The organism is Paenibacillus lautus (genome assembly GCF_050482385.1).
In the GTDB taxonomy this organism is placed as follows: Bacteria; Bacillota; Bacilli; order Paenibacillales; family Paenibacillaceae; genus Paenibacillus_AQ; species Paenibacillus_AQ lautus_B.
Genome location: NZ_JBCNHV010000013.1, coordinates 288,357 through 346,027, shown reverse-complemented (window position 1 = coordinate 346,027; position 57,671 = coordinate 288,357). Strand labels below are relative to the sequence as shown.

Sequence of the window (57,671 nt, the reverse complement as noted above, 5' to 3'; positions counted from 1 at the left end):
TTCGGCATGTCCGCTTCCTCTGCCATTGCGGGAGCCGGCATGCTACTGATCGGCATCATATGCGGGACGGTATCTCGTATCCATTGGAATCGTTTAAACAAAATGCTGCTCATGAGCGTATCGAGCATGCTGGTGCTCCTAGGCATTATGTGGATGAATATCCAGGACCACCATAAGGTATATACTGTCTTCACACAGCACCTTATCATATCCGTCCTCGCCACGGTGGTCATCTACATGTTGACGGAGTATATCAACACGTCCAATCAACTATTTCTGCAGATGAAGAAAAATGCGGAAACGGATTACCTGACCAGTCTTCACAATTTGCGCCAGTTCGAGCAGCTGTTGTCGGAACGTTTTCTCGAAGCCCAGCATTTCAGCGAACGGCTGGGTGTTCTTGTCGTGGACATTGATCATTTCAAAAAAATAAACGACACCTACGGCCATGCGGCCGGAGATGCCGTTTTGCAGCAGCTCAGCAAAGTGCTGAGGGAGCATTCCCGTTCTTTTGATGAAGTGTCCCGCAACGGCGGGGAAGAATTCTCGGTGCTGGTTCCGGAAGCCACCATTGACGAGACTGCCGCTATTGCGGAGCGAATCCGGGCCGCCGTAGCGGATCATATCTTTGTCCTGGAAAACGGAACCAAGATCCGGATCACCGTGTCGATTGGCGCTGCCGTACATCCCGATACGATCCGGTCGAAAAATGCCAAGGAGCTGCTTCAGCAAGCAGACCGCGAGCTGTACCGCGCCAAAGACAGCGGGCGCAACCGCGTATGCTCCGCTCCCGAAATCCATGATCTTATTCTTTCTTAATTCGAATCCGTCTTCAGTATTTCTTCAATAGCAGTCAGCGTATCTGAAGACAACTTCATACCGGAAGCCTTCACATTCTCTTCCACCTGCTCCGGACGGCTGGCCCCCACCAGAGCACTAGCTACGTTGTTCTGCCGCAGAATCCAGGCCAAGGCCAATTGGCCGACGGTCATACCCAGCTCGCTTGCAACATCTCCCAGGGCCTGCACCTTCTGAATGCGATCTTCACTCATTTTAAGCCGATCGGCTCCAATCTTTGATGCGCGGCTGTTCTCCGGCACGGCTTGCTTGGAGGCGTACTTGCCCGTCAGAAGCCCTTGTGCAAGAGGAGAATAAACCACTTGACCAATGCCCTTCTTCTCGCCTAACGGGATGATCTCCTCCTCGATCTTGCGCTCGAACATGTTGTACAGCGGCTGATTTACCACGATGCGATCCAGTAAATAGCGGTCCGCAACGGCCAATGCCGCTTCCATCTGGGCAGCAGTCCACATACTGACTCCTACATAGAGCACCTTGCCCTGCCGGACAAGGTCATCCAGCGCCCGCAGCGTTTCTTCTATCGGTGTTTCTTCATGATATCGATGGCAGTAATAGATGTCGACATAATCGGTACCCAGCCGCTTCAAACTCGCATCGCACTGCTCTCTAATATGTTTGCGGGAAAGTCCCTGATCATTCGGTCCGTCCCCCATCTTGCCGAATACCTTCGTGGCAAGGACATAGGATTCCCTCGGGAAGGCTCTCAAGGTTTCCCCGACAACCACTTCAGCCGCTCCTTGGGCATACACATTCGCCGTATCAAAAAAATTAACGCCGAGTCCATATGCAGTCTGAATCGACTTCACGGCATTCTCCCGTTCCACATATCCCCCGTACGTCAGCCAGCTCCCGAGACTGATATCGCTAACCTTCAGTCCGCTTCCGCCCAGTCTTCTAAACTCCATGTGTGAAACCTCCTTCATACAAGATAGATGCTTATTCTTTATTGTAACATCTTCCTGTACGATAGACAGTTGTGCCTTGTCTAACGTTTATAACCGGTCGATTTTATTTTCATCCTGACCGATACATGAAATTTGGCATGGGGGTAAATGGAGCGCCACTCCTCCATCTCCGTCTGGTTGTTCCAGTGCGTCCCTCCATACCGGAGGCCGAAACCGAGCGGGTCCAGGCCTGTTTTTTGAATCCTCTCCAGCAAGTTTTTCACCGCTTGAGATAGTTCCTTGCTAAACTGCTCTTCGATTTTATGCAGACCCTTCTGATTCAGTTGTGTTGGATCCTCTTTCTCTTCCAAAATCGCCGTTATCCGAATATTGAAATCAATCGTTTCTTCCCCTGGTTTATCCGTTACGATCTTGTATCTTGCTCGGGTTCTATCCGTGTTGACTTCAAGCAATTTGCCGTCCATTTTCGTCCCGAAATTCGTGCTTAGATTACGACGATCCAACAGGTTAAACAGCCTGGTTTCATCCGGCGTCAGAATCACCTTCACCTTGTCCTTATCCATCAAGGCTACTCTCTCGATATTCAGGATCTTGTCAGTGGTAGTTTCCACAACGGGCATGACCGGATCTTCCCCTTCCTCTAACATTCGACGGGACAAATCGAAGGAGTATGTCCTAGTAATGAAGGGAGATTCCGTCCCATCCTCGCTGAGCGCCAGAAATATTGCGTTCCCGGCAATCCGCTCCGTTGGAGGATCCGTCTTTAATACGGCTTCTGCCGTAGGTATAGCGAGGGCTGGATACATTAAGAGCTGCATATCCCGCCTCCGAACGGTCCAGTCCTGGATTTTGCTGATATCTTTTCGAGCATAGGCTTCTCCGTACATGACCCCCTTGCAATGACCAAAGTCAAGTTCCTTATCCACTTTGGATTTGACCTCCCTGATCGCTTCCGCAATACTTGTTGCTTCTTGTGTAATAAGGAAAGACTTCTTATCCCCAATCTTAGGGTCTCCTGAAGGAATCGCCATTTTGAAGGTAAATCGGTTCATATCGGGACTTTTCTCGGAGACGTCAATACCAATGGACACGACAAAAAGCCTCAGATCAATATCCCTAAAATCACATCCCGACACCAACAAGAAAGAGCAGCACATGAGCCAGACCAGCCATCGCCTTAGGAATTTCATGCCTTCTTCCTCCTTTTTCTCCATACCGCATAGAATAACAGGGCAATGAGCAGAAATTCACCCGCGAACCGGACGTCCAGAAAGACAACCGCCATATCATTTAATATGTATTGATTAACGATGAACGACGTGCCGAAGGTAATTAGGGAAAAGAGAAGAAGCACCCACCATTCGATTTTCCTCCTTTTCGCCATGGCGTTGCCCTTTTCGACCTTTAATCCGAAGCTTCCCAGAATGAGTTCCTTACCCACATGCCAGTGGATGATGGAATTCACGAGGGAGAGACACATATACACCACGTAGAAGACATAGATCATCCGTTCAATGATAAAATAACGAATCCGCAGCGAGTCAACCGTCGAGAAGGCAGGGTACACGTGTCCTCCTGCGCCCGCAGCGCCCAATATGCCAATGGGTGCAAACATCGAAACCAGAAGGGTAAGCATACTGACCACCACAATCGCCCAAACATGGCGCACTCTGAATCGGTGAAAGATCCGATTGAATACCACCATGTTCACGTAGCCCGTAAATATAAAAGTTGCCGCCGCCACCGTTTCGTAATTGGGCATATTCCACGCATAGGTAATGATTTGCCTTACGGCATCCCAGCTGAAAAAGGGATTGCTGAATATACGCCATGACATGTAGACGATAATCGGAACACAGATGTACAGAATCATCTCCAGGGCATAAATAATGGACTCGGAATCCAGTCTGGCACTAAGTCCAACCACCACCAGAAACCCCATCAGAACGATATAGGGAGATACATCCGGACTAATGTAGCGAGAGGTAATATCAACGAAGCTTACCAAAGTAATTACGCTGGAGAAAAACCACGCGAGTCCGTATAAAAAAAGCAGGATACCGGATATCCACTTGGACATAACCGAGCGGAAAATCTCCGGCAGCCCCTGTCCTGGAAATTTCTGAATCAGTTTTACGAAGGTAAACAACAGCAGGGTCCCAATCGGTATGGATACGAGAATCGACATCAGCGCACCGTCAAAGCGATCCGAAATCAAGACGCGGGGGACATAATTAATGAGGTTGATGGTCGCATTGAGGAGGAAGAGGTAATAAAAATATTTATTTCTAACCACTTCGCTGATCTCCTTTCCTGTTCCAATCCAACGCAAACATCTTCAGGTAGGGTTTGCCAAAGGACCTGAGGCTCGTAAGGTACATGATCATGGCCACGATGCCGAGAACGATGCCAACCAAACCGAAGAAGGTGGCCAGGACAATGAACAAATACTTCGTGACGCGTATGCCGAAGCTCATCATACTAATCGGGATCACGAAATTCGTTATCGCGACGGCGGAAACCAAGATGATCATGATATTACTGACCAGTCCCGCTTCCGTAGCAGCAGTCCCCAGAATGAGACCCCCTACCGTGGTTGCGGTTTGACCAATCGCTTTGGGCAGCCGGACACTCGCCTCTGTCAGAAATTCCATCGCCAGCAGCATGAAGATCACTTCGAAGAAAGACGGGTATGGCACCGTAGCCCGACTTCCTGCAATAAGCAACGTAACCTGCATCCTCAATATTTCCGGATTGTAAGAGGTAAAGGCCACGTAAAAACTTGGTATCAGCACGGTGACAAACAATGCGATATACCGGATGACCTTGAGAAACCAGCCCACCGGGGGAAGCTGTATTTTGTCATCCATCGCCGTAAAGAAATCATTGAATATAGCCGGCAGTAAAATGGCATATCCCGTGGAATCCATCAACACAGCGATCTTTCCTTGAGATATATTCAATACGGTCCGGTCAGGGCGTTCGGTCAGCATGAGCGTCGGATACAGACGGAATTTAGGATGCATTGTATGTCTCTCGATTTCAGAGGCCGATTGCACAATATCCGCCTTGATCTCGGACAATCGCTTTCTAAGCTCCTGCAATACCGTTTCTTCCACTTTGCATGCATCATACATAATGATGATTCGAGTCTGTGATATTTTGCCAATGGTCATGAATTCCGTCTTCAAATTCACGGTTTGGTAACGGTGACGAATCAGATTCAGGTTCACCTCGATATTTTCCGTAAACGAATCATCGGGACCCTGAATAACGTTTTCCGTACTGGCGGGTTGGATGAAGCCTGCATTAACCAGCACGGCGTCAAACAGGAGCACGCTGTCCCGAATGAATATGGCTACGCAGCCCCTAAGTATATTACGGAGCAATTCCTGTTCATCTTTCGGCTCCACGCTTGAGGGAAAGGATCGGATGAATTGGTCGTATAAGTCCAAGGAATTCAGCTCATAAAAACGGTTGATCAAATTATCGTTAATCATGACAGGGTCGCACATGCTCTTAAGATAAATCAATAACGCGTGCTCACCTTCATTCTTCAGCTCGCGCTGCTCGATATCCCCAACATTTCGGAGATGCTCTTGCAGACATTTCTTAGCTTCCTCCGCATTTAGATATGGTTTGCTGGTCATGATACCACCCCTCATTTCACTAAATTCCGAATCTCCCGCTGTTTGTTAGGCTCTGCACAAATGTCCCAAATTATTTACAATCATCCAGAAAAACTTAGGAACACTGTAAATCGAAATCAGCTCGTTTCTAATCATTCCCATGTGGTAATAATGAAGACAAGAGTCGGAGTTTAAGGGCAACGCCCATAGAAACTGAGGAGGAATCATGAATGAACCCGTCCAATTCATCGCATCAAGAACTGCCGCAATTTCCGGAGTCGCTGTGGGTAGCGACAACTAAACTGCCCACCTTCCCCCGCTTGGCCGAAGATATTAAGGCGGATGTAGCCATCGTCGGAGCCGGCATAACCGGTATTACGACCGCTTATCTGCTTGCTAAGGCAGGCAAGGATGTCGTGCTAATCGAAGCAGGGCAAATCCTAAACGGAACCACAGGTCATACAACAGCTAAGGTTACAGCACAGCATGGGCTCATCTACCATGAATTTATGCATCATTTTGGGGAGGAGAAGACAAGACTCTATTACGAAGGCAATCGGGAAGCGATTGAATTCATTAGGGATATTATTAGCGGAGACGAAGAGAAATTTGGGCTGAAGCTAGAGGATGCCCATATTTACGCTCAACAGGATGACAAGTATCTCGCGAAGCTGGAGGACGAAATCAAAGCCTATGAAAAGCTTGGCATTCCGGGAGAATGGCAGGACAGCCTTCCTCTGCCTATCCAGATTCGGGGAGCCATTAAGATGCCTGGGCAATATCAATTCCACCCTCTGCAATATCTTAAGCATTTGACCGAACAATTTCTGGCGCTCGGGGGGCGGATCTATGAGAACACGACCATGGATGAAAAGGCCGAAACCGATGGACCGATCACGCTGCTGACCAAACGGGGCGGTCACCGGATTACTTGCAATCATGCCGTATCCGCGTCTCATTTTCCGTTCATTGACGGGAAAGGCTTCTTCTTCACGCGGCTGCATGTGGGACGCTCCTATGCCATTGCTGTCAAACCCGAAACCGCTTATCCGGGCGGGATGTATTTAAGCGTGGATCAACCGACCCGTTCCCTGCGGTCAGCTTCTTATGGCGGTGAGGATTTGGTTATCGTCGGAGGCGAAAATCATCCGACGGGCCGCAGCATCTGCACCCATCAGCATTACGAAAACCTGGAGCTGTTTGCAGGAAAGCTGCTGGGCGCTTCCGCGATTCCTTATCGCTGGTCGGCCCAGGACCTGATTACTCTGGACAACATGCCTTACATCGGGCCGATCACATCCAATCAGGACCGGATCTTTGTCGCGACAGGCTTCCGGAAATGGGGCATGACAACAGGAACATTGGCCGCGAACATCATCAGTGATCAAATCTTGGAGAAGGATAACCGTTACGCCGACGTCTTCAACCCGTCCCGCTTCATGGCAGATCCAAGCATCAAAACATTTGTTGCACAAAATGCTATGGTTGCGAAGGATTTCGTTTCCGGCAAGTTCGAAATGTCCCATGCTGATATTACCGAGCTGAAGGCAGGCGAAGGCGCCATCGTCCGCCATAACGGTCAGCGCGCTGGGGCTTACAAGGATGATAAGGGGAATCTCCATCTCGTGGATACGACCTGTACCCATCTCGGCTGCGAAGTGGAATGGAATGAGGGCGAACGCTCATGGGATTGCCCTTGTCACGGATCACGCTACCGTTATAATGGCGAAGTGATTGAAGGGCCGGCCATTGAGCCGTTGAAGCAGTTGGATCCGGAGAGCTAAGCAGACGCTGCGCTCCCACAAGGTCTCTTACCTAAAAGAAGTGAAGCCCATGCAAGCTTCACTTCTTTTTTTATAACAGGGGACTACACACCAGGATGGCCTAAATTCAACCAAAAATAGCATATCTCTGGTATAATAAGCTTACAAATCGTTACGGGAGGGACAGCTATGGTTCTAGGCCCTGAGTATTTGGATCGAATTAAAGAGGACGTCTCGGAGAGAAAGGCAAAGGAGAAGCTGCGCGGTATCCGGCAGCAAAGCCTGCTTCATGATTTTTTAATGACCCTTGCTGCTGCAGGTGCCTTCATTGTCGTGGCTGCCATTTTTGGTTTTATCTTGTATAACATACGATATTAGAAGCCTTCCCCATGCTTCCAGGGTGGTAAGCCTCTGAAGTTATACTTTCTTGCATGTCCAAAAAGGCACCCTGACGGGTGCCTGTGTCATGTTATGACCTAGCCTGGATTAACCTAGTAAGCCTAAGCGATTTCTGGTGCCGGCTCCTCGCGGTAGGCCTCAAGCGATCGGTCCACGATGACCTGTATGAAATCCGGATCCATATCCTGAATCCATGGCATGGCGTTATTCCAAGCATTTTCCTCGATTTGAAGCGCGATCTGATTCTGCTCCCATTCATCCACCGTTCGATCCATCCGGTCACAGAGCTCTGTCAGCATCAGATCCATCGAATGGCCCAGCTCATGTGCAAATACCACCGCAAAATAGGCATGAAACAGCTCAAGTGTGCCAAACAGCTGTAAACACTGCTGGCGTATGACTTCGGTATACATCGTCACGCTGTGCGAATTCATAACATATTTCCCGCCGATTAACCGGCCCCCTGGGAAATACGCCTCCATCTCCACGGTGACACTGCTGCCCGACCGACGTAGAAGCTCTTGCGTAATTCGGTTCAGTTCGGACTTATTCAATAATGATCATGGCTCCCTTTAAAGATATAAACAACATTATAAAAGAACCATATGAAAATGCAATATCAAATATGCCTGCCAGCTTACTCTAGACCTACCAAAAACCTTTAATTAAGCTAAAAAAGAAGACCCACTCCGCACTCGAATGGGTCTTCTTATGATGGTAATCCTCGCCTCGCTATCCAGCCTCATGCTGGTCGCTGAATTGACTGTTATACAGGTCCGCATAGAAGCCGCCTTGAGACAGCAGCTCTTCATGGGTTCCCTGCTCGATAATGCTGCCCTTGTTCATGACCAGAATCAGGTCCGCATCCCGGATCGTGGACAGCCGATGCGCAATGACAAAGCTGGTCCGGTCCTTCATCAGCTCATTCATCGCTTTCTGGATATAGAGCTCCGTCCGCGTATCCACGCTGCTGGTGGCCTCGTCGAGGATCAGAATCGACGGGTTGGCCAGAATGGCACGCGCAATCGTAAGAAGCTGCTTCTGCCCTTGCGATATGTTGGAGGCCTCCTCGTTCAGAATGGTATCGTAGCCATCCGGCAATGTCCGGATGAAGTGATCCGCGTGAGCCGCTTCCGCCGCTCGGATGATCTCTTGTTCCGTGGCACCTTCGCGTCCATATCCGATATTGTCCCGGATAGTCCCGTTAAAGAGCCATGTATCCTGCAGCACCATCCCGAACAGGCTGCGGAGTTCACCGCGCCGAAGAGCCGTAATATCCGTGCCGTCTATCGTAATCTTGCCCTTATTCAGCTCATAGAACCGCATCAGCAGATTAATGAGCGTAGTCTTGCCTGCACCGGTCGGGCCGACGATGGCGACCGTTTGCCCGTGCCTTACGTCTACATTCATATCCTCGATCAGAAGCTGGTCTGCTTTATAGCCGAAACTCACGTTCTCGAAAGACACATCGCCAAGCGGCTGCTTGAGTGCTGCCGGAGCTGTATGCTCTGACACTTCTTCTTCCTCATCCAGCACTTCAAATACGCGCTCTGCCGATGCTATGGTAGATTGAATGACGTTTGCGATATTCGCAAGCTGGGTGATCGGCTGCGTGAATTGGCGTGAATATTGAATGAATGCCTGAATATCCCCGATCTCAATCGCTCTGCGGGTAACCAACACACCGCCGACAACACTGACGATCACATAACCGATATTGCCGACAAAACCCATCAGCGGCATAATGGTACCCGATATAAACTGGGCTCTCCACCCGGCATCATAGAGCTTGTCGTTAACCTCATTAAATTGTTCCATGGACTGTCGTTCCCGGCCAAAGGCTTTCACCACTTTATGACCCGTGTACATTTCTTCCACATGCCCGTTCAACTCACCCAAATGCTTCTGCTGAGCCACAAAATGCTTCTGCGAGCGCTTGGCAACCACAATTGTAACTATCACACTAAGCGGTAGGGTCAGAATAACCACTAACGTCAACAGCGGGCTGATCGTGAGCATCATCACGATGACGCCGACCAGCGTGACTATTGAGGTAATCATCTGCGTCAAGCTCTGCTGAAGCGTGCTGCTGATATTGTCCATATCGTTGGTCACCCGGCTCAGCGTTTCCCCATGCGTCCGAGCGTCAAAATATTTAAGCGGCAAACGGCCGAGTTTGTTGTAAACATCCTTGCGCAAATCATACACGGTCCGCTGGGCCACGCCAGCCATAACATATTGCTGGATGTAAGCAAACAGTGAGCTTAAGAGATACAAGCCTGCAAGCCAGAGCATGATCGTCCGAATCGCGTCAAAATCGATCCCGGCCCCCGGCACGCCTTGCATCTTGGCCAGGAAGCCTTTGAACAGGATCGTGGTTGCATCCCCCAATATTTTCGGGCTCACGATGCTGAATATCGTACTGAGAATAGCTGCGATCAAGACGATCATCAGCTTGCCGGTATGCGGTTTGAGATATCGCGTTAACCGGCGAAAAGTGCCTTTGAAATCCTTGGCTTTCTCCCCCGCCATTCCAGGACCGTGCGGTCCGCCGCCAAAGGGACCGCCCGGTCCCCGAGGATGTCCTCCCCGTTTCTTCTCACTCATGCGATCTCCTCCTCTGACAGCTGCGAGGTGACGATTTCGCGGTACACATCGCTGGAACCCATAAGCTCCTCATGCGTGCCGATGCCAGCTATACGTCCCTCATCCAGTACAACAATCCGGTCAGCGTCCATGACGGTGCTTACCCGCTGAGCAACAATCAGAACGGTAGCTTCCGTCGTTTCCTCGCGGAGCGCTGCGCGAAGATTGGCATCCGTCTTGAAATCCAGCGCCGAGAAGCTGTCGTCAAACACATAAATCTCGGGTCTGCGAACCAGCGCCCTTGCAATCGAGAGCCGCTGCTTCTGACCTCCGGATACGTTGCTGCCGCCTTGCGAAATCTCGGCATCGTACCCGCCTTCCATGGATGAGATGAAATCGGCCGCCTGAGCAACCTTCGCTGCATGCCGGATTTCCTCGTCCGTCGCATCTTCCTTACCATAACGGATATTCTCCGCGATGGTCCCGGTGAAGAGCAGCGCCTTCTGCGGTACGAATCCGATCCGGCTCCGCAGGTCCTCCTGAAGCATGTCCCGAATATCCGTACCATTAACGAGAATCCGTCCCGAGCTCACGTCATAAAAACGAGGGATTAAGCTGATCATCGTCGATTTTCCCGAACCGGTTCCACCGATAATGGCGGTGATTTCACCCGGCCCGGCACGGAAGGAAATATCGGATATGGCGGGCTCCTCTGCACCCGGATAATAGAAGGTCACATCCTGGAATTCAATCGATCCCTGCTGCACGCCGGTATTACGCGGCTGCTTCGGATCATGGATCTCCGGCATCATGTTCAATACCTCATTGATCCGGACCGCCGATGCCTGTGCACGCGGAATCATGACAAACATGACGGATAGCATGATCAGCGAGAACATAATCATCATCGCGTATTGGAGAAATGCCATAAGGTCGCCGACCTTCATGTGGCCACTATCGATTCGCAGCCCCCCGAACCAAACTATAGCCAGCGTTGCAAAGTTCATGACCAGCATCATGACAGGCATCATCGCACCCATGATTTTATTCACTTTGATGGAGGTGGCTGTCAAATCCTCGTTTGCATCATTAAAGCGGACGGTTTCATGATTCATCCGGTTAAATGAACGAATGACCCGGATTCCGGTCAGATTCTCCCTCAGCACGCGGCTCAGCGTATCGATCTTCACCTGGATCGCTTTGAAGAGCGGAATCCCTTTTTTGGCGATGAGGAAAATAGCCAGGGCCAGAATTGGCAGGACGATGAGAAGGACCGTGGTCAATCCAGGGTCTCTCGATACGGCCATTATAATGCCCCCAATACACATCATCGGCGCAAGCGCCATCATGCGAAGGATCATGATCGTGACCTGCTGCACTTGCGTAATGTCGTTCGTTGTACGGGTAATCAGGGATGCCGTACCGATCTTGTCAAATTCCTGCAGCGTGAAATTTTCGACATGGGAGAAGACGCGTCCCCGAACAATCTTCCCGAATCCCGTAGCTGATTTGGATGCCAAATAACTCGCGGCAATGGAGCACACCATGCCCCCTGCTGCTACCAGGAGCATAAAGCCGCCCACACGCCAAATATAAGGCACATCTCCCTTCACGATGCCGATATCCACGATGTCCGCCATCAAGGTCGGCAGGTAAAGATCAGACAGACACTGGAAAAATGTGAACAGCAGGACAAAAATGACCGCTGTCCGGTACGGTTTCAAATAGTGAAACAGTTTTAACAAATTCCCCACCCCTACTCATTGTCTGAAGTCGTTTCGTTCGTTTTGTGCTTTTGCTCGCGAAAATGATACACCTTCGTTAACAGCTCCGTTAGTTTGACGCTGTCCTCTTCTCCTAAAAATTCCACCAGCTCGTTAAAGTTGTTTCTGACGTTCTGATAGGTTTCTTGGACAACGCGATTCCCTTCCTCCGTAAGCTGCACACGCACCGCACGTCGATCCTGTACATCCATCACCCGCTCCACCAGACCTTTGCTCTCCAGAGCGTTGATAAATTGAGTGATCGTCGGTGACGTAACATTCATCATACTGCTGATTTCGGACACTTTCATGCCAGGACCATCAGGCACGATATGATGTTTAAGCCCCATCAGAACGCGAATCTCGCCGGGCGTATGGCCGGAAATCAAGTGCCGATCCCATTCCTGCTTATGGAACATGCGAATGCTGTACAAGAGCCTGCCGGCTACGCTATCTTCTCGCCGGTCAGCCTTCATGCACAGCCCTTCCCGCGAATCTTTTTCCTCTTTCCCGTTGTTCCCTTTGGGTAAATCTGGATGTATATTCTCTTCCATGGTCCACCTCTTTTCTGCAACTACTTAAACAAATAGATAGTCTGCCAATTTATTTGGTTCCCTAACTATATACCCGAAGAAGACCGAAGTCAAATCGACTCCGGACCTCTCGTAACATCCATTATTCGTCATCGTACATAAGCTGCTGGTAGTTCCCTCTGCGGTCTCTCTCGCTCTTCCGCGAGGACTTGCCTGAGCTCTTATTCTGGCGGCGGGTGCTGACCCTCTCTTTACTGGCAATATAGGCGAGCTCCCGCTCCGTTTTCTTGTAGTTCGCATATCGTTTTGCATCCAGCGTTCCGGCCTGCAGCGCTTCCTGAACCGCACAGCCGGCCTCCGTCTCATGGCGGCAATCCTGGAACCGGCACTGCTGCACCAGTGCGGAAACATCCGCAAAGGTTGCCTCGAACCCTTCTTCCGAATCCCACAGCTGCAGCTCCCGCATGCCTGGCGTATCCACCATAATCGCGCCTCCCGGCAGCACGAAAAGCTCCCGGTGCGTCGTGGTATGCCGTCCCCTTGCGTCTTCTTCACGTATCCCCTGAACCCGCTGCAGCTCCTGGCCGGACAGCCAGTTCAGGAGGGTGGATTTACCGGCCCCGGAGGTACCCGTAATGGCAATCGTCTTCCCCTGTATCAGATAAGGCTGCAGCTGCTTCTTTCCTTGATCCATCAAGGAGCTCACCGCATAAACCGGCACGCCCGGTGCAACAGCCTCTACCTGTGCGACATAATCTTCCGGCGATTCACATAGATCCGCCTTGGTAAGCAGCACAACCGGTGCGGCTCCGCTCTCCCAGACCGCAATCAGGTAGCGTTCAATCCGGCGAACACTAAAATCCTTGTTGAGTGCGTTAATGATAAACACGGTATCCATGTTCGCGGCAATGATCTGCTCATCCGGCACGCTTCCTGCTTCCTTGCGCGTCACAGCAGATTGGCGGGGGAGCAGCTTATGAATGACGGCACGGGATTCCCCTTGCAGCGGTTCCACCATGACCCAATCGCCAACAGCGGGAAAGTCACTTTTGCTGGTTGCCTCGTATTCGTATTTGCCCGTGACAATCGCGGACTGCTCTCCCTCTTGCGTGATAATGCGGTATTGCTTCGAGAATTGGGCTGTGATGCGTGCCGGAACCAGCGCTTTATCCTGCTGCGGGATCTGCTCAGCCAGCAAACTCCAATGTTCATTCCATCCATATGCTTGCAGCGTAGTCATGTCTTGTTTAGTCAAATTCGTGATATCCCCTTATCGTTATTGGATTGGTTGTTATCAAACACAAAAAAAACCGCAGATTTGTATCCGCGGCTGATCTGAATCTATACAAGAAGAAGGCATCAACCCCCATACAGCCACAGTCAAGCCGTTAAAGGTCATACCAAGCCCTTAAATAGACACAAAAAACCCGCAGGATACCAAGCACGGTCTCCTGCGGGTTCTTGAGTAGGGAGTTAAAGACAAGTATGATTACATGCCTTATACCCCTATACCATTAGAATTTCCCGTCCAAAGAGACCAACGTCAATGCGACCCATCCACTATGCATCATAACCATTTGACATCAGCCTCCTTCAGCTAAATTAATATATCCGTATTATAGGGGTCATATTTCCAGGTGTCAACATCTCAAGCAAAAATTAGATGCGCCTGTAGTGCCTCCATTCCTCCGGCAGCAGCATCCCATACTGGCGATTTAGAAAGCGGTCATCCACTAGCGTCAGTGTCCCGCTGTCCTGCTCTGAGCGGATCAAGCGCCCTCCGGCCTGCAGCACTTTGTTCATGCCCGGGTACACATAGGCATAATCGTATCCCCGCTTGCCGGTACGGTCGAAATAATCCTTGATGATATCATTCTCGAAGGATAGCTGCGGCAATCCTACGCCGATGACCACGACGCTCGAAAGCCGTTCTCCCTTCAAATCAATGCCTTCGGAGAAAATACCGCCCATCACGGCAAAGCCGATCAGCGGATCTTCCGCATCCGCCTGGAAGGCATTCAGGAATGCCTCCCGCTCCTCCTCACTCATCCCATGCCCCTGAAGCAAGGTACGGGCTCCAGGATTCATTCTTGCAAACGCCTCATGAATATCCTGCATGTAAGGATAGGACGGCAGGAAGATCAGGGTGTTCACCGGCTTTTCCTGAACCAGCGCACTCAGCATGCGAACGATGGCCTCGCTATTGCGCTCCCGATCCTTAAAGCGCGTCGATAACGGCAAAATTCGAACATCCAATTGCTCGGAAGAGAAGGGGGAGGGAATCGAGAGACTGTAGTCCTCTTCCTCTGCTCCCAGCATGTCGCGGTAATACCCGAGCGGCATGAGGGTTGCCGAGAAAAATACGCTGGAGCGGTAGTTTTTTCCCGCTTGCTGGAGCAAATACGAGGGGTCCAGACAAAACAGCTTGAGAAACACCTCGCTCTGACTCATCTCCGCATACGTGACAAAGCGGTCGTCATACAGCTTGGAGATGCGCAGATACCCCTGCACAGCAAAATAGCACTCCAGAAGCGCATCGGCTTCATCCCCGCTCTTGCCAGTCATCAGTTCGGCCTCTGCCTGGAGCGAAAAATCCTCCAGCAGCTCCACCATCATCTCCGGCTGCTGGGACCCGACAATCCGCTCTTCCTCCCTACTAACCTTGCGCAGCACTTTAAATCGGTTATTCACCCGCTTCGCGGCGTTGTAAAGCGCGGGATTGCTCTCTTTGTAAGCTCGTTGCAGTTCCAGAAAAGCCGATTTATTCAGCTCAGCCGAAAACATTCCCCGCGCCCGGTCTACCAGATTGTGCGCCTCGTCAATGAGCAGCACACTGCGCTTCTTGACGTCCTCCGGCATCCGCTTGAAGGATACACGCGGGTCAAACACATAGTTGTAATCGCAGATGACGGCATCGGCGGCGTACGCGGCATCCAGCGAGAACTCAAACGGACACACCGTATGCTTCCGGGCGTACTCTTCAATAACGGGCCTCGTAATCAACGTTTCATTCGAGAGCAGATCCAGTATGGCGCCATTAATCCGGTCATAGTAGCCCTCCGAGAACACGCAGCCCATCTGACCGCAGCCCTCAGCTTCACGGAAACAAATCTTGTCCTTCGCCGTCAGCGTGACCGTATGCATGCAGAGTCCTTGACGCTCCATGCGCGCCATGGCTTCCTCCGCGGTCGTTCGGGTGATCGTCTTGGCTGTCAGATAAAAAATCCGCGACAACAGGCCTTCGCCGATCGCTTTAACCGAAGGAAACAGCGTGGATATCGTTTTCCCTATGCCCGTTGGTGCTTTGGCAAACAATTTCCGTCCTTCCCCGATGCTTTTATAGACGGCTCCGGCCAGCTTCCGCTGCCCCTCGCGGTAGGCGGGAAACGGAAACTTCAGTTCCTGGATGCTTCGATCCCTCCGCTCGCCGTGTTCCCGCAGCAGGTTGGCATAAGGTGCATAAGCCGCCACGACCTCCAATACGAAGGACTCCAGCTGGGCGAAGCTCCATTCTTGTACGAACTGCTTCCGCTCTCCACTCGGGACTTGGAAGTAGGTTAATCGCACCGCCATCTTCGGAATCTCATGCTGCTTCGCGTACATAAAGGCATACATTTGGGCCTGCGCCCAATGAACCGGGTACGTGTGCTCCGTAATCTCGCCTAAATCGCCGGAGGTCGACTTAATCTCGTCAATCATCATCCGCTCTTCCTCTTGAATCAGACCGTCGCAGCGGCCTTCCACCACAAACAGAAAGTCCTCGTAAGGAATCTCCACTTCCAGCTGAACTTCCTTCTGATCGTTCTCACCATAATCGCGCTGTACCTGTTGATGTGCACGGGTCCCCTCGGTAAGGGAGGTCGCCGTGCGAAAACCCGAGGTAATGCTGCCGCTGCGAAAGACATATTCCACCAGCGGCCTGACGGATATTTGAATAGTATGAGGCATGATGGTCTCCTTCGTTCATGTTCTATGAAGGGTATTATACCAAACATTCGTTCCTGAAAGCGAAGCATCCAGCTTCATTCGGCAACAAAAAGCGTGCAGACGGCATCCTGACAGGATCGCGTTCTGCACGCTGTATGCAACAAATATTTACGGGGCTTTCTTCTGCATCTGATCCAAACTCTTGAACTCGTACCCCCGGTTCCTGGCTTCGTCAATGATCCGCCCAAGCGCCTCGGTGTTGTCCTTGGAGATCGAGTGCAGCAGAATCACAGCGCCCGGATGGAGCTGCGCGGTTACCTTATCATAAGCATACTGCGCACCGCGCTGGGACTTCACGTCCCAATCCATATACGCGAGCGACCAGAATACATTGGTATAACCCAATTGTTGGCTGGTCGCCAGCGATCGCTCATCGAAAATGCCGCGCGGTGTACGCAAATACTTCATATCCGGCTGACCGGTTATGCGCATAACCTCCTTCTTCACCCGATCCAGTTCCTCGGTCAGCTTCTCTGCCGAGATCGTGGTCACATCCGGATGATTCCAGGAATGGTTGCCGATAATGTGTCCCTCCGCCGTCATCCGCTTCAGCAGATCTTCCTGTGTCTTTACGTAGTGCCCGGTCACGAAAAAGGTGGCAGGCACCTTCTTCTCTTTGAGCGTATCTAGGATACGGGAGGTATATCCGTTCTCGTATCCGTTATCAAACGTAAGATAAAGCTCCTTCTGCTCGGCATCGCCCATGAAGATCGCGCCGTATTTTTGCAGAAGCTCCTTAAAACCCTCCTCGTTGATGGAGGGCAGCTGGCCATTGACGCTTTTTTTGAATCCAAAATGAAACGGACCGCTTCCTGCCGCCAAAGCCGCTCCGGTGATGGTCAGCATCACCGCCAAGCTCATCAGAAGCGCAAAGGCCGACCGAAGGATACCACGTTTCTTCATATCCGTTCTCTCCTTCTTGTTGTGATATGGATTGATTCCCCTCATGAAAGACGTACAAGGGTTGCATCACCTAATATCCCACAAATCGGAGCAAACTATGTGTTAGCCAAAGAAAGCCCTGTCACCGGACGCAGCAGGTTTCACGTGATTTTGATCAATCGGCCCTTCTGATGACTCTGAACCGCGTACTCGATCATGCGGATGACGTTACGGGCTTCTTCAGGCTGTACGGGCAACGGGCCATCCTGAAGAATCGCTTCGGCCAGACCCTGATAAAAGGCCTGGTAGCGTCCGGGCAGCGTCTCAATCTCGCCCTGAACCGCCAGCCCGCTCAGCTCGGTAGCAAGCTCCCCGTATTGGTCCGGCTGGTCCTCACCCCAGCCCGCATCCCCTGGGCGCATTCCCTGCTTCAGCTGGCCTTCCTGAGGGTCCGTTCCATATTTCAGGAAGCTTCCTTTATCGCCGTGCAGCTCGAATTTCGGGCCGGCTTGCCGCACCAGCGAACCGGAATGCAGAATAACGCGAAACGTTTTGTACCCCAGCACTAGATGAAAATAATCATGGGCTTTGGACCCTTTGCGCTCCGTTCTCAAATCCGCCCACAGTGTCTCCGGCAGCCCAAACAGAAACAGCGCCTGATCAAGCAGATGCGAACCCAAATCGTACAGGATGCCGGACCCGGGAATTCCCCGTTCCCTCCACCGCTCCGATTGCACTTCCGGACGGTAGCGGCTGAACTGGGACTGGTAAATGGAAAGCTTGCCGAGCGCTCCCGTCTCCAGCAGATTGCGAACGGTCAGAAAGTCATTGTCCCAGCGGCGGTTGTGATATACCGTCAGCAGAACTCCCTTCTGCTTGGCCAAATCAATCAGTTGGTCCGCTTCTGCGGATGTTACGGTGAACGGCTTCTCGACGACCACATGCTTACCAGCCTCGATGGCTAACCGGGTATATTCGTAATGCGTTGCATTCGGACTCGTAATGATGACAACATCAATATCCGGATTAGACAAAAGCTCATCCACGCTATCAACAACCGCCGTATCAGGCAAATCATTATGAACCTTGTCCGGATCGGATGACACGACCGTGTGGACTTTGTAATCCGGCACGCTTCTCAGGATAGGTGCATGAAACACCGACCCGGACAGGCCGTAGCCGATGATTCCCGCTTGTATTGCCATAGAGCAAGCCTCCTCTTCCCATGGTTCTATGTTGATTCGATATGTATCGCTTTGATTCCTTGCAACATCTTAACATTCCGCAAATATTTTACAACCTCAAATAATACAGCCGCCTGCACATTTATCACGGTGCAGGCGGCTGCTCAATTGCCAATGCAAAAGATAACCTGAAGACCTCTTCCGGCTTAGCAGATTTTAGTAAGGATCCGCCTCATGGCCCATGCGGTTAGCATCCTCAACCGCCTGCTCTCGGTCGGGCTCGTTCGAGCCCTTTCTGGCCTGCTCGAGTCCTTCCCGTACGCGGCGTCCATATTCCTCATCCGCCTTCGTAAAATATTCCACCATCTTGTCTTGAATCCGGATATCACATTGGATGAGCGCACCCACCAGATTGCGAATCAAGTCGTTTCGCTCCCAATCCTCAAAGGCTCTGTACGTATCCCCGGCCTGCTTGAAGTCCAGCGGACGGTCCAGCTTTTGCCGGACGAGGTTGGCATCATAATGGGGCTGATGCGGTTTTGCTGTCTGCGAGGCTTCCACTAAACCGTCGGTCATGGAAGGCTCGTAATCCACATGCGGGCTTTGCCCTGGTGCCTTATCCACGTAATAAGACATCTGCCCGCCGCGCTGGTTGGTAGCGACCCGCTTCTTCGGCGCATTGATCGGCAGCTGCAGATAATTCGTGCCGACGCGATGCCGCTGGGTATCCGAGTAAGAAAATGTACGACCTTGCAGCATCTTGTCGTCCGAGAAATCGAGTCCATCCACCAGTACGCCCGTACCGAAGGCCGCTTGCTCCACTTCGTTATAGTAGTTCTCCGGATTGCGATTCAGCACCATTTTGCCTACCTTCAGGAACGGGAATTGATCTGCCGGCCACAGCTTGGTTGCATCAAGCGGATCAAATTCCAGCTCCGGGTGCTCATCATCGCTCATAATCTGAACGCATAACTCCCATTCCGGATAATCCCCGCGTTCAATGGCCTCATATAAATCCTGCGTTGCGTGGCTGTCATTCATGGCCTGGATCTTGTTTGCTTCTTCCTGCGTGAGGTTCTTAATGCCTTGCTTGAGCGGCTCCCAATGGTATTTGATCAGCACACTATGGCCATCTGCATTGACCCATTTGTATGTATTTACACCTGAGCCCTGCATTTGACGGTAGTTGGCCGGAATGCCCCATGGGGAGAAGACAAACGTGATCATATGCGTCGCTTCCGGGGAACGGGATACAAAGTCGAACATGCCGACTGGACCCGGAACGTTGGATACGGGATCCGGCTTGAACGCATGAACCATGTCCGGAAATTTGAGCGGATCGCGGATAAAAAATATTTTCAAGTTATTCCCAACCAGATCCCAGTTGCCTTCTTCGGTGTAAAATTTCACGGCAAACCCGCGCGGATCCCGAAGCGTTTCAGGTGAGCCGGAACCGTGGATAACGGTTGAGAACCGGACAAACACCGGCGTGCGCTTGCCTTCAACCTGAAACAACTTGGCCCGGGTATACTTCGAAACAGGCTCATCGCCTACTTTCCCGTATGCTTCGAAGTAACCGTGAGCGCCAGCACCCCGTGCATGCACGACGCGCTCCGGAATGCGTTCCCGGTCAAAGTGCGTGATCTTCTCCAGATAATGATAATTTTCCAGGGTCATCGGACCCCGATTCCCTACCGTTCTCACATTCTGATTATCCGAAATAGGATGTCCCTGACGATTAGTCAGCGTATCCTCCCGCTCCGTCTCGCCGCGGTTCTGGGCAAAGCCTTCCCGACCTGGGTTCGTTCCATTATCACCATCATGTTCATGGCCACTCACGAATGTCATTCCTCCTTGGATATAAGGCATGTAAAATGGTTCTCTTACTATGGATATTATGTCCAAGGCGTGAAAATGTATGAAATGCCCCTTAATTTAAAACAAACTTAATCCTGCTCACCCAACAGGGCGCGGGTAAAGCTGATCCATTCCCTGACGGCAAAGGACAGGTACCGGTCCTTCCTCCAAATCATCCCGAGCTGCCAGGGAATGGACGGGTTGTCCAGCGGCAGTATCGTCACGCGCGAAGAATCGATTTCCTTACAGATCGTCTCCGGGAGCAGCGCGATGCCCAGATTGGCGGCCACCATGCCGCTGATGAGATCCCATTGTGAGCTTTCGTAGACCACCCTTGGCTCGAAGCCCGCGTTGACGCATTCGCGGATGATCCGGTCATGGAGCGTAAAGTCCTCTCGAAACAACACAAATGCCTCGTCGGCTAGCTCATTCAGGTGTACATGATCTCTGCCTGCCAGCCGGTGGGACGGATGGACCAGCAGATTCAGCTTCTCTTTCACAAAGGAATAATAGTGGAATACATCCTCATTGACCGGCAGCACCGCGACTCCGATATCGGTCTGACCGCTTTCCACATCCGCTTCCACCTTCTTGGCCCCATCCTCTATCAACTGAATGGTAATCTTCGGATACTCCCGGTGGAACTGCCCAATCACCTCAGGAAAAAAGCTCGAGCCTACCATGGGCGGAAGCCCAATCCGAAGATGGCCGCGCTTCAGGTTCATGAGATCCTCCAGTTCGGCCGATACCCGCTGAAAAGAATCCACCATCTGCTGCGCCTGCTGATACATGATATGACCCGCATCCGTCAGCTCAATCCGCTTGCCCTGCCGGTAGAACAAGGTTACGCCCCACTCGTCCTCCATGTTTCGAATCGTTTTGCTGATCGTTGGCTGCGTAATATACAGCTTCTCGGCGGCCTTGGTGAAGCTTTGGTTCCTCACAACCTCAAGAAAATACTCCAGGTGCCGTATATCCATCCGATATTCCCTCCGGTTTCTTCTATGTATAGATAAATGGAATGCATCTCATTCGATATATGCATTTTACCTATGAAAATTATCGTTGTAAAATTTCATCAACAATGAAAATAAAGGAGCCCGGTCATGATCAACATGTTAAAAGGAACACTCCAAGTGGCCGGTTTCATGCTTTTTTCCTTAGGGATGGATCAACTGGCCGCTTGGCTGAATATAGGGATTCCGGGCAGCATTCTCGGAATCGTTGTGTTGTTTATACTTCTCGAAACCAAAGTCCTCCGCCTGGAGTGGATCGAGCTTGGCGCCAATTGGCTGCTCGCCGAATTGCTGCTGTTCTTCATTCCTGCAGCGGTCGGCATCATGAAATATTTCCCGATGCTGGAGGCCGAAGGACTCCAGATTCTTGCCGTGGTTTTGTTCAGCACCGTCATTGTGATGGTCAGCTCTGGACTGACTGCCGGCTTCATCTCATCCAGAAAGGAGCGTAAAACACCATGAACATCCTGCTGACGGTCATTCTCGGCTTATTATTGACGGTCGGGATTTATGGGGGGGCCAAAAGACTGTATCGCCGCCTGCCAAAGGTCTATTTATCGCCGCTCCTGATCACCCCGGTACTGATTGTTGTGATATTGACACAAACGGGGGTATCCTATGAATCATACAATGAAGGGGCGAAGTGGATCAGCAAGCTGCTTGGACCGGCTACGATCGCTTTTGCCGTACCTTTGTACAAAAACTTCCAAACCCTTAAAAAGCATGCGGTCGAAATTATGCTCAGCGTGCTGACCGGTTCGGTTCTGGCGATGTTATCCTCTGCAGTTCTTGCTAAATGGATGCACTTAAACAGCTCGCTGGCCACCAGTCTCGTACCTCGTTCCATAACAACGCCCATTGCCATGAACGTCTCCGAGGTCATTGGGGGCGTGCCGAACATGACCGCCGTCTTTGTCATTATGACCGGGATTCTAGGCTCCATGATCGGGCCGTTGGTCATGCGGATCTTCCGGATTCGGGGTGATATCGCCCGAGGTGTGCTGTTTGGGACCAGCGCCCATGGAACCGGCACCTCCAAGGCATTCGAATTCAGCTCCCTTTCGGGGACTATTTCCAGCATTTCGATGATCGTCGCCGCTCTCTTCACCCTCGGAACCGCACCGCTGATCATGTCTTTTCTTTATTAATATTTGCTAATGCCCTGACAAAACCGGCGATGGCCGGTTTTTTCGTTGTCTTTTTCATGTTGTTATAAGAAGCCTAAGGACTTACTTTAACTCTTTGACAACCTCCTCCGAAGAGGTCATAATTAGTTCTGTTCATTCATTTTGTAAAATAAATGGTATACAGAATGTATATCAACAGTAAGAATAACGTCTATCGATTCTTAAATAACGAATGGCCGCTGGAGTTTTCGGAAATGGGTTATGGCGGCATTGAAAGGAAGGCGATACAGGTGTTCTCCACCTCGCGGTTTCGGTTAACGATTACGAAGCCTTTTATATTTTTCTCTGTCATTATGCTGCTCAAAAGCTACCTGGCCTGGATGGTCATTTTTGATGATGTTATACCATGGAAACCGCTCATTACGGAAATCCCTTTTATTTGGCTTGTGTTCAGCTTAATCGAATGGTTCGCTTCCAAGCGAAAGCTCGCTGCCTATATGAGTGTTAACTTATTGCTAACCGCCATATTCTTTGCAGCCATTATGTATTATAAATATTATGGTGTCATTGTTACGTATCACGCGCTGGAGCAGGTCAATCAGGTAACCGCGGTAAGCAATAGCGTATTCTCCTTGATGGACCCTTACTATCTGCTAATCTTTACGGATATCATCGGTATGTTTTTTCTACTATGGCGCAGTGATCGCGTTAAAAAATGGAAGATTCGGCATGCCAAAAAAGAAAAGCGCAAAATCATTCCTATTGTTTTTGTCGTCTCTTTAATGCTGTGCCTATTCCAGATAATGCCGAACCGCGCAAGCATGAACGAAATCGTGAAGGCGCAGGAAATGGGCATTCTTAATTATGAGGCCTATACGATTTTCCAACAGGAGAACAAAGAGCTCGTGGATGCCAAGGCCATCACGCAGGATAAAGTCAACGAATTGAAGGGCGTCGGGGCGTCTGATCAGGAAGCTGTGCTCTCAGGTGTAGCCAAAGGGAAGAACCTAATCATCATCCAGATGGAGTCCTTCCAGAATTTCCTGATCGGTCTGAACATGGATGGCAAGGAAATTACGCCAAACTTGAACAAACTCGCTAAAGAGAGCTTATACTTCCCGAACTTCTACCAGAATGTCGGTCAAGGAAATACCTCGGATGCCGAGTTTGTGGTAAATACATCCTTCTACATTCCGCCGCGGGGAGCAGCAACGCAGCATTATGCGGACAGGGTTCTGCCCAGCCTTCCAAGGTTGCTGCAAGGAGAAGGTTATGATACAGCCACTTTCCACACCAATGTGGTGGAATTCTGGAACCGCGGAGAGCTGTACAAGGCCCTCGGGTTCAACCGTTATTACGATAAAGCGTTCTTCGGTGATGAAGATAAACTGTTCTTCGGTGCCTCGGATGATGCCCTGTACTCCAAAACATCGGCCGAGCTGAAGAAGATGGACGACGCCGATAAACCGTTCTATACCCAAGTCATCTCCATGTCGGCTCACCATCCGTTCACGATTCCCGAAGATAAATATCGGATGACGCTGCCGGAGCGATATGAAGGCACCTTTGTCGGCGACTACATCCGCTCGCAGAATTACGCCGATGATGCGCTTGGTAAATTCATTGAGCAGCTGAAGAAAGACGGCGTGTGGGATAACAGCCTGGTTGTTCTCTACGGCGACCACCTTGGACTTCCTATATATTCCTTGGACAACAAGGATAAAGAACTGATGCACGAAATTTATGGCCGTGATTATAACTACGGAGATATGATCAATATCCCGCTTATGATCCATGGAGAAGGCCTTCAGCCTGAAGTGAAGGAACAAGTCGGCGGGCAGATCGACCTCCTGCCGACGGTGGCCAACCTGCTCGGCGTATCGATGGACAATCAGCTTCATTTCGGTCAGGATCTGTTAAACAACACCGATAATAACTTGCTGCCGGAACGGTACTACCTTCCTTCTGGTACATTTATCAACAATACGACCCTGTACATTCCGGGAATCGGCTTTGAGGATGGAACCAAGCATCCCCTTCCGAACGTGGACGAGAAGAAGACCCAGGCTACCAAAGAAGAATTCGAACGCTCGCTGCAGCTGCTCCATCTGTCGGACAGCTATATTAGACAGCTGCCATACCATAAATAGTTCGTTGCTTAATAGGACAACTCTTTCGGATAATCGGAGGGTTGTCCTTTTTTTGCTTGGCAGAGAATGCCGGAAATCCTTGATCTATAAGGGTTTATACAGCCGAAGGCAACGGTTATTTGACATAGTGGCTTACTTTTTCTTATTATTAATAGCAATATACCTTGTTTTGAATACCGCATTCGTGGTGAAATTACGTACAACAACTCAAATGACTCATACTCATACGCTGACCATTAAGCCATATATTTTTCATGAACAAATCGATTATGAATTGTAGGAGTGACGATCCGACTTGGACCCCATACGAAGGACAAACAGAATTATATGTTCAACACTTGGCCTTCTTCTGATTGCTTCCGTTACGCATGTTCCCCTGGTGGACATCTCCGATTCCGCTGCCGCAACGCAGGGAATGGAAGCGTCTGAAGGAACTCTTCCATCGCCAACGCCGGTACCCAAGAGTCCGGAACCTGTTCGGTTGATGCTGGAGTCGAAACGCCATGTGTCTCTGCCTTCCTTGCATAACGTTACATGCCGCACCACGGATACCGGTATGTTTCTGCTCCTCAAGCACATGATGCTAGACCCTTTAAAATTCCGGTCGAATTATGTTGACAGCCATGCATAGTAAGTGATGGTTATTAAAAAACTAATTCGGATCAGATAAAAAAGGATGTGTTTTGTTTGGATGACAGTATAGGCTTAAATTTATTCTTAGTCGCTGTGCTTATCGCAGCTACCGCTTTTTTCGTTATGACGGAATTTGCTATCATAAGACTTCGTCCCAGCCGGGTAGACCAATTGGTAATGGAAGGGCGTAAAGGCGCGCTTGCCGTCAAAAAGGTAACTTCGAATCTGGATGGATACCTGTCTGCGTGTCAGCTGGGAATTACCATCACGGCACTCGGTCTTGGTTGGCTCGGGGAACCGACCATCGAGAAAATTCTTCACCCGGTGTTTGATAGCTTCTCTATTCCTGCTGCTATCGCATCGCTAATTTCGTTTTTGCTTGCATTTATTATCATGACTTATATACACGTCGTTATCGGGGAACTTGCGCCGAAGACGATTGCTATTAATAAAGCGGAAGCCGTGTCGTTCATCTGTGCGACACCTATTATCTGGTTTAACCGGATCATGTACCCGTTCATCTGGTTGCTGAACGGATCCGCCAACAAGATCGTTCGTCTGTTCGGCATGCATCCCGCCAGTGAGCACGAAGAAGCTCACTCGGAAGAAGAACTCCGCATGATTCTGAGCGACAGTTATGAGAGCGGAAAGATCAACCAAGCCGAATACGGTTATGTAAGCCGAATTTTTGCTTTTGATGATATGCTTGCCAAGGAGATAATGGTACCCCGTACCGATATGATCTGCCTGTATGTCGATAAGCCGCTTGCCACCAATCTGCAAATCATCAAGCGCGAGCAGTACACCCGTTTTCCGGTTGTACGCGGTGACAAAGACCAGATCGTCGGTATGGTAAACACCAAGCAGTTCTTCCTGGAGTTCGATGACAATTCCAACATCGACTTGACCAAGCTGATTCATCCGGCAATGACGGTATCCGAAGCGATTCCGATCAAGAAGCTGCTGCGGAAAATGCAGCAGGAAGGCACGCATATGGCCATCCTGATCGATGAATATGGCGGCACTTCCGGAATGATCACCATTGAAGATATTCTGGAGGAGATCGTCGGCGAGATCCGCGACGAATTCGACGAGGATGAAGAACGCGAGCTGACCCAGCCTGAGCCGAACCGCATCATTGCGGATGGCAAGGTATCCATTAACCGGATCAACGACCTGCTTCACACCGACTTGAGCACCGATGACCTGGATACGATCGGCGGCTGGCTGTACGGACATAACTCCGAGCTTGCCAAAGGTGATACATGGAGTTACGGCGACTTGACGTTTACCGTCATCGAGAAGAAGACTCACCGCTACACGAAGCTGCAAATCGTTAAAGAAACGGCTGAATCCGCAGCGGAAGAAGCAGCTGCCGTCGCGGCTGCAAGCGAAAACAACGAATAGATCATAGATAGCCAAGCCGCCATGCAGCCATTACCGGGTTATGCATGGCGGTTTTTTTGTTTGTATGTGGGAATGACATTTTAGCACTTTAACAAGTTATAACTCTGCTGTAATATAGAAATAATCTAATTTCATACATATGGGGGGCAGCAAGTCATGAATCGTCAAATCGCTATTATTGGAAGCAGCGGCGGCAATCTGTACAATCTCGGCGGCAAAGACCCGCTCAAGCTGCTCGATGAAATATTGATGCAGCTGGAGAGCGCAGGCCTGTCCTGTGGGGCACTGCAGTTTATTGCTGCCCAGGTCTCCATGGATGCAGCCAAGGATACAACGCCTGCCACTCTTTACAGCTGGAGCATCTCTCAAGTGGAGCCGGTCGTTATCGCCGAGGGTACGCTTCAGCAGGTCAATCAAGCGGCTGAACAGCTGGACCGGGAGATTGCCGAGCAGATTGAACTCGGCGAAATTGACGGCATCATCGTGATGAGTGCCGACCCCGAGGGCAGCAACCGGCACGCCATTGAGGCTGCTGCCAAGTTCCGTCTGCCAGTGACCGGTACTGGCGGAACTTCCATGGCCATCATACAGACCAAAGGCGCGCATGTCATCGCCGCCTCGGGTACAACCGGAACCACCAATCGAACCCGCGCGGTCACCTTCGTCACTTCCCTCAGCAAGCATTGGCGGCTTACGTACCGGCCGGTCATCGGAAATGCAACCGCGAATCTTCACGGGGCGTCCGGGAGCTCGTCGCCATGGCGGCGCATCAATATTCGGGGCATTATGATGGCATCCCTCCCCGGTTTCATAGGTATGGCCCTGATCCTCGCAGTCAGCAAAATCCCGGGGTTATCCTCGCTGACCGAGGTGTTTGATCTATTGATCAAGGCGCTGCCGGTCATCGTCGCTGTCATTGCAGCCAAACAGGTATCCGAACTGGACGAGGTATCCATCGTGGCAGGCATCGTGGCAGGTGTCCTTTCCGTCGAAGGGGGCATTATCGGAGGCATCATTGGCGGAATTGGCGCAGGTATCATCGTCCATTACATATTCCGTCAATGCGTGGAGTGGCGTTTCCCTGCAACCACGGTCAACATTGTTGCAGGCGGTATATCGGGTCTGATTGCCGGGCTGCTGGTTTACTTCCTCATTGCGCCGATTGCGCTGAGTGCAGGGCAAGGCATCCGATTCTTGATCGAAACCCTTGTCTCCTGGAGTCCGGCCATAGCCGGATTGATTGCAGGCCTGCTGATCTGGCCCGCGATCATTGGCGGCGTCTATCATGCGGCCATCCTGCCGATTGTACTGCTGGAGATGGAGACAACAAGCAACAGCTTCCTCGGCGCGGTCGATATGGTCGGTCTAGTGATGGTGTCCGCAGGAATCACGCTGGCCAACATTATCGCTCCACGGGATAAGGGAGAAGCGGCCGTAGCAGCTCCCGGGTTTGCCATCAATATGGGTTTTGGCACCTTCGTTGAAGCTGCCTATCCCTTCATGTTTTCGAACAAACTTGTGTTTGCTGGAGCGATTGCTTCCGCAGGTCTTGGCGGCATGCTCGTCGGTTTATTCGGCGTTCGGGGAACCGCCTACGTGCCTTCTTTCATCGGTCCCATCACATCGAATAACACTATTGGCTTCCTGATCTCCATGGCAGCCAGCATGCTCTGCTCATTCCTTATTACGTTCTTCGTAAACAAACTGTCCGGTTATCGGGATGCGAAGAACACTATGAGTATGTAGTATTGTAGTATAAGGTCAGGCTAATATGCAGGATTTTTGCTAACCAATCGACCTGTAAAAGAGTTTATATAATAGATAGGCTCGTAAGTTAGATGCCTATACCCAATCGAAAAACGGAAGGAGGTTATCCTGATCGTGAAATTCAGAAGCATATCGCTGTTCGCGCTGACAAGTGTCCTGCTAGCCGCTTCGCTAATCTGGAGCAGCGAACAAGCAGCCGCTAACGACGCGGAAGACTATTCCGTAAAGGTGGCAGGCACTCCCATGACGGACGTTCTTGTTCACAAAGGCAAAGCGTACGTTCCGCTCAAGTCCTTAGCCGATGCAATTGGGTATGAGATTTCCTATACGATGAAGGAGGAGTTGGACAACTTTCATCAATATGACTTGAAGGCTGCGAACAGTCCCGCGGTATCGATATGGGGCAACGACAAGTGGGGATATACGATCATTCGACGGGCAACGCAAGATATGAGTGTGAACGATATCGACATTTATAAGCCAGCCAAGCTATGCCCTGAAGAATCGGACCATTGCAAGCTCGATGAGCGTAAGTACGAAGGACCCCTCTTCATAAAGAAAACCCTCTACGTTCCTGTCCGACACATGGCCACGGCCTTAAACCTGAAGCTGACCATGACGCAAACCCAGAAAGGGCGCAGCATTCATCTGTCCAAGCGCTGAAGCTCCCATTTATTCACTCCCCTAACGAATACTACTTTTTTAAAAAAGCCAGGCAGAGTCACAAACTCTGCCTGGCTTTTAATCGAAGAGGCACTCATCCAAACCTTCAAAATTTTCATTCCAGTTCTCTGATCTCCACGTCATCCGTGGACGTGATTTTCGAAATATCAAACTCTCTGAAACTATGGGTGCTCTCTTTCCCATTCATATCAAAATCCTGCTCGATCTTCTTCACACGGTCCGGCGTCTTCAAATCCGCCCCATAATATTCAATGTGAAGGTCCGTCTCCCCCTGTACCGTCACCGATGGCAGCCGCCGAGTCAGCTCCAGCACCCGTTCCTTCTCTTGCGCCAGATTGTCTGCCGTCAAATCCGCGAACACGATTAAACTGATATTCTGACTGACATTTCCGTCGGCATTTGCGAGTTGGTTATAATCACGCTCAACCGTGTCGAAATCCGAGTTGACATAAGCATCCGCAAACGCCTGATCCGGATAAAGCTCAGCCAGCAGAGGTTTCAACTGGTCTCTCAGCTGTTGTCCCCAAAGCAAATTCAAATATGTATCTTCCGATATGACAGGAGGGTTGGCATCATTGCTGCTAATCGTGAATTCCAGCTCAGGGGACTGCACCGGATGGGCTCTCAGATTGTATGTGCCGATGGCCCAGGTATAGTTCACGTCCGTTACTTTAAAGGTTTCGTTGTACTTCTGTTCCAAATAGGACTCTGCCGCTTCCTGGACCTCTCGTTTCTCGGCGGCCGTCTTCATGAACGGAGCAGATCCCCAAGTATACCCCGCGTGTATGGACCCGGCGAACAGGGCAAGTCCGATCACCGTCCGCACGGCGATTTTCCACGGAGAGGATAGTTGGCGTCTCCGCTTCTCATCGAACATCGGTTTCTTGGGTGATCGATAGTTGAAGTAAATAACCGGTATAATCAGACCTATAATATGAATCCCAATAGCGAGCGGACCCAAAATCAGGCCCAAAAATCCTAATGTCATGAAAAAAATAAACAAAGCCGCTCCCTGAAGCGCTATAAGCAGCGTTCCGCCTATAATCATGCCCGGCGTCCCGATATAAAACATCCCGAGACCAGTGCAGACCAGAGAGAGCAGCGTGGCAATCCATTGATGTTTCTTCAAGTTATCATCCGTCCTTCATGCAAATGATTTGTGAATCATAATCAGATCCTGACACCCTATTATAACCGCTGTGGAGCTTGGAAAAAGAAAAACTTCGATCGATACGCTCTCACAGAAGGCGGACCGCGTTTAGAAGAAGGTTGCCTTGCGATGATCAAATAGGGTTCAGGTTTACTAAAAACCTGATCATTCTATAAATCAAAAAACCAAAACCCACTTCACCGTGGTGAAATGGGCTGGGGGTTCAACCAAGGCCTGTTTTCCGATCAAGCTCCAAGCATTGGACCTCACTCCTTCGGATGGATCATTTCTTCCGGACGAACGATCCGGTCAAAATCCTCTCCAGTGAGCAGTCCACTTCCCAGAGCCGCTTCACGAAGTGTCGTCCCTTCTTTATGCGCTTTTTTCGCGATGGCCGCGGCATTCTCATATCCGATATGCGGGTTCAGCGCCGTCACCAGCATCAGCGACCGCTCCATGTTCGCACGGAGAACGTCAAGGTTGGCTTCGATGCCGACCGCGCAATTCTGGTCGAACGAATCCATGGCATCCGACAGCAGGCGTACGGACTGCAGGAAGTTATAGATGATGACCGGTTTGAAAACGTTTAGCTCAAAATTACCCTGGCTTGCTGCAAAACCGATCGTGGCATCGTTGCCCATCACTTGGCAGACTACCATCGTCAGTGCCTCGCTCTGGGTTGGGTTCACTTTCCCCGGCATGATGGAGCTGCCCGGTTCGTTGGCAGGGATCGAGATCTCGCCAATCCCGGAACGGGGACCGCTTGCCAGCCAGCGAACGTCGTTGGCGATTTTCATCAGATCGGCAGCCAGCGCCTTCAGTGCCCCATGGGCAAATACAATCTCGTCATGGCTGGTCAACGAATGGAACTTGTTGCTGGCGGACGTGTAGCTTTTTCCGATCTGCATGCTGATTTCTGCCGCCGTCATTTCTCCGAATTTCGGATGCGCGTTAATGCCGGTACCGACAGCAGTACCGCCAATAGCCAGCTCACGCAGCGGTTCTACAGCGGAAGCCAGCATCAATTCACACTTCTCGAGCATCCGATGCCAGCCGCTGATTTCCTGTCCGAGGGTCAGCGGTGTTGCATCCTGAAGATGCGTGCGGCCGATTTTGATCAGGTCCTTATATTCATCGCTTTTCTTCTCCAGCGTTTTCTTCAAGCGGCGCAGCGCGGGCAGCACATGATCTTCCACGGCCACGACCGCGGCCATATGCATCGCTGTCGGAAACGTATCGTTAGAGCTTTGGGATTTGTTAACGTCGTCGTTGGGATGAACGCGCAGAGCGCTGTCTTTTTGCTCAAGCAGTTGATTCGCACGGTTCGCAATGACTTCGTTCACGTTCATATTGGACTGTGTGCCGCTGCCGGTCTGCCAAACCACCAGCGGAAAGTGCTCATCCCACTTGCCGGCGACAATCTCGTCGGCGGCGGTCGTAATCGCATCCACTTTGTCTGCATCCAGCTTACCGAGCTTGCCATTCACAATGGCCGCGCTCTTCTTCAATATCGCAAATGCCCGAATGATTTCCTTCGGCATCGTTTCGGTTCCAATCCGGAAATTCTCGGAACTGCGCTGTGTCTGTGCTGCCCATAGCTTATCCGCAGGCACTTTAACCTCACCCAGGGTATCCTTCTCAATACGATAATCCATCCCAACTTCCTCCTTTGGCTTCCTTGAATTTAAGCGCTTAATATTCCATCTCCCCTATTATGACATAGACTTGCCCTAGAAAAAAACAGACGGGATGAACGGCTTTGTCTTCCTGGCTTAAAGCGCTGGCTCGGCTGCCTTCTTGGCTCGCTTACTCACCGTCACCTCATATGACCAACGCGTTGTCGAACAATTCGCTGCCGCTTCTTCAATCACACGCTAACAGTAATATTCCCGCCTTACAACAGCCACTCAAACCAGCGCGCATGCCCATCCGTCCGTGCCACCGTAAACTGGCTCGGCACACCTCCGAGAATATAATCGGCATGGAGACGCTCATCCTCCATATTGTTGTAGACATGCACGATATCGCGGACGCTTCCGATTTCATTTAAGTGATGCAGCAGTTTTTGCTTAGACGCCTCCGGAATCTGATTAGCCACATGCGTATGAAATACGCAAATGACGGCCTCCTCCGGGATGCCCCTCACGATTTCGGGAAGCAGCGCGGTCCCATCCCCTTCCCGGAACTGTACCCCGGTCTGCTGCTTCAATACCTCCGCCGCATGCTCCAGCATGGATACCCTGTCGTGATTACCCGGCCAGATTAAAGACCGCAGCCACAACAAATGCTCCGGGTTTCGCACGTCATTCACATGCAGATCGATCCCCATCCGATAGACGACCGGGGGACTGGAAGCCAGCAGGAACGGCGTGCGGCTCCCCCTGATCTCCGATGTGATATGAACCTTTGACCCCGCAAGGCCGTAACTCTCCGCGTCCCCATAGGAATAGCTGTATTGATCCCACAGCAGCTGCAATCCGGCACTAGTTCCAAGCTCCACCAAGGCAAGCGGCTTACGGACCTTGTCATAGATCGAGCAGAACACCGGATACAAATACGCACAGCGGCGGACTTCGTTCGTTTGTACCCGTTTACTCTCCAGTATCCCGATAATGTCTGCCTGATGCTTCAGCACAAATGAACGAAAAAGGGGATAACAAGAGCTCATTTCCTTTGGATGTTCCACAAGGCCGGGGTAATACACCCTCAGCTCTGGTCCCTCACCCTGAAGCAGCAAATATTGAACTGCCCCAAACAGCATATTGGGTACAGGCTGGCCTGCAGGAACAAACGTTGCGACTTGCAGCACCTCTTCATCATCGGCTATATGGCGCGACAAATACTCATAGAACACACTGGAGCCCGGACATTCCCGCTCAGCAAAATGACGAAACACGTTGACCATCCGTTTATGAGCCACCTTACATCACACCCCTAAAATTGTAATTAACCTTTATCTTGCTTAAGGCTAATGTTACATCTTTCCAAGATGCGCGTGGATTTGGATCTTTTATCAGGCTCATTAAGAAAAATAAGATGGAGACAAAAAAAAGAACCGATCCTAAATGAACTGCACCCCAATCGTTAGGTCATGTCTAACAATTAGGGGCATTTCAAAAGGGCGGTTCTTCTACTAAGGATGCTGTTGTTGTCTAGACTGCCGGACGATCTAATAGATACAAGTTCCGATACCGCGGGTAGCGCTCCATCAGCTCATCGTGGGTACCCCGCATAACGATTTGGCCGTCTTCCATGAATAGGATCTCATCCATGCGCTCAACGCCCACCAGATGATGCGTTACCCAGATCAGCGTCCGGTCCTGTAGACTGGCGAACATGGTGGATAACAGTTCCCGCTCGGTTTTGGGATCCAGCCCGACCGTCGGTTCATCCAGAATGACAACAGGCGTCTTCTGCAGCAGGATTCGGGCCAAAGCCACGCGCTGGCGCTCTCCCCCGGAGAAACGCTGTCCGGCTTCCTGCATACGGGTGCGGAGACCCTCCGGAAGGGAGGCCACCAACGGTTCTAGCCGTGCCAAAGCAACCGCGCCCCGTATTTCCGCTTCCGTAGCATCCGGCTGTCCGAGCCGGATGTTGTTTGCTAGCGTCGTATCGAACAAGTGCGGACTCTGATTCAATACCGAAATAACAGAAGATATCTCATCGCCAAACCGCGCAGCATCCACTCCGCCTAGGGTAAGACTTCCCCCCGAAGGTGCCAGCACGCCCTGAATCAGCTGCAGCAGGGTGGATTTACCGGCACCGGAACGCCCTATAATGGCTACCTTGGCCCCAGGAGGAATATCCAGGGATACATCCGTTAATGTAGACCCTTCCCTATTCGCACCGGATCGTTCCAGCCCGGATTCGCCGCCTGCTGCCTGATCATAACGGAAGCTGACGCCATCCGCCTTCACATGGACACCGCTGCTTATGACGGATTGGATCTCTCCCTTATTCAGCTGTTGCTCCCGGTTCTGCTCCCCTTCAGATGTTTCTGCGCTTTCTATCGCCTGAAGTCTCGCGACCGACTGGCCGTACTGCGGAATCCGCTCCACGGCTTCGGATACCGGCAGGAATGCGTCCATTAACGGGAATACAACCAGAACCAAAGCCGCGATCAGCGTAACATCGATCGAGCCGTCCGCATACTGTCGTCCTGACCAATACACCATTGATACCACCGTCACGGCAACCACGCATTGACCGATAAAAGCCCGAAGACGCGACCAGCGCTTAAGGGAGCGGTCGGTCCGGTCGACCTCGGCTTCATCCGCCTCATAACCGGTCAGGAACTCCGTCTGCCGGCCGCTGACATACCATTCATGAATACCCAGTACCGCGTCGGTTAGCTTCTGGTAGAGGTTGCTGCGGGCCTGCTTCATCTCCCGGTTCTTCCGTTTGGTGAGCAGCAGGGAAACCAGCGGCAGCACCAGAATCAGCACCGCTACATATAACGCGAGCAGAAGGGCAAATGCCGGGTCAAACAGGCCGACAGCCAGAATAACCCCGGCGTATAACACAAGCGCTACAATCGATGGAAAAACCGTTCGAATATAGACGTCCTGCAAATACTCGATATCATCAGAGAGCACGCCCAGCAGATCCCCGGTGCGGTACCGGGAGGACAAACGGAGGGCTTGCGGTTCCAGAATGCGGTACAGCCGCAGGCGCATCTGGGACAGAATGCGAAGAATCGTGTCATGTCCCACCAGGCGCTCCACGTAATGGATGACCGCGCGTCCGATGCCGAAGGTCCGAACCCCCACGGTCGGCACGTATACCATCAGAATATTTTCCGGTCGCAGGGCGGACTTGGAGATCAAATACCCGGATGTAAACATCAGCATCCCGGCGAACAGGATCGTGAGCACGCCAAGCATCACAATCAGCAGAAAGCGCCAGAAGTTTGCCGTTACATAAGGCCGAAACCACGATTCCTGCTTCATTGTACTCCCTCCATCTGCGATGTAATCAATCCATAATAGACACCTTGCCGAGCGATAAGCTCCTCATGGGTTCCGGTTTCCGCCACCCGCCCCTGATGCAGAACGAGGATGTAATCCATATCCTGCATCCAGTGCAGTCTGTGCGTCGCGAGGAATACCCACTTATCTTGAAAAAGGGACAGCATCGTCTCCTTCAGCTCATATTCCGTCTCGATATCCAAATGCGCCGTCGGCTCATCCAGCAGCAGAACCCGCCGGCCGCCGAGCAGCGCTCTGGCTAAGGCTACACGCTGTGCCTGGCCACCGCTTAAAGTGCGTCCGCCGCCCCCAATCATCTCCGCAAGTCCGCCCGGCAAACTCTTCACCAGATCCGATAGACCCGCCGCTTGTATCGCGGCTTCGACTTGCGCTGTTGACGCCTCCGGCGCATAGAATCGCACATTATCCGCTAGGGTAGCACCGAATAAATATGGCTGCTGCGGCATATAGGTGACCTCGGTCCGCCATGCCCGCCGGTTCCTGTCCTCCAGCTTCACGCCGTTTAACTCCATCACGCCGGACGTTGGGGCCATGAATCCCCCTAATAGCTCAATAAGTGTGGATTTGCCGGCCCCGCTCTCCCCGACGATACCGATCTTGCGCTGGCCCGGTATCCGGAAGCTGACATTCTCCAAGGAAGCCGGCCCTAACTCTTCGTGCCTGAGGCCGATTCCGGACAGCTCCAGCACGCTGTGGTTATCCCATTGGAATTGCGGCTGCGGCGGATTGGTTTCAGACAAATTATCTTTAATTTTAAATGTTATATCGCAAGAACGCCCTTTCCGAGCCTCCTGAATCATGGATTGCATCGCTTCCCCTGCCTGCTTACCGTCCAGCGTGGCATGAAAATCCGCCCCGACCATGCGCACCGGCAGGAAATACTCCGGTGCCAGGATCAGGATGAGCAGCGCAGGCAGCAGCTCCAGGCTGCCGTTAATGAGGCGTAAGCCTAAGTTTACCGCAACAGATGCCACGGACAGCATCGTAAAGAAATCCAGCGCGAAGGATGACAGAAACGCCACGCGCAGCGTCCGCATGGTAGCTGCTCGATATCCCTCGCTGACCTGCTGTATGCTCTCGCTGTGCTTACGGCTCTGTCCCAGAAACTTCAGGGTAGTCAGACCTCTCAGCGAATCTACAAAATGATTAGACAGCATCCGGTAGGAATCCAGCTGCCGCTCGGTCTGCTTTCTCGCGGCAAGCCCCACGAGGATGAGAAATACGATCAGGATCGGCATGGTCACCAGCAGTATAATGCCCGAAATCCGGTCCGTCATGAACACGTACAGCCATACCAGAGCCGGGGTAATGCTCGCCCCCATCATGCGCGGTATGGTCAGCTCCGCATATTTGCGGAACTTGCCGATGCCCTCCAGCACAAGCGTAACCACATTGCCTGTTCCTTCCGACCGGACAAAGGACGGCCCCTTCCGAAACAGCTCATCCAGCAGCTGCTTCCTCAGGCTCGTGCCCGTCTCCTCGGCCAAGCGCTGTGCGATTCCTTGCTGCACGGCCGAGATGCCGTGACGTGCCAGAAATGCAAGCAGGAACAAGGCAATGGTCTCCCCCTGCTCCTGCAGCGTTGATCCGGCAAACAGGGCGGATATGGCTTCCGCCAGCCACTTGGCTTGCAGGAGGATGGCCATGCTCTGTGCCAGGGTACATACGGCGACAAGGAAGAATACCGTCTTGGCGCCCTTGTATCCCAGCAGATCTTTTCCCATCAGTACTCCAGATGCTCCTTCTCATGTACCCGTTTGTGGAAAACGAAGTAACTCCAAATTTGATAGCCCAATACGAATGGCAGCAGCGTAACCGCCACAATCGTCATTATCTTGAGAGAATACGGTCCGGAGGCCGCATTATAAATAGTCAGGTCAAATGCCGAATTGATGGAACTGACCATCACGCGCGGGAACAAACCCACGAACACGGACGTTACCAGCAGGGCGATAACCGCCCCAGTCATCCCGAAAGCCCAGCCGTCCCGCTTGATGTTCATGAAATATCCGCCCAGCAGGAATGCGAGCAGAGCCAGCACCAGCAGCACGGTTAACACCACGCCACGCTTCTCGAAGACATCGGTCATGAAATACGTCATCACCCCGAATGCCACGAACAGGGCCGCTACGGGAAACAGGAGTCTCCGGGCCATACGGCGCGCCCGTTCCTGAAGATCCCCCATCGTGCGCAGTGTTGTGAACATCAAGCCATGCAGCAGGCAGAGCATCACCATCGTCAGTCCGCCAACCACAGTATAGCCATTCACAACATCAAACAACCCGGCATGCAACTGCATCTCTTCGTTAATCGGGAGCCCCTGAATCAGACAAGCAAAGACAACGCCGAGCAGGAATGGCGGAAGCACGCTGCCTGTGAAGATTGCACCGTCCCACACCCGTTTCCAGCGAACATCGCCCACCTTGCCGCGGAATTCAAAGGCCACCCCGCGTCCGATCAAGGCCAGCAGAAGAAAGACAAGCGGAATGTAGAAGCCGCTGAACAGCGTAGCATACCAGTTCGGGAAGGCGGCGAACATCGCGCCGCCCGCCGTCAACAACCAGACCTCGTTGGCATCCCAGAATGGGCCGATCGAGTTGATCAGCACCCGGCGCTGGGTATCATTTTTGGCCAGCAGCTGCGTGGACATCCCGACCCCGAAGTCGAAGCCCTCCAAGAAGAAGAACCCGATAAACAATACGGCAACGAGCACAAACCACAGTTCGTTAAGAGACAGCATTGTAGCCCTCCTTATTAAACGGATCGCTTGCGTGGTGGTCATCTTCCTCCGCCGCATACGGTCCTTTCTTAATGACTTTGATAAATAGATACGCCATGACGGCTGCCAGCACCGCATAAATGGCGGTAAACATGATCAGCGAGAACAGGATCGAGCCTGCGCTGACGTTCGGTGAAACACTGTTCTCCGTGGTGATCAGTCCGAATACCGTCCACGGCTGCCGCCCGATCTCCGTCATAATCCACCCCGACGTGTTGGCAATGAACGGCAGCGAAATACCGAACAGCATTAGTCTGAGGAACCATTTGCCGGCCTTCTCGACCTTTTTGCGCAGCATGAGCCATGCTCCGTACAACCCCAGCAGAATCATGATGCTGCCTGCGGCCACCATAATCCGGAAGCTCCAGAACGTGGTGCGAACAGGAGGGATATAATCTCCAGGTCCATACTGCTGTTCGTATTGCGCCTGCAGCTCCTTCATCCCGATGACTTCACCGGAAAACTTGCTATAGGACAAAAAGCTGAGCAAATACGGGACTTTAAACTCCATCGTGTTCTTCTGCTTATCCGGATCGATGGCTGCAATGACCGTCCAAGGCGCGGGATCGTCACTCGTTTCCCACAGGCTCTCCGCAGCGGCCATCTTCATCGGCTGCGTATCCACCAGATACTGCGCCTGCTGGTGACCGAACACCGCAACCAGAATAGAGGTGATGAGGCCAATCACGATGGCGATGTGGAATGATTTCTTAAAGAAATCCAAATCTTGCTTCCTCATTAGCTTGTAGGCACTCACACCTGCTACGAGGAACGCCCCGGTTGCCAGTGCCCCGAAGATCGTGTGCGGGAACTCCACTAACAGCTGACCGTTCGTGATCAGTGCGAAGAAATCATTCATCTCCGCCCGCCCATTGTTCATCTCGAACCCGACGGGACGCTGCATGAACGAATTCGCTGCCAGAATCCAGAAGGCGGACATCAGGGTGCCGAAGGACACCAGCCAGATACTGAGCAGATGGACCTTCTTCGATAACCGGTCCCAACCGAATATCCACAGTCCGATAAACGTCGACTCGAGGAAAAACGCCAGCAGCGCCTCGATGGCAAGTGGTGCGCCAAACACGTCCCCGACAAACCGCGAGTAATCCGACCAGTTCATGCCGAACTGGAATTCCTGCAGAATCCCTGTCACAACCCCAACCGCAAAGTTAATCAGGAACAGCTTTCCCCAGAACTTGGCCATTTTCTTGTAGACTTCCTGGCCTTTGACAACATACATCGTCTCCATGATGGCAATCAGAAACGCCAATCCGATGGATAACGGTACGAAAATAAAGTGAAAAATGGTTGTCGATGCGAATTGAATTCGCGCCAGCATAACCGGATCCATATTAAGATACCCCTTTCTTTAGCTCACGTGATCACTTCAAATTTGATTCTTTTTGTATTGTCGCAGACCACGCCGCAAAGGATTGTGATAAACATCACAATATCAGGGCTGAAACCGGTGTAAAAAGTTATAAATTTGTGACGAAAATCACTAAGTAGGCGATTGAATATGTGAGAATTATCAATTGGAACATGGCTTGCGGCATCCGCTCACAGGCCAAGCCCGGTATTTACGTACCAAAAAAGCAGGTTCGCCCTCAGGCCAACCTGCTTCGGTGTATGCTGCAATCTTATTGGACCGCGCCAATCTCGGTCTCGATGAGCTTGAATTCCGTTACGTCTGCGATCCCGCGGTTGGTAATGCGGATTTCCGGAATCACCGGCAGCGCAATCAGCGAGAAGGTCATGAACGGCGCATGAATATGGCATCCAAGCTCCTTCCAAGCCTCCTCCAAGGCTGCGACTTCCTCCGCTACGATCTCAACCGGACGGTCTGCCAGCAAACCGGCAATCGGCATTGCCACCTTCGCCAGCACCTTGCCGTCCCGGACCACGATCATGCCGCCTCCGCACGCCGCCAGCTCATTCGCAGCGAGTGCCATATCCTCGGCATTCGTACCCATCACAAGCAGATTGTGACTGTCATGCGCTACCGTGGACGCAACCGCGCCGAACTTGAGTCCGAAGCCGCTCGCAAAACCGAGCGAGATTTGTCCCGTCGTGCCGTGGCGCTCAATGCATGCCAGCTGAACCACGTCCTGGTCCAGGTCTGGCTGGATCACCCCTTGCTGCACGGAGAGCACCGCCGTCATTTTGGCGGTACGGGCGCTGTTCTCAATGACGCGCACCACGTTCACTTCCGTACGTGCGGCATCGAATTTGCTGCGGAGCAGGAAGTCATCCGCGGTAAGCGAACGCTGCAAACGGACCGAGTTAAACGCTTTTTCCGGATATTGATATACCGGGAATGCCTTCACGAGTCGGCCGTTCTCTGCAACCACCTCGCCATCCGTGATCACGACGGAAGGTACCATGCTCAACAGATCATCAATCAGCAAAATATCCGCCGTTTTGCCAGGTGAAATGCTGCCAAGCTCCATGTCCATGCCGAAATAACGAGCCACGTTGATCGTTCCCAGCTGAATCGCTGTGACTGGGTCCACGCCCTCTTCCATAGCGCGGCGGACCACATGGTTCATATGACCGAGTCTCAGCAGCGTCTGCGGATACACATCATCCGTAACCAGAGAAATATTGTCTGTTCGCACCTTATCTTCCGTTATGACCTTAACAACTTCCTTCACATCCTGCCAAGCCGAACCCTCGCGAATCATCAGGTGCATGCCGAGGCGAACCTTCTCCAATGCCTGCTCTCTGGTTACCGTCTCATGGTCGGAGCTTACGCCGGTTGCCATATATGCCTGCAGCATCCGGTCATCCTCTGCCGGAAAATGCCCTGTCACCGTCTTGCCTGCACGCAGCGTAGCTTCGATCTCCCCGCTCATGGTCGGATCGCCATACACGACGCCTGGGAAATTCATCACTTCGCCAAGCCCGGCAACACCGGGCCAAGTCAGCCCTTCCTCAATGTCGGCTACGCCCAACTGCGCCCCGGCATCCTCCAGATCAAAGGTTGACGGCACACACGAAGGAACGGTGGTGAACACCTTCATCGGCAACTGCTGCCCTTCCTCATGCATCCAGCGCACGCCCTCCATGCCGAATACGTTGGCAATCTCATGGGGATCCATATAAACCCCGGTCGTTCCGCTAACGATAGCCGCCTTGGCAAACTCGGTCACGGTGAGCATCGTGCTCTCCACATGCATATGACCGTCGAGCAGGCCCGGCGAGATATATCGGCCATTCGCTTCGATGACCCGAGTCCCCTCCCCGATCGTATGATCCGCGTTGCCGATATAAGCGATGCGTCCGGAGGCCATGGCCACGTCCACCTGCTCCTGAAGCTCGCCTGTAAACACATTCACCAGCGTACCGTTTTTGATGACCAGTTCGGCAGGCTCCTGTCCTAACGCAACCTTCCCCAACTGCCGGCTAACCTCGTATCGTTTCTGTCTCTTGCTTGAACTCATGATGATTGCACGCTCCCCTTTTTTTAGATATCAGAAAGTATAACTTCGAAGCTTGTGACTTCCTGATATCGCAATAAAAACTTCTTCTAACTGCGGTCTGTCATCTGTGAAAGTACTTCGATAAACGTTTTTCTTCTAATGAACGGTAAAAATACAAAATCGATCCGCTGTATAACACGCCAAACACCCCGGACAGCGTATCTGCCCGGGGTGCCTGTACTTATATCCATAGAGGAAGAGAAATCCCGTGCATCAGCAATGTATGCTATCTAGTCTGCACATCACCTCATCTGTTAAAACCTGCCGGATTCCAATCAAGATGATCCTCCAGCCCGGCTTCAATCATTGCGAAGCTGGGCTTTTGGTGGTGGGATTCTCAACCTTCATGTAGTCAAGTCATTTACGGTAACCTGGTAGAAACGCCTGGGCCCTATTCCCCGGCATATACATCAAGATTTGATTTTGATTAAACGTACCCTTCCATTCTCTTTTCGTTTCATTTGTTGTATGAATTATAATCTTCCTGACCAAGAAGTCAAGCCATTGGAAGGAACTGTACATCTCACGCTCTGCCAGCTCAAGCCAATTTCCGTCCCATTCTCTGTACACGCTCAAGCCATTGCTTTCTTGCCACTTCAGGCATTTTGCGAAGCTGCGTAATGTTCGTGGCACGAACCGTGCCCACGCCGCAGAACTTCAGAATGGAATGCTTCATCATTTGATGTCCCGGCTGGCCGAGGTAGAAGCGATAGTAGACGTACGGCGAATCCATCGTGACGATCAGACGGGCCGTCTTCCCTTTGAGCAGCTGCTCCGGCAAAGGCGAGTTCCGGCGGTACTTAAACGCAAAGCCCGGCAGAAAAACCCGGTCAATGAACCCTTTGAGCAGCGCCGGCATGCCGCCCCACCAATTCGGGTACACAAACACCAGGTGATCCGCCCAAGAAATCAGTTCCTGCGCTTTTTGCAGATCCGGCTCCAGCGGTTGGTTACCCTTATAGCCGCCGGACAGATTCAGGTCAAACTCCAGCTCCGCAAGCACCAACTCCCGCACCTCCGCCCCGGATTCGACCGCCCCCCTCGCATAGACCTCTACCAGTTGACTGCCATAGCTGTTCTCGATGGGATTGCCTTGAATAATTAAAACCTTTTTCATATGTTTATTCCCCCTTATAATTTGGTTAGCGATCACTAACCTGATGACAAAAAAGAAAAGGTCACTCCGGACCTTTACCCAAACCTGTTAATGCCAATAGATGCGCCGTCACTTCAGGTGCAAGCGACGACAACGGTTCCTCCAGCTCCCCTTGCATCGTTGAGATTGCAAGCTGGTTGAATGCACCCATGATCAACACAGCGGTTAATCGCGTGTTCTGCGGCGGAATATCCCCCTGCAACACCGCTTGCTCAAGCAGATCATGCACGGCGTCCAGCGGCTGACGTCCCCTGCTCTTGAGCACCTCCGTAAACAGCTCGTGATGCTGGGATAAGAGCAGCAAGCCATATTTATCCTCGTCATATGACGCCAATACCCGGATGACGAGTGCCGATAGCCTCTCTGCAAACAGGCCGGGCCGGGAAGCATAATCATCCACCAGACGCGTATAACTGCTGCAGTATTCCTCGAACGCCTCCGCAGCCACGGCGTCCTTATTCGTAAAATGCTTATAGATCGCTGCATCCGTTACACCCGCCGCGGCACCGATCTCCTTCACTGATACGCCATCCACGCCCTTCTCGGCGAAGAGCTTCATGGCAGCCTGCAAAATATCCCTCTTCTTGCTATCGAAATGTGGTTTCTTCTTCATGCTCATATCATAAGTGAACGCTAACCAAATTGCAATAACCACCGCAAAAAAAGAGGCAACCCCTTGCCCGGAGTGCCTCTCCATTCCTATTCTTTCGCTTCCAGCAGCTTAAAAGCGCACGCTCAATCTCTTTTAGCCATGGACTCCATCATATGCCCAAGCTAAACTCCGGCTTCGACGGGAGCCGCCTTTACTTTTTTGCCGTACAGCAGCATAAGCGGGATGCTGATCACAAATGCGCCGGCAACAAGCAAGAACGGAATTCTCGGATCGATGCCATAGGCCCAGCCGCCAATGATGCCGGAAGGCGAAATAACAATAAGAATGAGCACCTGGAGCAGCGCGAATATTTTGGCGCGGTTCTCATCGTCTATCGCATTGGCCACCGCCGTCTCCAGATACGGATATGTCATCATCGTACCGATGGCGGCAATGACAGTGCTCAAACTCAGCACCAGCAGATCCCCTTGCGGCGCAAACACCAGTATGACATTGGACAATACCGATATTACGAATCCCCATACCATCGTCCGGTGCACATGCTGCTCCCTGATCCGGGGCATGATCCACCGCATGAATATTAGCATAATGACAGAGGAGAATGCCGGAAAGACCGAGATCAGGCCGCTGCCCAAATGCAAATATTCTACCATGAAGATGGAGACGTAGGTCGTCTTCACCGTCATCTGAAAATTGAACAATATATAAACGCCGAAGATCATCAGCAGCAGCGGATTTCCGAGCATGCTCTTCATCACCAAGGCATAGTCGGACATCCCTTCCCGCAGGCTCATCGCCTTCGTTTCCTTCATCTTGCGGTATCCGATATCCGTCTCCCTTGTGGCATAATGGCGCCCAATGAACTGGATCGTCATCAGGATACAGGCCAGCACGAACATGATGCGCACCCCGGGCACAAGCGAGAAATGATACACCAGCAGTCCGCCGATCGGTGCAAACAAGCCGCCCACGACGCTAATCAGCTGCAGCAGCGTAAAGACATAGGTTCGCTCCTTCGGTGCGGTGTCCTCTACCAGCAGACAGTAAAAGGCGGTATGCGGCACCTTTTGGAAGCCGTTGATGACGGCCGCGATCACAAAAAACCAAAAGTTCTGTGAAACGGCCCAGAGCAGCGTGGCCACGGACCAGCTTAGTACGTCGAAGTATAGCAGCGCCTTTTTTCTGCCTAAACGGTCTGTTAAATACCCGCTGAGAAACGAAGAAAGCACCTGTACAAGCAAACCGATGGAGGTAATCCAGCCGATTCCCGTCTCGGTTACCCCAAGTTGGTACATGTAGATGGAGGTGTACGTCGTAAACATGCTGTAAGGGATGAGAAACAGCGGCTCATAGACGAGACAGCCCCGCGCATTGCCAGTCAATTGCCGAAACGAAGTTGAACCCATAATATCCTCCGGACCTCATGTAATCGTTGCTTAGCCATTATAGCGCAACCGAGCCGGTAGCAGGATAGGAAGGTTGAAGGATTTTTAGGCTCATTCCGGATATAACAATCCAGGAAAAACGTCAGTCCTTAATCGCGTTCAACAGCCCCTCGCCTTCTTGTACGGCAGCCTCAGGCAATAGAACGGTGATGGTGGTTCCTCGGCCTACTTCAGACCACACATTTACCCGGCCCCGATGCGCTTCGACTATCGCCTTCGCGATGCTCATCCCGAGACCCGAGCCATCCATGCTCTCTTCGGTATTCGTTCCCCGGTAGTAACGCTCGAACAGGTTGCAGCGGGTCTCTTCGTCCATCCCTACGCCTTGATCGGCAACCACGATCGCCGCGCCGCCGGGACGACTCTCCACCCGGACCTCGACGTTAACCCCATCCGGATTATGCTTCACGGCATTCGTGATCAGGTTATCCATCAACCGCTGCAGCCACTTGGCATTGCCGTCGACGAGCAGCGCCTCTTCGCCACCGATATAATTGAAATTCGCATCCAGCGTGGCATCGTTGACGTATTTCAGCACGCAGCGGCGTACCAGCTCGTTCAGGTCAAGTCGGGTCAGCTCCTGCGGCCGGATTTCGCTTCTCAAACGGAATACGAGCGAGAAATCATCGATAAGCTCCAGCATGTACCCGCCCTTCTCCCGGATAACGGTTCCCATCTCCCGCAGCTCTTCCTGGCTCCAATCCTGGGGCGCGCTCTCGAGCATATAGCCGTAACCCTGGATGGAGGACAACGGAGTACGCAAATCATGCGATATCCCGGACATCCATTCTTCCCGGTTACGATCGAGCCGCTCCCGTTCCCGCTCGGTCTCGGCAAGCTGCTCCGCCATCTTGTAAAAAGAATGAATGACTTCCTTGTACAGCTTAAAGCGCGTGCGCAGCTTTCCGTTCTTGCGGAATACCCGCTTCCGGTCCTTCGGCGTTAGCACTTCCTCGTAGGCTCCGCTCCCCATCCGCTCAAACCACCCGGTAAACAGCAGCAGCGGCCGGCTGTACCGATATCCATGCCATATCGCGATCCCTAGCGACAACACAAGCACGCAGACCATCGTCCATAACGCCACGCGGATCAGGTCGTTCATCATCGGTCGCTTCTTCAGGGCACCGTCCTGCGGCGTATGATACACCCAGGTGTTGCCGCTGGCTGCGTCGCGATAAACCGCAATATGCGTTGAATACGTGCCGGGCTGCTCTTGCATCGCGATGATCTCCAGCGGATGGTAACTCGTCTTTTGATCCGCATGGGTTCCAATCGCTTGGACAATACGGCCCTCCCGGTCAATGACATGCAAATAACCGCCTAGACCAGCCAATTCGCGACGGAGGGCCACTTCATCCTCCGGCCTCACCCTACCACCGTCTTGATAGGTGGCATACCATGTCCGAAGATGATCCGAGCTCTCATCGATCCATCCAATCAGAAACAACAGAGGTTCCGAATACGTCAGGTCCATCTGCCAATCCATCATATACTTTCCAAAACGGCGCTCCTCCTTAATCTCAAGCAAGTTGCTTACCGAATATTTCGAAGGAACCCTTGAGGTCGTGTTGGTGGAATGAATCACATTCCCCTTCATATCCACGACTTGAAGCCACATATCATTCTCCTGCAGCAAGAGCTTCCAATGGTCCTCCAACAATACTTCGCCTTTCTCTGTCACCGTCTCCATGACGATGCTGTCGAGGACACCTGTTGGAAAGTTGCGCTGGAGCTCATCTTCGCTAATATGTTTGATCAGGAAGAATAAGAGCACGATCAGGAAGCAAAACATAAACGCCGAGAACGCAATCAATTGGTACGTAAAATGAAAGGCCAGCCTTCTGCGCAGTCTCATCGGACTTTCTCCTTAACCAGCTTGTAGCCGAGCCCCCGGACCGTCAGTAGATATTGCGGGTTGCTCGGATCCTCCTCGATGCGCTCGCGTATACGGCGGATATGCACCATGACGGTGTTGTCCTCGCCCATGCCGTCGATGCCCCATACGGCTTCGTACAGCTGCGACTTGGAGAATACGACCCCCGGGTGCTTGCAAAAATAAAGCAGCAGCTGAAAGACCTGCGCCGGACAAGGTACAGGCTCTCCCAGCACCGTAAGCTCCCCGGCGGATTCATCAACCTTAAATCGGCCGAAATCCCATGCACGCTGGATCACCGGCTGCTCAGACGACACGGTCGTCCCGATGCCGCCACGGCGCAGACGCGCCTTGATCCTTGCGGCAATCTCCAGCGGATTAAAAGGCTTGGTTACATAATCGTCTCCGCCCATCGCAAAACCGGTCAGCACATCCAGATCCGATGCTTTGGCCGTCAGAAACAGGATGTGCGGACTGCCATAGGAACGGATCTGCGGACAGAGATCAAATCCCGTGCCGTCCGGCAGCATGACATCCAGCAGCACGATATCCGCTCCGTGTGCAGCAATTTCGCTAAGCGCCTCCTTACAGCTGGAGGCTGTGAATATGCGGTTAAAACCTTCCTTGCGCAGCACCATCTGCAGCATTTTCACAATGGAAGGTTCGTCATCTACAATTAAAATTCGTGTTTGATCCATTATATCTCACCCGACATTTATGCTAGCACAACAACCTTAACAGGAGTTAAACAAATGCTGGAAGAGTTAAGAAAAAGTTAGGATGCCGTTTCCGAGTTATTTCATTTCGAGTTTTATACTTGGTGTCAGAGGTGATTAACATGAATTCAAATAAACGTTCTACGGCCGTGGATGCGATTCGCGGCTTGAGCTTGCTCGGCATCCTGATGGCCAATATGCTTATTTTTCAATACGGCATGTTCGGCAAAGACGAGCTGCATCTCTTCCAGCCATCCACGCTGGATCTGATCAGCCATGACATGCTGAAGGTATTCGTAGAGGGCAGCTTCATGCCGATCTTTACGTTCCTGTTCGGCTACAGCATGGTCAAGATGCGGGAAAGCTTAGTCGGCAAAGGGCTCAAATATGGACGCAGCTTCTTTCGCAGGTCCGTGCTGCTGATCATTCTCGGCTGGCTGCATTCCACATTCATCTGGGAAGGCGATATTCTGCTGTTTTACGGAGCGGTCGGACTATTCCTGATGCTGTTTGTGAAACGGAAAGCCAAAACGATCCTGATCTGGGGGATCCTCTTCCTCACGCTGCTGACCGTCTTTGGATATGGCTCTATGGAGCCTGCGGCAGGTGAAGCAGAGCGTACGGAGAATTATGTAAAGCAATCTATTGAGGTGTACGGCAATGGCACATACAGCGAGATTCTAAACTTTCGTTCAACTGAAGAAATACCCATGGATCTTCCAGACTGGATGCTGCTGCTGGTCATTCTGATTGCTCCGCTGATGAGCGCGCCGATGTTCCTGTTTGGTATGGTCGCCGCCAAACGCGGGCGCTTCCTTCATCCTTCCATGGAGATCAAGCTGTATCTAAGGTGGTCCCTGCTCGTTCCGGTCGGGCTTGGACTAAAGACCGCAGGGGTTATGCTCGGGTCAACCCACGGCTTGAGCGGCATCTTTATGATGCTTGGCGGACCTCTGCTCGCGCTGGGGTATATACATCTGTTCGCCTCCCTATACGCCTTCTCGTCTAAACAATCGGTTATCATCCGGGCGTTTGAAGCGGTTGGGCGGATGTCGCTAACCAACTATTTGACGCAAAGCGTTGTGTGCGTACTGATATTCTACGGATTCGGGCTGGGTATGTTCGGCAAGCTCGGCGTGCTGCAAGGAGCGTTGCTAGCCATCCTGATCTATGCTGTACTGGCCACGGGCAGCCTGTTCTGGTTGAAACGGTTCCGCAGCGGCCCGATTGAACGGCTGCTGCGCATTGGTACCTACTGGTCGTGGAGCGGCAGGGCGAAACCCAAAGTCATGGCGCCGGCTGCCGCCGTACCTGCTGCAGAGTTTCCGGCAGATGGTCCTCCGGCGACCTGAGTTTGCCACATCTTTGGCTTGAAGCCGGGGGAGCTCAAGCTCCGTGGCTTTTGAAGCTCCTTAGCTCCCAAGATGAAATCGTCCCTTCCGTTCATGTATAATGGACGCATGCAAGGGGCTAAACATTTCTGTCATTTTTCCGGTCATCACTGAAGGAGGAGTCAAGCATGCTGGTTGTTACAAACTCGATTAAGGTTAAACCGGGCTTCGGACAAGAAATTGCGCAGCGATTCGCTGAAGCGAAGGGTGTGCAGGAGATTGAGGGATTCGTACGGATGGAAGTATGGCACGAAGCCAAAGAAGGCGCAGAGGCAGAGGAACTGAAGGTCTCTACGGTATGGGAAGACGAGGAGGCGTTCAAACGCTGGACTTCCAGCGAATCATTCCGGCAATCCCACGGTCAGGGCCGCAACGAGAATATTTTGGGCGCTTCCTTGAACAAATATGAGCTGTTGATCAGTCATAAGAAGTAATCAAACACCATAAATACCCCGCCCGGGCGTTTGACTGTGGCAGGGTATTTTTTTGCCGTGATATGACAGATACCTTCTCCATTTCGTTCGCAATCCCTATGAAACCAAAAAAGACATACCTCAGGGCCCCTGATCGTTTATCGTGTACCCCGCGGCACCTTCGACCCGTTTGGCTTGAAGACTATCCACTCGCTCCATAACCGGTTCTATGTCTTGCTCCTGATCCAGCACCATCCATATCCATTCCAAAGTCACCAAATATGATCACGACGAAATGGTTATATTAAGCACGATCAGGCAAAGCCATACATTCTGAGCAAAAGGAGCTTACGTCATATGGAAAGCACGCACGATTTTGTGGAAAAAATGAACGAAAACGCGGAGAAGGCCCGTCGTAACAAAGAGAATCACGGCAAAGGAACGCCAAGCGACAAGCTGCCGACCAAGCAGCACGGCACCAAGAAGTAAAATGACGCATACCGCGATCCTCATAGGATCGCGGCTATTATATCAGAAACGCTTCGAACAACGGTTATCCACGCTTCCCTATTACATATGATTTATAGTCCATCGGATGCCTGCTTCAGCAGGGATCCGAGCGCATCATAATCGACCTGCTGCCCGGACGAGATTTTGATGGTCTTTCGTTCAGGCGGTCCTTCAAACAACGCTTCAGGCCAATCCAGGCCATCCGCATTGAAAATCGTAAAGCTCACCGCGCTCTTCGCGACGCTGATTACCGCCGCATATTTTCCATTCTTCAAAAAATGGGGCTTTTTATATTGAAGCCGTTCCGAAACGTCCGGGATCGTACTGTGCACGAGCTCCCGAAGCTGCTCGCTGGCCTCCACCTTCCAGGTATCACTAATGGCTGCAATGTAATCCGTTACTTCTTGATTCATCTTATTGGCTCCCTCTGTATCATTGTATATTATTTTTCAACTCAGCCCTGATGAACCATCTGCCAGGTCATGCCGTAACGGTCCACCACTTCACCGTAGTAGGCTCCCCAAGGCTGCAGGGCAAACGGATATTTCTCGGTACCCCCATGGCTAAGATGGCGATAGGCGGCGCGGGCGTCTTCCTCATTATCAAACGTGATGGCCAGACCCATGCTCGTACTATTGCCGGTTTCCTGAAAAGCATCGGTGAGGATGAGCTTATTGCCGCCAGCCAGCGTTAACGACATATGCATAACCTTATCCTGATGGGCTTCCGGTATGCCCGGCATGTCCTTGAAGGTAGTCAACAAACCGATCTCTCCACCCAGCGCTTGCATGTAAAAATCCGCCTGAGCTCTTGCATCCTCCGAAATAATAAAAGGTACCATTTGTGCTTGCATTTTCATCTTCCTCTCAGTTCATTTTTTAGTTTTATATCTAAATGACGAACGAGATTTTATGTAATCGACACACCTTCATATTTTTCCGAAAAAATTTTAATAAAATCTTTCTTCAGCTTGTCTCAGGACTCGGCTGGCAGGCATTCTGCCGCACGATCAAGCAGCAGGGCCCGTTCCCTCAGGTTATCCGTCAGCGATGCGGCCAGCTTGAACTCGGCGCAGGCTTCGTCCAGGCGTCCCAGCTTAAAGAGCAGGTCTCCCCTTACGCTCGGGAGGAGATGGTATCCCTTCAAGGCGGGCTCGCAGCGTAAAATGTCCACGATCTCAAGCCCGATCTCCGGACCGAAAGCCATGGAGAGGGCCACACCCCGGTTCAATTCCACGATGGGCGAAGGAGAAACCTGGGCCAATGCCTCATACAGCGCGGAGATACGAATCCAGTCGGTCTCTGCGGCACTCGGTGCTCCGGCATGACATGCGGAGATGGCAGCCTGTATGGCGTAAGGTCCCGTCATTCCGCCCAACCGCTCGATCCGATCCAGGGCGGCAAAACCGCGCCGAATCAATAAATAATCCCACAAGGCCCGATTCTGATCCATGAGCAGGACAGGCTCCCCCTCCGCGTTGACCCTGGACTTGAACCTAGAGGATTGAAATTCCATTAACGCAACCAAACCATGCACCTCGGCCTCCGTCGGCGCGATCTCTGCCAGCACCCGCCCGATCCGAAGCGCTTCCTGACACAGCAGCGGGCGAATCCACTGGCTGCCCGACGACGCTGCATAGCCCTCATTAAACATGAGGTAGATGACCTCAAGGACCGATGACAATCGCGGTTTAAGCTCGGCTCCCTGAGGAATCTCGAATGCCACCCGGGTCGCCGACAGCGTCCGTTTGGCACGAACGATTCGCTGCGCGATCGTCGGTTCAGGCACAAGATAGGCGTGGGCAATCTCCGCAGTCGTTAATCCGCCAAGCAAGCGCAGCGTCAGAGCCACCCGCGCCTCAGGGGAAAGAACCGGATGACAGGTCATGAAGATCAGTCGTAGAAGATCGTCGTTCACTTCCCCCGGCTCCGGTACCTGAATGTCCGAATCCATCCGGGAATCCATTTCGCGTCCCAACAGCTCATACTTCTGATCGCGTACCTTATTCCGCCGCAGCAGGTCCAGCGCTTTGCGCTTCGCAGCGGTCATCAGCCATCCACCGGGATTATCCGGTATGCCGTCTATCGGCCAGCGTTCCAGCGCAGCGATAAGCGCATCCTGAGCAAGGTCCTCGGCGATACCGACGTCACGAACCATTCGAGTCAGGTAAGCAATGATTTTGGAGGATTCGATTCTCCAGATGGCATCGATCGTGCGATGGGTATCTGCCGCTGACATTACGGATTCTGCCTTTGGATGTGTTCACGCATTTCGTATTGCTTGGCCTGCGCTTCCGGGTCCTGCGTTAAGTCAGTCGGTTCAAACACCTGACGGAGCTCGATCTGGCCCGCACCGAAGCCGTGTGGATCCGGCATGCGTTTAGCCCACTCGATCGCCTCTTCCCTCGTCTTCACTTCGATCAAGGTATACCCTGCAATTAGTTCCTTCGCTTCCGTAAAGGGACCATCGGTAATTTTCGGCTTGCCCCCCGGCTCCGGATAAGAGATCCGGATGGCGCTCGAGCTTGGATGGAGCCCATCGGCGGCAAGCAGCACGCCCGCTCTGGCCAGCTCCATGTTGTACCTCATCATGGCATCCAACTGCTCTGCGCTTGGCAATACGCCTGCCTCGGAATCCTCGGTTGCCCTTACAATCATCATAAATCTCATTTTTATTCCCTCCTGGTTATCGAGACTAAACTTAAATTTTCGTTCTATGCTTAATCAACGAATAGAAAATGCTCTAATCGACAAAGACATCAACATTTTTTCAAAAAATAATAGATTACAAGCATTTCGTTACTGAATCGTTTATTCCTGTTGGAATGATTCGGGTCCATAAAAAAAGACCAACCAAGACAAACGCTTGATAGGTCTTTGGAGTTGGACCTGATTCAAATCTGGTCCCATGGCTGCGGTTCATCTCTTGGACTTACCTCGCTCCCGATATGTTTTATTCTTCGCCCGATTGCCGCAGGCTTTCATCGAGCACCATTTTCCCGTTCCCGGCCTCGAGCGGTCAACGAATACCCACTGACAATCTTCGGCCGTACACACTCTCAATCTGCCCCACATATTCTTTTCACGCAGCCGAAATACCATAATCAACAGCCGGGACATGCCGGCTCTTCCCTGTGTATCCACAGGTTCAACAGCGTCTGCGGTGTCACCGAAGCGATAAAAGAACCGAAACCGCCCGGCTACACAGTTTAACGCTTGGAAGCCGGCTGCCTGATGATCATGTATATTATTCGGAATGGCTGCTCTTAAGCCGCCCCGCAGCTCGCGGGCCAAAGCCAGATCCTCTTCAGATACGGTGTCCTGTTCCAGAACAAAGCCGTTTTTTAACAGCCACATGCGCAGATCCTCCGCGGCCGGAAGCAGCTCCACACCCGGATCCCCATCATATCTCATGCGTTTATCATGGGTGTTGATAAAATCCGCGATGATTTCGAGTTGATCATATTCCTGTCCCACAACAAAACAAACCTCCTATTGATTTCTCCATAACAAACCAGTAAAGTGTATTTATCGGTTAGCTAACCAGATATATATTTTTAACGGTCACTCGTAACAATATAAAGAATGCCCTATCGCTTCGTTTACCTATCTACCGCAAGTTTGTTGATTGTTATCAGTATACCAGACTCGCATCTTTCCAAGAGGTGAAACAAATGAAGATCCAACCGTTTTCTTTTCAAATCGAGTCCGCTGCCATTGATGATTTATATCGGCGCCTGGACATGACCCGATGGCCTGACGAAATCCCCGGAGGACAATGGGATTATGGAATTCCCCTTGATTTCATGAAGGACATGGCCGCCTACTGGAGGCATGAGTTCGATTGGGAAGCCTTCCAGCGCTCCATTCATGCCTTTCCGAATTATATCGCTGAAATCGATGGAATCGACATTCACTTCATACATATTAAGGGCAGCGGCGAGCACCCCATCCCGCTCCTCATTGCTCACGGTTGGCCCAGCTCCTTCTATGAAATGCTGGAGCTTATCCCTTACCTTACGAATCCTGAGCAATTTGGCAGCCATGCGGAAACTTCCTTCGACGTTGTCATCCCATCGATCCCGGGCCATGGATTCTCAGGTATCGAACTGCGTCCGGGCTTTGAAGATCGCCAGGCGGGGGAACTGCTTATGAATCTCATGACAGAGCTCGGTTACGAACGATTCGGTGCACACGGCTATGATATCGGAGCCAGCATTCTGGGGCTCATGTGTCTCGACCATCCCGACCGGTTCATCGGCTATCACACGACATCGCCAGGGAACCCCAGTCCCTATGTGGACTCGAACTCAAAGCTTTCGCCCGAGGAGGCCGAGTTCCTCGACTATCAGAAGCAATGGGGACGCGAGGAGGGCGCCTACGCCCATATTTTGGGAACACGGCCGCAGACGGCAGCCTATGGATTGCATGATTCACCCGTGGCGCTGGCCGCGTTCATTCTGGAAAAATGGCACTACTGGACATCTCCCGAGGATGGCGATGTGTTGCAGCATTTCAACAAGGCGCAGCTCATGGCCAACGTCTCCATCTACTGGCTGACCCAGAGCATCAACGCCTCGAACCGCTATTATTATGAAGGCAAGCATACGAGGTGGCCGGGGCCAGGTGAAAGCTCACCTGTACCGCATGGTGTCACCTTAAGCGCTCAGCGGAACGAGCGTCCGCCCCGATCCTATGTGGAACGGATCTTCCCGAATGTGATCCACTGGAAGGATCTAAATGCGGGCGGGCACTTCATTGCAGCAGAACAACCGGCCTGGATTGCCGAGCAAATCATCGCTTTCTTCAAGTTGCTCCGCGATTCGCCGCAGGATGTTGTGTAATTTTACGAATAATAGGACAGGAGATCGCCGCATCGGTACCGAAATGATTAGCTACCATTTCTCATGAATGCGGTGATCTCATATGGTAACTAACATTCCGAACCGGATCCATATTATCGGCTCCGTCGGAAGCGGAAAAACGACACTCGCCAGGACGCTGTCCTCCCAGTTCCACATTCCTTATTACGAGCTCGACAATGTGGTGTGGGAGCGAGCCGAGCCGGATGATATTCGGAGGAGCGAAGCGGACCGGGATGCGATGTTAATAAGCATCATCAACACGAAATGCTGGATCATCGAAGGCGCTCACCTTAATTGGGTCAGCCCCAGCTTCGACCGTGCAGATCTTATTGTATTCCTGAACCCGTCCTACTCCATAATAACCTACAGGATCATTACAAGGTTCATCAAGCAGCGACTGCGACTTGAACAGGCGCATTATACACCCAACTGGGGCATGTTCAAAAAAATGTTCGAATGGAGCGCCGCGTTTCAGCGGAAAGGCAGATATCAGACTCAGGACACTCTCGAAGATTATCCCGGCAAAGTGGTCGTCGTAAAAGATCTCAAACAGCTTAAACGACGGCTCGAACAGTGGAGTGCGCCCATAGAACAACAGGAAAGGACCTCCGGTTAACCGGAGGTCCTTCTCACTTAGAAAATATCCATGCTCAAATACCGTTCTCCCGTATCCGGGGCAATGCAGACAACCCGCTTCCCTTCCCCCAGCCGCTTCGCTACATGAAGAGCAGCGAATACCGATGCGCCGGAGGACGGTCCTACCAGAATTCCTTCCCTGCGAGCCAAATCCCGCACTGTTTGCAACGCATCCTCGTCGGCAATCTGGATAATCTCATCATATACGCTTGTATTCAGGATCTTCGGTACAAAACCCGGGCTCGTACCCACCAGCTTGTGCGGTCCAGGCTGTCCGCCGGAGAGCACAGGCGAGCCCTTCGGCTCGACTACCGCGATGTGCAGATTCGGCAGGGACTTCCGCAGCTCTTCCCCGGTACCGGTTACGGTGCCGCCCGTTCCCGCCGTTGCCACGAAGGCATCCAGCCGCCCTTCCATCTGCCCCAAAATTTCCGGCGCTGTCGTCAACCTGTGAATGTCTGGGTTGGCCGCATTCTCAAACTGCTGCGGAATGAAGCTGCCGGGAATCTGCTCCCTGAGCTCAAGCGCTTTGGCAATGGAGCCCGGCATGCGTTCGGTGCTCGGTGTCAGCACGACCTCCGCGCCGTACGCCTTCAATATATTTATCCGTTCCTTGGACATGTTGTCCGGCATAATCAGGATAGCGCGGTAACCCTTGGCTGCTGCTATCATCGCCAGGCCAATGCCCGTGTTCCCGCTCGTTGGCTCAATAATCGTGCCGCCCGGTTGGAGTAATCCTTGTTCCTCTGCGGTATGAATCAGATTGTACGCCGCGCGGTCCTTCACGCTGCCGGAAGGATTGAATCTCTCAAGCTTTACATAGACATCAGCAGACCCTTCAGGCAGTAGCCACTGAAGTTTCACCATTGGCGTCTGACCGATCATATCAACTACACTATTATAAATCTCCATGATGTTGATGCTCTCCTTTATATATGAAGTGAAATCATTCTCCACCAAGATCACTTATAAAGACAATAGACTTACTCGGATTATAACAAAAACTTCGATCGACGTACATTCACAGATGACAGACAGCGTTTAGCAGAAGTTTTTGTTGCGATATCAGGAAGTTTCAAGCTTATGAAGTTTATACTTTCTGATATCTTAACAAAAACGTCGATCGACGTACATTCACAGAGACAGACCGCGTTAAGTCGAACCATTGCCAGGAGCTTGCTCAGGCAGCAAAGGTCCCCGACTCATAAGGCGAGGCTCGCCGCTTCAGTATGAATTTATGGTATGCTGTTCAAAGAAAATAACGATCGGGCTCCCCTTCGGAAGACAAACCCTTCCATGGTCTATGCACGATCCATATATAAGAGGAGGCGCAAGAAAGCGTGAATATTCCGCTGTCACTACCTGAAGATCAACCCGTCCTGCTGCTCGACCGGACACATGATTTATCGCACCAGGACGTGCTGTACCATTTTGCGCTGGACGAGCTCCTATGCAGGCTGACCGGAGGTGGTGGGCCGGCCGTCTGCCATCTGTGGCGGCATCCGCGCGCTTTTGTGATGGGTGTGCGCGACAGCCGCCTTCCCCATGCACCGCAAGGGGAAGCTATGCTTCGTTCCCTCGGCTATGACACCGCCGTCCGCCATTCGGGCGGTGCTGCTGTTCCCTTAGACGCTGGCGTGGTGAACCTGTCCCTCATCCTTCCCTTTTCCTCTACGGGACCGGCGCCTGACTTTCATCAGGACTTTGAGATCATGGTAGAGCTGATCCGGGAGGCCCTCCGCGGCACCGGACAGAACGTAGATACCGGCGAAATTGCTGGCGCCTTCTGTCCCGGTACGTTCGATTTAAGCATAGGTGGCCTTAAATTTTGCGGCATTGCCCAGCGGCGACAGCGTAAAGCCTTCATTATCCAGGCTTTTATCATCGCCGAAGGCTCAGGCAGCGAGCGTGCCCGGCTGGTTCGTTCCTTCTATGATATTGCCGCTGCGGGTGCAGACCCCAAGCAATATCCTCTAGTAGAGGCTAACAGCACCGCCAGTCTTGAAGAGCTTACGAACATCGGTACCGATCAGAACGCCGTGCACCCGTTTATCGTTGCTGTAAAAGAGGCCATCCGCAGCTGGCAGTCAGGCAAGGAGCTGACAGAAGCCGCTTCCAGGTTTACGATGCCAGGCACTGAGGAGATTTGTGTCATGGCCGAACAGATGCGGCAGCGGTATAACCTTAATTAAACATAATAAAGAACCATATAGACTGATTAATCAGTCTATATGGTTCTTTATATTTCTTTCATTTTGCAGTACTGACGGAAGCATGCAACAGTTTTTGCTGTTCTTGCAGATATCCAAGAGACGAATAAACAAACTAATGGACACTAGATCCGTTATTTCAAAAAAACAGCAACTTTCCCCGTACTTCCGGACTCAGAATCCGCTATCTACTATAAATACCACGATTAACAGCCATATTCTATGTAATAACGGATCTGATGTCCTCATTTAACCCCCAACCCACCAATCGAGGCGTAATAGTGGAACCTCTGTCCTCAAATCATCGCAACA

Annotated in this window: 48 protein-coding genes and 1 riboswitch (1 of these 49 only partly in view); of the genes, 15 read left to right on the top strand and 33 right to left on the bottom strand. The window is 51.8% G+C overall.

What is annotated here, in order from left to right:
* Nucleotides 1-819 carry the 3' portion of a GGDEF domain-containing protein gene (locus ABEW73_RS18125; protein WP_430166783.1) on the top strand. Its footprint begins 294 nt before the window's first position, so the window shows 819 of its 1,113 coding nt (coding positions 295-1,113); its start codon lies beyond the left edge, outside the window; the stop codon is at nt 817-819.
* Here the strand turns inward: ABEW73_RS18125 and ABEW73_RS18120 are convergent.
* From ABEW73_RS18120 to ABEW73_RS18105, 4 genes are all read right to left on the bottom strand, one after another.
* Nucleotides 816-1,766, bottom strand: coding sequence for an aldo/keto reductase family protein (locus ABEW73_RS18120; protein ID WP_430166781.1), 951 nt, complete (start codon nt 1,764-1,766; stop codon nt 816-818). The genes ABEW73_RS18125 and ABEW73_RS18120 overlap by 4 nt on opposite strands.
* A gap of 80 nt (nt 1,767-1,846) precedes the next feature.
* Nucleotides 1,847-2,956 (bottom strand): Ger(x)C family spore germination protein, encoded by a 1,110-nt coding sequence (locus ABEW73_RS18115; RefSeq protein WP_430166779.1) that lies wholly within the window; start codon nt 2,954-2,956, stop codon nt 1,847-1,849.
* On the bottom strand, nt 2,953-4,062 hold the full coding sequence (locus ABEW73_RS18110; RefSeq protein WP_430166777.1) for a GerAB/ArcD/ProY family transporter: 1,110 nt from the start codon (nt 4,060-4,062) through the stop codon (nt 2,953-2,955). The genes ABEW73_RS18115 and ABEW73_RS18110 overlap by 4 nt, the downstream gene beginning before the upstream one ends.
* A complete protein-coding gene (locus ABEW73_RS18105) occupies nt 4,055-5,416 on the bottom strand; it encodes a spore germination protein (RefSeq protein ID WP_430166776.1) in 1,362 nt (453 codons plus the stop codon). Before ABEW73_RS18105 ends, ABEW73_RS18110 begins: the two co-directional genes overlap by 8 nt.
* Before the next feature lie 209 nt (nt 5,417-5,625).
* Between ABEW73_RS18105 and ABEW73_RS18100 the strand changes: the two genes are divergently transcribed.
* The gene (locus ABEW73_RS18100; protein ID WP_430166775.1) at nt 5,626-7,179 is read left to right on the top strand and encodes an FAD-dependent oxidoreductase; all 1,554 of its coding nucleotides are present in this window, start codon (nt 5,626-5,628) and stop codon (nt 7,177-7,179) included.
* Nucleotides 7,180-7,347: 168 nt separating this feature from the next.
* A complete protein-coding gene (locus ABEW73_RS18095; RefSeq protein WP_430166773.1) occupies nt 7,348-7,536 on the top strand; it encodes a hypothetical protein in 189 nt (62 codons plus the stop codon).
* Nucleotides 7,537-7,658: 122 nt separating this feature from the next.
* Here the strand turns inward: ABEW73_RS18095 and ABEW73_RS18090 are convergent, their stop codons facing one another.
* The 10 genes from ABEW73_RS18090 to cidR all read right to left on the bottom strand — a co-directional run bounded on the left by ABEW73_RS18090 (nt 7,659) and on the right by cidR (nt 21,329).
* Nucleotides 7,659-8,111: a hypothetical protein gene (locus tag ABEW73_RS18090; protein ID WP_098749298.1), complete on the bottom strand. Its 453-nt coding sequence runs from the start codon at nt 8,109-8,111 to the stop codon at nt 7,659-7,661.
* A gap of 178 nt (nt 8,112-8,289) precedes the next feature.
* Nucleotides 8,290-10,164 carry an ABC transporter ATP-binding protein gene (locus ABEW73_RS18085; protein WP_430166771.1) on the bottom strand — a complete coding sequence of 625 codons (1,875 nt, stop codon included), beginning with the start codon at nt 10,162-10,164 and terminating at the stop codon, nt 8,290-8,292.
* Nucleotides 10,161-11,888, bottom strand: coding sequence for an ABC transporter ATP-binding protein (locus tag ABEW73_RS18080; RefSeq protein ID WP_430166769.1), 1,728 nt, complete (start codon nt 11,886-11,888; stop codon nt 10,161-10,163). The genes ABEW73_RS18085 and ABEW73_RS18080 overlap by 4 nt, the downstream gene beginning before the upstream one ends.
* An 11-nt stretch (nt 11,889-11,899) precedes the next feature.
* The gene (locus ABEW73_RS18075) at nt 11,900-12,460 is read right to left on the bottom strand and encodes a MarR family winged helix-turn-helix transcriptional regulator (protein ID WP_430166768.1); all 561 of its coding nucleotides are present in this window, start codon (nt 12,458-12,460) and stop codon (nt 11,900-11,902) included.
* 121 nt (nt 12,461-12,581) lie between these two features.
* The gene (rsgA, locus tag ABEW73_RS18070) at nt 12,582-13,694 is read right to left on the bottom strand and encodes a ribosome small subunit-dependent GTPase A (protein ID WP_430166767.1); all 1,113 of its coding nucleotides are present in this window, start codon (nt 13,692-13,694) and stop codon (nt 12,582-12,584) included.
* A 404-nt stretch (nt 13,695-14,098) separates the two neighbouring features.
* Nucleotides 14,099-16,387, bottom strand: a complete 2,289-nt coding sequence (locus ABEW73_RS18065; RefSeq protein ID WP_430166765.1) for an ATP-dependent DNA helicase — start codon at nt 16,385-16,387, stop codon at nt 14,099-14,101.
* Nucleotides 16,388-16,534: 147 nt separating this feature from the next.
* Nucleotides 16,535-17,329: a delta-lactam-biosynthetic de-N-acetylase gene (pdaA, locus tag ABEW73_RS18060; RefSeq protein ID WP_430166764.1), complete on the bottom strand. Its 795-nt coding sequence runs from the start codon at nt 17,327-17,329 to the stop codon at nt 16,535-16,537.
* A 140-nt stretch (nt 17,330-17,469) separates the two neighbouring features.
* Nucleotides 17,470-18,513 (bottom strand): oxidoreductase, encoded by a 1,044-nt coding sequence (locus ABEW73_RS18055; protein ID WP_430166763.1) that lies wholly within the window; start codon nt 18,511-18,513, stop codon nt 17,470-17,472.
* 195 nt (nt 18,514-18,708) lie between these two features.
* A complete protein-coding gene (locus ABEW73_RS18050) occupies nt 18,709-20,331 on the bottom strand; it encodes a catalase (RefSeq protein WP_430166761.1) in 1,623 nt (540 codons plus the stop codon).
* 107 nt (nt 20,332-20,438) lie between these two features.
* Nucleotides 20,439-21,329, bottom strand: a complete 891-nt coding sequence (cidR, locus tag ABEW73_RS18045) for a cidABC operon transcriptional activator CidR (protein ID WP_430166759.1) — start codon at nt 21,327-21,329, stop codon at nt 20,439-20,441.
* A 126-nt stretch (nt 21,330-21,455) separates the two neighbouring features.
* On the opposite strand from cidR, the gene ABEW73_RS18040 reads away from it, so the two are divergent.
* The 6 genes from ABEW73_RS18040 to ABEW73_RS18015 all read left to right on the top strand — a co-directional run bounded on the left by ABEW73_RS18040 (nt 21,456) and on the right by ABEW73_RS18015 (nt 29,112).
* Complete coding sequence (locus ABEW73_RS18040) at nt 21,456-21,827, top strand: CidA/LrgA family protein (RefSeq protein ID WP_430166758.1); 372 nt, start codon at nt 21,456-21,458, stop codon at nt 21,825-21,827.
* Nucleotides 21,824-22,513: a CidB/LrgB family autolysis modulator gene (locus ABEW73_RS18035; protein WP_430166757.1), complete on the top strand. Its 690-nt coding sequence runs from the start codon at nt 21,824-21,826 to the stop codon at nt 22,511-22,513. Before ABEW73_RS18040 ends, ABEW73_RS18035 begins: the two co-directional genes overlap by 4 nt.
* A 269-nt stretch (nt 22,514-22,782) precedes the next feature.
* Nucleotides 22,783-24,642: an LTA synthase family protein gene (locus ABEW73_RS18030; protein ID WP_430166914.1), complete on the top strand. Its 1,860-nt coding sequence runs from the start codon at nt 22,783-22,785 to the stop codon at nt 24,640-24,642.
* A 687-nt stretch (nt 24,643-25,329) separates the two neighbouring features.
* Entirely contained in the window at nt 25,330-26,682 is a 1,353-nt protein-coding gene (locus ABEW73_RS18025) for a hemolysin family protein (protein ID WP_430166753.1), read from the top strand.
* Between the two features lie 156 nt (nt 26,683-26,838).
* Nucleotides 26,839-28,428 carry a PTS sugar transporter gene (locus ABEW73_RS18020; protein WP_430166751.1) on the top strand — a complete coding sequence of 530 codons (1,590 nt, stop codon included), beginning with the start codon at nt 26,839-26,841 and terminating at the stop codon, nt 28,426-28,428.
* Nucleotides 28,429-28,563: 135 nt separating this feature from the next.
* Nucleotides 28,564-29,112 (top strand): hypothetical protein, encoded by a 549-nt coding sequence (locus ABEW73_RS18015; protein WP_430166750.1) that lies wholly within the window; start codon nt 28,564-28,566, stop codon nt 29,110-29,112.
* A gap of 115 nt (nt 29,113-29,227) precedes the next feature.
* Here the strand turns inward: ABEW73_RS18015 and ABEW73_RS18010 are convergent, their stop codons facing one another.
* The 13 genes from ABEW73_RS18010 to ABEW73_RS17950 form a co-directional block, all read right to left on the bottom strand.
* Entirely contained in the window at nt 29,228-30,262 is a 1,035-nt protein-coding gene (locus ABEW73_RS18010; RefSeq protein ID WP_430166748.1) for a hypothetical protein, read from the bottom strand.
* A 287-nt stretch (nt 30,263-30,549) separates the two neighbouring features.
* A complete protein-coding gene (gene fumC, locus ABEW73_RS18005; RefSeq protein ID WP_430166747.1) occupies nt 30,550-31,938 on the bottom strand; it encodes a class II fumarate hydratase in 1,389 nt (462 codons plus the stop codon).
* 239 nt (nt 31,939-32,177) lie between these two features.
* Nucleotides 32,178-33,188, bottom strand: a complete 1,011-nt coding sequence (locus tag ABEW73_RS18000) for a DUF2332 domain-containing protein (RefSeq protein ID WP_430166912.1) — start codon at nt 33,186-33,188, stop codon at nt 32,178-32,180.
* A 247-nt stretch (nt 33,189-33,435) separates the two neighbouring features.
* Nucleotides 33,436-35,232 (bottom strand): thiol reductant ABC exporter subunit CydC, encoded by a 1,797-nt coding sequence (gene cydC, locus ABEW73_RS17995; protein WP_430166745.1) that lies wholly within the window; start codon nt 35,230-35,232, stop codon nt 33,436-33,438.
* Nucleotides 35,229-36,995 carry a thiol reductant ABC exporter subunit CydD gene (gene cydD / locus ABEW73_RS17990; protein ID WP_430166743.1) on the bottom strand — a complete coding sequence of 589 codons (1,767 nt, stop codon included), beginning with the start codon at nt 36,993-36,995 and terminating at the stop codon, nt 35,229-35,231. Before cydD ends, cydC begins: the two co-directional genes overlap by 4 nt.
* Nucleotides 36,995-38,011, bottom strand: a complete 1,017-nt coding sequence (gene cydB, locus ABEW73_RS17985) for a cytochrome d ubiquinol oxidase subunit II (protein ID WP_430166741.1) — start codon at nt 38,009-38,011, stop codon at nt 36,995-36,997. The genes cydD and cydB overlap by 1 nt, the downstream gene beginning before the upstream one ends.
* Nucleotides 37,998-39,401, bottom strand: a complete 1,404-nt coding sequence (locus ABEW73_RS17980; RefSeq protein WP_430166740.1) for a cytochrome ubiquinol oxidase subunit I — start codon at nt 39,399-39,401, stop codon at nt 37,998-38,000. The genes cydB and ABEW73_RS17980 overlap by 14 nt, the downstream gene beginning before the upstream one ends.
* 289 nt (nt 39,402-39,690) lie before the next feature.
* The gene (ade, locus tag ABEW73_RS17975) at nt 39,691-41,493 is read right to left on the bottom strand and encodes an adenine deaminase (protein WP_430166739.1); all 1,803 of its coding nucleotides are present in this window, start codon (nt 41,491-41,493) and stop codon (nt 39,691-39,693) included.
* A 368-nt stretch (nt 41,494-41,861) separates the two neighbouring features.
* A riboswitch (purine riboswitch) is annotated at nt 41,862-41,963 on the bottom strand.
* 107 nt (nt 41,964-42,070) lie between these two features.
* Nucleotides 42,071-42,649 carry an NAD(P)H-dependent oxidoreductase gene (locus tag ABEW73_RS17970; protein WP_430166738.1) on the bottom strand — a complete coding sequence of 193 codons (579 nt, stop codon included), beginning with the start codon at nt 42,647-42,649 and terminating at the stop codon, nt 42,071-42,073.
* A 61-nt stretch (nt 42,650-42,710) separates the two neighbouring features.
* Nucleotides 42,711-43,301: a TetR/AcrR family transcriptional regulator gene (locus ABEW73_RS17965; RefSeq protein WP_430166737.1), complete on the bottom strand. Its 591-nt coding sequence runs from the start codon at nt 43,299-43,301 to the stop codon at nt 42,711-42,713.
* Nucleotides 43,302-43,462: 161 nt separating this feature from the next.
* Nucleotides 43,463-44,707: an MFS transporter gene (locus ABEW73_RS17960; protein ID WP_430166735.1), complete on the bottom strand. Its 1,245-nt coding sequence runs from the start codon at nt 44,705-44,707 to the stop codon at nt 43,463-43,465.
* A gap of 121 nt (nt 44,708-44,828) precedes the next feature.
* The gene (locus tag ABEW73_RS17955; protein WP_430166733.1) at nt 44,829-46,601 is read right to left on the bottom strand and encodes a sensor histidine kinase; all 1,773 of its coding nucleotides are present in this window, start codon (nt 46,599-46,601) and stop codon (nt 44,829-44,831) included.
* A complete protein-coding gene (locus tag ABEW73_RS17950) occupies nt 46,598-47,317 on the bottom strand; it encodes a response regulator transcription factor (protein WP_213647111.1) in 720 nt (239 codons plus the stop codon). The genes ABEW73_RS17955 and ABEW73_RS17950 overlap by 4 nt, the downstream gene beginning before the upstream one ends.
* A 140-nt stretch (nt 47,318-47,457) precedes the next feature.
* On the opposite strand from ABEW73_RS17950, the gene ABEW73_RS17945 reads away from it, so the two are divergent.
* The 3 genes from ABEW73_RS17945 to ABEW73_RS17935 all read left to right on the top strand — a co-directional run bounded on the left by ABEW73_RS17945 (nt 47,458) and on the right by ABEW73_RS17935 (nt 49,628).
* Nucleotides 47,458-48,687: a DUF418 domain-containing protein gene (locus ABEW73_RS17945; protein WP_430166731.1), complete on the top strand. Its 1,230-nt coding sequence runs from the start codon at nt 47,458-47,460 to the stop codon at nt 48,685-48,687.
* 167 nt (nt 48,688-48,854) lie between these two features.
* Nucleotides 48,855-49,160, top strand: coding sequence for an antibiotic biosynthesis monooxygenase (locus tag ABEW73_RS17940; protein WP_009590367.1), 306 nt, complete (start codon nt 48,855-48,857; stop codon nt 49,158-49,160).
* Between the two features lie 336 nt (nt 49,161-49,496).
* Nucleotides 49,497-49,628 (top strand): DUF4023 domain-containing protein, encoded by a 132-nt coding sequence (locus ABEW73_RS17935; RefSeq protein ID WP_009590359.1) that lies wholly within the window; start codon nt 49,497-49,499, stop codon nt 49,626-49,628.
* A gap of 92 nt (nt 49,629-49,720) precedes the next feature.
* On the opposite strand, the gene ABEW73_RS17930 is transcribed toward ABEW73_RS17935, so the two are convergent.
* The 5 genes from ABEW73_RS17930 to ABEW73_RS17910 all read right to left on the bottom strand — a co-directional run bounded on the left by ABEW73_RS17930 (nt 49,721) and on the right by ABEW73_RS17910 (nt 53,125).
* Nucleotides 49,721-50,062: a DUF1801 domain-containing protein gene (locus ABEW73_RS17930; protein ID WP_430166729.1), complete on the bottom strand. Its 342-nt coding sequence runs from the start codon at nt 50,060-50,062 to the stop codon at nt 49,721-49,723.
* A 41-nt stretch (nt 50,063-50,103) separates the two neighbouring features.
* Nucleotides 50,104-50,502 (bottom strand): VOC family protein, encoded by a 399-nt coding sequence (locus ABEW73_RS17925; protein WP_430166728.1) that lies wholly within the window; start codon nt 50,500-50,502, stop codon nt 50,104-50,106.
* Nucleotides 50,503-50,624: 122 nt separating this feature from the next.
* Nucleotides 50,625-51,887 carry an RNA polymerase sigma factor gene (locus ABEW73_RS17920; protein WP_430166727.1) on the bottom strand — a complete coding sequence of 421 codons (1,263 nt, stop codon included), beginning with the start codon at nt 51,885-51,887 and terminating at the stop codon, nt 50,625-50,627.
* Nucleotides 51,887-52,318, bottom strand: coding sequence for a YciI family protein (locus ABEW73_RS17915; RefSeq protein ID WP_430166726.1), 432 nt, complete (start codon nt 52,316-52,318; stop codon nt 51,887-51,889). Before ABEW73_RS17915 ends, ABEW73_RS17920 begins: the two co-directional genes overlap by 1 nt.
* Nucleotides 52,319-52,567: 249 nt before the next feature.
* Nucleotides 52,568-53,125 carry a CGNR zinc finger domain-containing protein gene (locus tag ABEW73_RS17910; RefSeq protein WP_430166725.1) on the bottom strand — a complete coding sequence of 186 codons (558 nt, stop codon included), beginning with the start codon at nt 53,123-53,125 and terminating at the stop codon, nt 52,568-52,570.
* A gap of 197 nt (nt 53,126-53,322) precedes the next feature.
* On the opposite strand from ABEW73_RS17910, the gene ABEW73_RS17905 reads away from it, so the two are divergent.
* Nucleotides 53,323-54,492, top strand: a complete 1,170-nt coding sequence (locus ABEW73_RS17905; RefSeq protein WP_430166723.1) for an epoxide hydrolase family protein — start codon at nt 53,323-53,325, stop codon at nt 54,490-54,492.
* A gap of 82 nt (nt 54,493-54,574) precedes the next feature.
* Nucleotides 54,575-55,129: a DNA topology modulation protein FlaR gene (locus ABEW73_RS17900; RefSeq protein WP_430166721.1), complete on the top strand. Its 555-nt coding sequence runs from the start codon at nt 54,575-54,577 to the stop codon at nt 55,127-55,129.
* A gap of 17 nt (nt 55,130-55,146) precedes the next feature.
* Here ABEW73_RS17900 and cysK read toward each other — a convergent pair whose 3' ends face one another.
* A complete protein-coding gene (cysK, locus tag ABEW73_RS17895; protein ID WP_430166719.1) occupies nt 55,147-56,061 on the bottom strand; it encodes a cysteine synthase A in 915 nt (304 codons plus the stop codon).
* Nucleotides 56,062-56,489: 428 nt separating this feature from the next.
* Here cysK and ABEW73_RS17890 point away from each other — a divergent pair, with 428 nt between their 5' ends.
* The gene (locus ABEW73_RS17890; protein ID WP_430166717.1) at nt 56,490-57,341 is read left to right on the top strand and encodes a lipoate--protein ligase family protein; all 852 of its coding nucleotides are present in this window, start codon (nt 56,490-56,492) and stop codon (nt 57,339-57,341) included.
* Nucleotides 57,342-57,671 lie beyond the last annotated feature (330 nt).

Coding starts and splice junctions, on each gene's coding strand:
- ABEW73_RS18120 (WP_430166781.1), bottom strand. CDS start 1,766: ATGGAGTTTAGAAGACTGGGCGGAAGCGGACTGAAGGTTAGCGATATC.
- ABEW73_RS18115 (WP_430166779.1), bottom strand. CDS start 2,956: ATGAAATTCCTAAGGCGATGGCTGGTCTGGCTCATGTGCTGCTCTTTC.
- ABEW73_RS18105 (WP_430166776.1), bottom strand. CDS start 5,416: ATGACCAGCAAACCATATCTAAATGCGGAGGAAGCTAAGAAATGTCTG.
- ABEW73_RS18100 (WP_430166775.1), top strand. CDS start 5,626: ATGAACCCGTCCAATTCATCGCATCAAGAACTGCCGCAATTTCCGGAG.
- ABEW73_RS18095 (WP_430166773.1), top strand. CDS start 7,348: ATGGTTCTAGGCCCTGAGTATTTGGATCGAATTAAAGAGGACGTCTCG.
- ABEW73_RS18085 (WP_430166771.1), bottom strand. CDS start 10,164: ATGAGTGAGAAGAAACGGGGAGGACATCCTCGGGGACCGGGCGGTCCC.
- ABEW73_RS18075 (WP_430166768.1), bottom strand. CDS start 12,460: ATGGAAGAGAATATACATCCAGATTTACCCAAAGGGAACAACGGGAAA.
- ABEW73_RS18065 (WP_430166765.1), bottom strand. CDS start 16,387: ATGCCTCATACTATTCAAATATCCGTCAGGCCGCTGGTGGAATATGTC.
- pdaA (WP_430166764.1), bottom strand. CDS start 17,329: ATGAAGAAACGTGGTATCCTTCGGTCGGCCTTTGCGCTTCTGATGAGC.
- ABEW73_RS18055 (WP_430166763.1), bottom strand. CDS start 18,513: ATGGCAATACAAGCGGGAATCATCGGCTACGGCCTGTCCGGGTCGGTG.
- cidR (WP_430166759.1), bottom strand. CDS start 21,329: ATGGATATACGGCACCTGGAGTATTTTCTTGAGGTTGTGAGGAACCAA.
- ABEW73_RS18040 (WP_430166758.1), top strand. CDS start 21,456: ATGATCAACATGTTAAAAGGAACACTCCAAGTGGCCGGTTTCATGCTT.
- ABEW73_RS18035 (WP_430166757.1), top strand. CDS start 21,824: ATGAACATCCTGCTGACGGTCATTCTCGGCTTATTATTGACGGTCGGG.
- ABEW73_RS18020 (WP_430166751.1), top strand. CDS start 26,839: ATGAATCGTCAAATCGCTATTATTGGAAGCAGCGGCGGCAATCTGTAC.
- fumC (WP_430166747.1), bottom strand. CDS start 31,938: ATGGATTATCGTATTGAGAAGGATACCCTGGGTGAGGTTAAAGTGCCT.
- ABEW73_RS18000 (WP_430166912.1), bottom strand. CDS start 33,188: ATGGTCAACGTGTTTCGTCATTTTGCTGAGCGGGAATGTCCGGGCTCC.
- cydC (WP_430166745.1), bottom strand. CDS start 35,232: ATGAAGCAGGAATCGTGGTTTCGGCCTTATGTAACGGCAAACTTCTGG.
- cydD (WP_430166743.1), bottom strand. CDS start 36,995: ATGGGAAAAGATCTGCTGGGATACAAGGGCGCCAAGACGGTATTCTTC.
- cydB (WP_430166741.1), bottom strand. CDS start 38,011: ATGCTGTCTCTTAACGAACTGTGGTTTGTGCTCGTTGCCGTATTGTTT.
- ABEW73_RS17980 (WP_430166740.1), bottom strand. CDS start 39,401: ATGGATCCGGTTATGCTGGCGCGAATTCAATTCGCATCGACAACCATT.
- ade (WP_430166739.1), bottom strand. CDS start 41,493: ATGAGTTCAAGCAAGAGACAGAAACGATACGAGGTTAGCCGGCAGTTG.
- ABEW73_RS17970 (WP_430166738.1), bottom strand. CDS start 42,649: ATGAAAAAGGTTTTAATTATTCAAGGCAATCCCATCGAGAACAGCTAT.
- ABEW73_RS17965 (WP_430166737.1), bottom strand. CDS start 43,301: ATGAAGAAGAAACCACATTTCGATAGCAAGAAGAGGGATATTTTGCAG.
- ABEW73_RS17960 (WP_430166735.1), bottom strand. CDS start 44,707: ATGGGTTCAACTTCGTTTCGGCAATTGACTGGCAATGCGCGGGGCTGT.
- ABEW73_RS17955 (WP_430166733.1), bottom strand. CDS start 46,601: ATGAGACTGCGCAGAAGGCTGGCCTTTCATTTTACGTACCAATTGATT.
- ABEW73_RS17950 (WP_213647111.1), bottom strand. CDS start 47,317: ATGGATCAAACACGAATTTTAATTGTAGATGACGAACCTTCCATTGTG.
- ABEW73_RS17945 (WP_430166731.1), top strand. CDS start 47,458: ATGAATTCAAATAAACGTTCTACGGCCGTGGATGCGATTCGCGGCTTG.
- ABEW73_RS17940 (WP_009590367.1), top strand. CDS start 48,855: ATGCTGGTTGTTACAAACTCGATTAAGGTTAAACCGGGCTTCGGACAA.
- ABEW73_RS17935 (WP_009590359.1), top strand. CDS start 49,497: ATGGAAAGCACGCACGATTTTGTGGAAAAAATGAACGAAAACGCGGAG.
- ABEW73_RS17930 (WP_430166729.1), bottom strand. CDS start 50,062: ATGAATCAAGAAGTAACGGATTACATTGCAGCCATTAGTGATACCTGG.
- ABEW73_RS17925 (WP_430166728.1), bottom strand. CDS start 50,502: ATGCAAGCACAAATGGTACCTTTTATTATTTCGGAGGATGCAAGAGCT.
- ABEW73_RS17920 (WP_430166727.1), bottom strand. CDS start 51,887: ATGTCAGCGGCAGATACCCATCGCACGATCGATGCCATCTGGAGAATC.
- ABEW73_RS17915 (WP_430166726.1), bottom strand. CDS start 52,318: ATGAGATTTATGATGATTGTAAGGGCAACCGAGGATTCCGAGGCAGGC.
- ABEW73_RS17905 (WP_430166723.1), top strand. CDS start 53,323: ATGAAGATCCAACCGTTTTCTTTTCAAATCGAGTCCGCTGCCATTGAT.
- ABEW73_RS17900 (WP_430166721.1), top strand. CDS start 54,575: ATGGTAACTAACATTCCGAACCGGATCCATATTATCGGCTCCGTCGGA.
- cysK (WP_430166719.1), bottom strand. CDS start 56,061: ATGGAGATTTATAATAGTGTAGTTGATATGATCGGTCAGACGCCAATG.